Source organism: Phenylobacterium sp., from assembly GCF_037968635.1.
Taxonomy (GTDB): Bacteria; Pseudomonadota; Alphaproteobacteria; order Caulobacterales; family Caulobacteraceae; genus Phenylobacterium.
The window spans coordinates 1-55,586 of the sequence record NZ_JBBKVV010000068.1; the positions used below are offsets into that span (position 1 = coordinate 1).

Here is a 55,586-nt window from a genome sequence, read left to right on the forward strand (position 1 = left end):
GCCTTCCGGGGCGCCGAAAGGGGCGGCGGGGCGCGGTTTGAGGTGACGGACCGTTCTGGAATGCCTATCTCTGGAGCCAAGTCAGTCAAGGCACCGCGCTCATGAACGCCCATTCCCCCGCCCCCTCGATCCTGGATTCCGCCGGCGTGTCCCCTGAACGGGCGCGAGAGATCCTCGGGGACGCGCTGCAGGGCGCCGACGACGGCGAACTGTTCGTCGAACGCTCCGAGAGCGAATCATTCCTGTTCGACGACGGGCGACTGAAGTCGGCGGCCTATGATTCGTCCGAGGGCTTCGGCCTGCGGGTGGTGGCGGGCGAGACCGCCGGCTACTCCCACTCCAGCGAGATTTCCGAGGCTTCCATTCGCCGGGCGGCGGCCTCGGCCTCCCTGGCCAAGCGCGGCTATGACGGCGTCTCTGGGTCCGATGAAGCCCCGCGCGCCACCAACACCAAGCTCTACGGTGAGGACGATCCCACCGCCTCGCCGGCCTTCTCCGAAAAGGTCGCCCTGCTGCAGGAGATCGACGCCTGGTGCCGGGCCCGCGATCCCCGCGTGGTCCAGGTCATGGCCTCGATGTCCGGCGAGCGCCGCACGGTGGAGATCCTGCGCGCCGACGGCCGGCTGATCCGCGACGTGCGGCCCCTGTCGCGCATCAATGTCCAGGTGACGGTGGAGAAGAACGGTCGCCGTGAGAACGGCTTCACCGGCGCCGGCGGCCGCGCCGGGTTCGAGAACTGGATCAGCGCCGCCAACTGGCAGGAACAGGCCGAGGAGGCCTTGCGCCAGGCCCTGATGAACCTCGACGCCGTCCCCTGCCCCGCCGGCGAGATGGACGTGGTCCTGGGCGCCGGCTGGAACGGTATCCTGCTGCACGAGGCGGTCGGCCACGGCCTGGAGGGCGACTTCAACCGCAAGGGCACCTCGGCGTTCGCCGGCCGCATCGGCGAGCAGGTGGCGGCCAAGGGCGTCACTGTCTTCGACGACGGCTCCCTGCCCGGTCGCCGCGGTTCGCTGACCGTCGACGACGAGGGCACGCCCACCGAGCGCACCGTGCTGATCGAGGATGGAATTCTGGTGGGCTACATGCACGACCGCATGAGCGCCCGCCTGATGGGCATGAAGGCCGGCGGCAACGGACGCCGCCAGTCCTACGCCCACATGCCCATGCCGCGGATGACCAACACCGCCATGGACAACGGCAAGACCGACACCCCGCGTTCGGAGATGATCGAGGCCACCAAGCGCGGCCTCTACTGCGCCAATTTCGGCGGCGGCCAGGTGGACATCACCAACGGCAAGTTCGTCTTCCAGTGCACGGAGGCCTACCTGATCGAGGACGGCAAGATCACCAGCCCGGTGAAGGGCGCCACCCTGATCGGTGACGGCCCCTCGGCCCTGACCCGCGTGACCATGATCGGCAACGACTTCGACTTCGATCCCGGCGTCGGGGTCTGCGGCAAGTCGGGTCAGAGCGTCCCGGTCGGCGTCGGCCAACCCTCGCTGAAGATCACCGGCCTGACCGTCGGCGGCACCTCGGTCTGACACAACCTCGGTTGACAGATAAGATTACGATTGTAGTTTTCTAGAGAAATTACAGGCGTAGTCTTCGCGCGACCGCTAACCTTTCGGCGATTTAATCCAGGTTACGGGCATTTAATTGGCGTGACTCCCTGGGCGCAGGCCACTTGCGCGGGCATTTGGGGGGAACTGTCACATGATACGCGCTCTAGGTCTTACCGCCGTCCTGGCCTCGGCCCTCCCCGCCCTCGCGGTGGCGCAAGCCCCGCCCACGACCCAGGGCGTGATCAGCTACCCCCCGGCCTATTTCGCCGCGCAGAGACCCTCCACCGCCCTGGACATGGTGCAGCGCCTGCCCGGCTTTTCCATTGACGGCGGCGACGACGTTCGCGGCTTCGAGGGCGCGGCCGCCAACGTCCTGATCGACGGCGCGCGCCCCACTTCCAAGACCGACGACATCGAGGAAATCCTGCGCCGTATCCCCGCCGCTCAAGTGGACCGTGTCGAGCTGATCCGCGGCGGCGCGCCGGGGGTCGACATGCAGGGCAAGTCGATCCTGGCCAATGTGGTGAAGGTGAAGGGCGGCGGCTTTCAGGGCGTCGTCGCGCTGGCCAACAACCACGTCATGGACGACGGCCGCAACAGCTCGGGCGTTCGCCTGGAGGCTTCCGGCCAGGCGGGTCCGGGGTCCTGGGAAGGCGGCCTTCGCTATGGCCAGGGGATCGACGACGGCGCCGGCCCCGGCCGGCATGTGCAGGTCTCAGCCAATGGGACGCCGCTCATCCAGTCCGACATCGACAGCCACGGCCGCGCCTATCAGTGGGTGGTGACCGGCGCCTATGAGGCCCCCTTCGCCGGCGGCAAGCTGAAGCTCAACACCCGCGGCTTCTGGAACTGGTACGAGTTCAACCAGCTCGACTGGATCAAATCCCCGGCCCCGGCCCTGGAGTCGGTGGCCTATAGCGACGACGAGTATCAGGCCGAGTTCGGCGCCCGCTACGAGCGGACCCTGGGCGCGCGCACCAACCTGGAACTGATCGGCCTGCAGAAGCTGGCCGGCCACGACATCGTCTCCCCGTTCCGCTCGGCCGGGTTCAACGGCGATTTCTTCCTCGATCAGAAAACCAGCGAGACCATCGGCCGCGCGGTGCTGAAGCACCGCCAGAGCCCGACCCTGTCCTTCGAGGCGGGCGGCGAAGGCGCGCTGAACATCCTGGAGAGCGAAACCGACCAGCTCAGCAACGGGGTTCCCGATATCCTGCCAGCCGGTGACGTGAAGGTCACCGAAACCCGCGGCGAGGCCTTCGGCAAGGCCGTGTGGAAGCCGTTCAGCACCCTGACCCTGGAGGGCGGCCTGCGCTACGAGGGGTCATCCCTGACCTCCGAGGGCGATGTCAGCCTGGAGAAGACCCTCTATTTCCTGAAGCCCCGGGTCGCCGGCAGTTGGGCGCCGAACGAGAAGAGCCAGATCCGCTTCAGCTATGAGCGCGTCGTCGGCCAGCTCGACTTCCAGGACTTCGTGGCCGACTCTTCGCCGAACAATGGGGGGTTCGCCGTCGGCAACCCGAACCTGACGCCCGAACAGGCCTGGGTGACGGAACTGGCCGTGGAGCGCCGCTTCTGGACCAAGGGCGCGGTGGTCCTGACCCTGCGCCACTCCAAGCTCACCGACGTCATCGACCGCGCCCCGGTCTTCGCCGGGGCCCAGGTGTTCGACGCCCCCAGCAATATCGGCGACGGGACCAAGGACGAGCTGATCTTCAACGCCACCCTGCCCCTAGACGCCGTCCTGAAGGGCGCCCAGTTGCGTGGCCAATCCACCTGGCGGCGCTCAGAAGTCACCGACCCCACGACGGGTGAGAAGCGTGAAATTTCCCGCCTGAGGCCGCTGGAGTGGGAAGCCCACTTCACCCACGACCTGCCGCAGTGGCGGATGACCTGGGGCGCGGACGTCTACGGCGGCTGGCGCCAGACCTCCTACAAGTACAACGCCATCTACACCGACAAGCTGAAGACCTTCGTGATCCTGTTCGCCGAGTGGAAGCCGAAGGCCGATCTCACCGTCCGCGCCGAGCTGAACAACGCCACCGAGCGCGGCTTCCGTCACACCGCCACCGTCTATGCCGGCCCGCGCAACACCGCGCCGGTGAAGTATGTCGACGACAGTGACATCCAGTTCGGGCGCGGCCTCTACGTCCGGGTGCGAAAGACCTTCTAGAGGGTTGGTCGCGGCGCGAAGGCCCCTCTGCTGAGCAGGTCGGCCGTCTCCCGGGCGGGAGACGGCCGCGCCCTTAAAGTTCCGGCTTGGCCGAGGCTTGCACGCCGTGGGCCCAGCCGCGGACCAGGAAGCTGATCAGCACGAAGAACACACCGCAACCGACGCCCGCCCAGCCCAGCTTCGTGAAGCCATCCAGGGACGCCGCAAGGGCGGCTTGAGGATCGAGCACCTGACCACCAATGCTTTCGGTGCCCATCAGGCCGGCGATCTTGCCGCCGACGAACTGGGCGATGGAGGAGGACAGGAACCAGACCGCCATCATGAAGCTGACCACCGAGGGAAGCGACAGCTTGGTGATCTCCGACAGACCCACGGGCGACAGGAAGAGCTCACCGGTGGTGTGCAGCAGGTAGAGGACGCCCAGCAGCATCAGCGGCACCCGGAAGCTGGAGTCCGCCAAGCCCGCACCCCAGACCACCACCAGGAAGCCGAGGCCCACCTGCAGCAGACCCAGGCCGAACTTCATTGTCGGGTTCAGGTCGAGGTCGCGGCGCGCCAGATAGGCCCACAGCGCCGCGAAGATCGGGGCGAAGATCAGGATGAAGCCCGCATTGAACGACTGAGTCTGGGCCGCCCCGATGGTGGCGTCGATGAAGAAGTCGCTGGCCGGGTTCAGGCCGATGGCCTCGATCTGCGCGGGCGTGCCGATGGGAACACCCAGGAACGTCACCGCCTGACGGGTGATGGTCATGTCGACATTGGTGGAGGCAAACAGGTTCAGCGAGGTGCCGGCCTGCTCGAAGAGGGTGAAGAACACCACCGCCCCGAAGATCAGGATCACCGCCAGCATCATCCGCTGCCGCTCAACCCATGTCTTGCACACCGCGGCGATGACATAGGCGATCACCGCCAGGGAGATGACAATCGAGGCCGACAGGGCCACGCCCACCAGGTCGTTGCGCGGCACCAGCAGCCAGACCAGACCGACGCCCAGGATGGCGGCGCCGTAGATCAGCCACTCGCGGTTGAGGGGCCCCAGGACCGGGCGCGCCAGCAGTTCGGGGTTCGGCGGCTCGCCCTTGCCCTCAAGGTGCTTCTTGCCGAGCACGAAGACCACGAAGCCCGCGGCCATGCCGATGCCCGCAAGCCCGAAGCCTGCCCACCACCCCACCGTCTGGCCCAATAGGCCGCAAAGGATCGAGGCCCAGAAGGCGCCGAGGTTGATGCCGTAGTAGTAGAGGGTGAAGCCGCTGTCGCGCCGGGGATCGCCCTGCGGATAGAGCTGTCCGACGATGGTGGAGATATTGGGCTTCAGGAAGCCCACCCCCATGATGATCAGCGAGACGGCCAGGTAGAAGGCGTTCACGCCGCTCTTATCCTGGGTGGTCTCCATCTTGAAGCTGTCCTTGGGCAGGACGGACGGCAGGGGAGCGCCGGCCGCGAGGCCCTTGATCTCCAGGCCGCCGCCCTCGGCGGGACCGAATTCGTAGGGCGAGCCGGCGACGATCAGGTGGACCTTGCGGGCGTCGACGCGGCCCTCTGCGGCCACCTCGTACTTCTGGCCGGCATATTCCAGGGTCTGAGTCGCGGGGCGGCCCTCATAGGCCATCATCCCGTGACCGGCCACCAGCAGCAGGGCGCCGAACGCCACGGCCTTACGGGTGCCGAGATAGCGGTCCGCCAGCAGGCCGCCCAGCAGTGGAAGCAGGTACACCAGCGCGGTGTAGGATCCGTACTGGGCCGAGGCCGTAGCCTGGTCGAACAGCAGGTGCTGGGTCAGGTAGAAGATCAGGATGCCGCGCATCCCGTAGTAGGAGAACCGCTCCCACATCTCGGCGAAGAACAGGATGATCAGACCGCGCGGGTGGTTCCTGAGCATCTGGAGGAGCACGGGCAGTCCGGTCACCAACGTGATGACGATCCCGAGCATGACGACGAGGTTCAACATGAAGACGGTCTTCCGATCCTTGGGAGGCCGGCAGCTATCGGGGTCGTTTCACCCCCGCCGGGCTTGTTTGGCGCGAGAAGATCACGGCGAACTGATCAGCACAAGCAAGCGGCCACCCTTGCCCTGGTGACGCTGGACCCAGGTCCCCATCTCAGGCGTTGAGTCCGTTCAGGAGGCGCACACCATGAAAATTCCCGGTCCCGACCATCCCATCACCATCAGCCCCGGCGCAGGCCGCTGGCGCGTGAAGTTCGCCGGCCATGTCATCGCCGATTCGGGCGACGCCCTGGTGCTGAAGGAAGCGGCCTACAAGCCGGCCATCTACTTCCCGCCCGAGGATGTCTCCATGGAGTACTTCTCCCGCACCGACCGTTCGACCCACTGCCCCTACAAGGGCGATGCGGCCTACTACACCGTGCTGATGGACGGCGCGTTCGCTGAGAACGGCGTCTGGACCTATGAGGAGCCCTTCCCGGCCATGGAGCAGATCCGGGGGCGGCTGGCCTTCTATCCCGACAAGTTCGAAATCTACGAGGTGGACGAAGACACGGTGGACCCCGCTCACGTTCACACCGAACGCCGGGCGATCGACGAGGCGGTGCTGCACACCGATAGCGGCTCCGGCGCCAGCCAGAAGGAACACTGGCCCGCCAACACCGACGAGCCGCCGAGGCCGGAAGGGGTCTGAAAGACGCGCCCCTTCTCCCCTTGCGGGAGAAGGTGGCCCTGCGGAGCAGGGTCGGATGAGGGGTCGATAGACCTCTCGGGTTAGGGCGTGGCAGTTCGCGCGGAGAGGGGAGCGTGACCCCTCATCCGACCGGTCTCCGACCGGCCACCTTCTCCCGCAAGGGGAGAAGGACTGAAAAGTATCAGTAGGCGAACGCCTCGAAGACCTTGCTGGCGTCGCCGGCCCAGGGGCCGTTGTACAGCTCCAGGAGCCGTTCGGCCGGGGTCACGCCGCTGTCGGCGATCTCTTCCAGCTCGGTGAGGTATCCGGTCTCGTCGATCATGCCGCCGTTGAGGCGGTTGCGGCTCTTCAGACCGGCTCGCGCGATCGCCACCATGTCCTTGGCGACGTCCTGCACGCTGCGGCCGTTCACCTGAGCCTTCAAGCCGATGCGGGCGACGTCGGCGCGCAGCCGTTCATGATCGTCCACCGACCAGTCCTTGCAGAGGTCCCAGGCCGCGGCCAGGGCCGCCTGATCGTAGAAGATCCCGGTCCACAGGGCCGGCAGGGCGCAGAGACGGCTCCACGGCCCGGCGTCGGCCCCGCGCATCTCCAGGTACTGTTTCAGGCGCACTTCCGGGAACAGGGTGGTGGTGTGGTCGGCCCAGTCCTTGATGGACGGACGCTGGCCCGGCATCTCCGGCAGCTCGCCGGCCATGAACTTGCGGAACGATTTCCCGGCCAGGTCGACGTATTTGCCATCGCGCTTGGCGAAGTACATCGGCACGTCGAGGGCGTACTTCGCATAGGTCTCATAGGTGAAGCCGTCCTCGAAGACGAAGCCCAGCATGCCGGTGCGGTCAGGATCGGTGTCGGTCCAGATGCGGGCGCGGGACGACAGCCAGCCGGACGGCTTGCCCTCCACGAAGGGCGAATTGGCGAACAGGGCGGTGACGATGGGCTGCAGCGCCAGGCTCACCCGGAACTTCGCCACCATGTCGGCCTCGGAGCCGAAGTCGAGATTGGCCTGCACGGTGCAGGTGCGGAACATCATGTCGAGGCCCAGGCCGCCGACCTTGGGCATGTATTCCCGCATGATCTTGTAGCGGCCCTTGGGCATGACCGGCACGTCTTCACGCTTCCAGATCGGCGTGTGGCCCAGGCCCAGGAACCCCAGACCCAGCTCGTCGGCCACGGTCTTGACCTCCTGCAGGTGGGTCCCGGTCTCGTCGCAGATGTCGTGCATGGTCTCCAGCGGCGCGCCGGAGAGCTCGAACTGGCCGCCGGGCTCCAGGCTCACATTGGCCTTGCCGCGCTCCAGGGCGATGATGTGTTCGCCCTCATAGACGCCCTTCCAGCCGAAGCGGGTCAGGCCGTCCAGCAACGCCTTGATGCCCTTGGGGCCCTCATAGGCGACCGGCTCGTGAGACCCCAGGCGGAACACGAACTTCTCGTGCTCGGCGCCCACGCGCCATTGGTCGGCGGGCTTCTCGCCCTCTTGGAACCAATGGACCAGATCCTCGAACGTGAGGGGTCGGTCGTCGCCCAGGACGTCGGCCATATGTATCTCCCCAACCCACACAAACCCGCCGCCCGGGCTTCGATCCCAAAACGGCGGCGATCTTTACGCCGTTCACTCAGGTGGGCGCAATTCTCGAAAGCTCAAGAGGTTCGCCAGTCACCCAGCGCAGCTTGCCACAGCGTCATGGCGCTGATGGCCGCCGTGTCGGCCCTCAGTATGCGAGGTCCAAGCGTCGCCGGGACCGCGAAATCGAGGCTGCGCAAGCGTTCGCGCTCGGTGGGCGAGAACCCGCCCTCCGGTCCGATCAGGATGGCCCATGGCTCGGAAGCCACACCCGCAAGCGCTTCGATCACCGGTTTGGCGTCACCGGCCTCGTCGCAGAACAGCAGGCGCCGACCGGTCCAATCCTTCAGCAGTTTGTCGAGTTTCACCGGTTCGAGGATTTCCGGCACGTCCAGCCGGCCCGTCTGCTCGGCCGCCTCGATGGCGATGGCCTGCAGCCGGTCCACCCGAACCCGGTCGGCGTTGGTCCGCTCGGTCAGCACCGGCCGCACGCGGCGCGCGCCCAGTTCGCAGGCCTTCTCGACGATGGTCTCCAGCCGCCCGCGCTTGACCACCGCGATCACCAGGTCGAGGTCAGGCCCCAGGCTCTGCGGCCGCTCCAGCCGGTCGGCCCGCAGGATCACCCGGCGCTTGCCGGTCTCGATGATGCTGGCCCGCCATTCCCCGTCGCGGCCGTTGAACACCAGCACCTCGTCGCCCACCACCTGGCGCATCACGGCGGCGAGATACCGGCTCTGCCCGTCGTCCAGCGGCAGGGCGAGGGTGGCGGCGAGGTCGTGGGGGACGAAGAGACGGATCATGGGAGGGTTTTAGTCCGCGCGCCGCAGCTTTGAAAACGGCGCGTCTCGCTGGAACAGGCTTAGCTCCCTTTGCACTCCTGGGCGTCGCACACCTCCTCGCAGCCGCACTGCGCGGCTTTCGCCCGTGAATGGTCGCGCCACCACAGGAACGCCAGGGCCAATATGCCCAGCGCCGGGACGCCGAAGCAGAGCACCTGGTCCAGCGTCAGTCCAAACAGCATCATTCCGGCGCCCCCCACGCCGAGGCTGACCAGTCCGGCCCCCGCCAGAACCGGCAAAATCAGTGGCGCGCAGCACGCCAGGCACGCCACTCCGATCCCGAGAAATCCCCAACGCAGCTTCATGTCCGTCTCCTGGCCAAGTTCAGGAGCGCAGTGCTACATGCTCAAGTAACTTGAGGAGCAAGAGCGTCATGGCGATGACCATTGGCCAAGTCGCGGATCACTCCCAGTGTTCAGCGCCCACCATCCGCTACTATGAAGACGTCGGCCTGCTGCGGGCGATCGACCGCACGCCGAACGGACGCCGCGCCTATGGCTGGCCGCAGGTGCATCGGCTGACCTTCATCCGCCGGGCGCGCGACCTCGGTCTTTCGATTGAACAGGTCCGGTCGCTTCTGCAGGTCTCGGATGGCGATCCGTCCGACTGTGGACAAGCCCGCGACCTGATCACCATCCACCTCGATGCCGTGCGCCGCAGGCGAACCGAGCTGGAACGCCTCGAACAGACCCTGAGCGGTATGGCCGCGCGTTGCGACAGCACCTGCGCCAACGCCCCCGACAGCGCCTGCACGGTCTTCGACGACCTGTTCGCCAGCACGTCGGTGGGCGGCTGATGCTGAGCTGGGTCTATTTCCTGGGCGCGGCGGTCCTTGAGATCGCCGGCTGCTTCGCCGTCTGGGCCTGGATCCGCGACGGCCATTCGCCCCTGTGGCTAATCCCCGGCGTCGCGGCCCTGCTCGGCTTCGCCTTCCTGCTCACTCGCGCCGAGACCGAGCACGCCGGCCGGGCCTATGCGGCCTATGGCGGGGTCTATGTCGCGGCTTCGATCGGCTGGCTGTGGCTCGTGGAACGACAGGCGCCGGATCGGTGGGACCTGCTGGGCCTGGCCGCCTGCCTGGTGGGATCGGCCATCATCCTGCTGCCGCGATCGACCTAGACCCGGAAGCGGATCACGGGGCCGTTCCAGTCGTCGCTAAGCACGTCGATTTCCTCGACCTGCGCATAGATCGCCGTGGCCCTGCGCCAGAAGTGAAGCGCCTCGACGTTGCGCCGGGCGATGGCGGCCTCCCAGACGCCGGGATAGCGGGCGAAGATCGCCTGGGCGGCGGCCAGCCCCACCCCGCCCCGACGGTGTTTCCGCAGGATGAAGAACTCCGCGACATTGCGGTCCACCGTCCCGCCCGCATGGGAATGGGCGTCCAGCAGAGCGAAGCCCGCCAGATGCCCGCCCCGGCGCACCAGCAGCGGGATATGGGCCGCATCGCGCCAGTAGGGATCCAGCGGATAGGGCTCGAACAGGCCATCGGCCCCCACCTCGCCGCGATCCTGGTCCGACCAGTGCTCGGAGAAGTCGTGGACGTAGAGCTGCATCAGGTTCTCGATCGCCGCGCGCTCCTGCGGCGCGGCCACTCTGATTTCGAGATCGGACATCAGCGGACCCAAATTTCCCTACCTGCGACGGCTTTCTGGACTAGGCTTCCTCCATGTCCAACCCCGTCAAGATTTCCAAAGAAGACTACGCAAAGGAGCTACCGAAGCTCCAGCTCGCCATGGTGCGGTTCCAGCAGCACGCCATGGAGAGCGGCCAGAAGACCCTGATCATCTTCGAGGGGCGCGACGCGGCCGGCAAGGACGGCACGATCAAGCGTGTCACCGAGCATCTGTCGGTGCGCAACACCCGGAAGATGGCCCTGCCCAAGCCGTCGGACCGCGAGCGCAGCCAGTGGTATTTCCAGCGCTATGTGAGCCACCTGCCGGCGGCCGGTGAGCTCGTGATCTTCAACCGCTCCTGGTACAATCGTGGCGGCGTCGAGCCGGTGATGGGCTTCTGTGATCCCGAGGAGCACGAGGACTTCCTGCGCGACGTCCCGACGCTGGAGGCCATGCTGGTGGAGAGCCGTACGGTCATCGTCAAGCTGTGGCTGGACATCTCCAAGGACGAACAGGCCAAGCGCCTGGCCGCCCGCCACAGCGACCCGCTCAAGATCCTGAAATCCAGCCCCCTGGATGACGCGGCCCAGGCCAAGTGGGACGACTACTCCAAGGCCCGCGACGAGATGCTGACCCGGACCCACACCTCGCTGGTCCCCTGGATTTGCGTGCGCAATGACCACAAGAAGGCCGGCCGCATCAACGTCCTGCGCCACCTGGTGAAGACCCTTGCGCCCAAGGAGATCGCCAAGGCGGTCAAGGCGCCCGACCCCGCGGTGGTCTACCCGTTCTCGGTCGAGGCGCTCAGCGACGGCCGCCTGGAGCGGTAGGCTTCGCACCTATGACTCAGATCCTGTCCGCAATAGAGGCGCGGCGCATCGCGCTGGCCGCGCAAGGCTTCGCCGACCGGCGGCCCGCCGACCCCGGCAAGCGCCACCTCATCAAGACCATCGAGCGCCTGGGCCTGTTGCAGATCGACTCGGTCAATGTGGTCAGCCGCACCCACTACCTGCCGCTATTCTCCAGGCTGGGCGCCTATCCCCGGCCGCTGCTGGAGACCCTGGCCTGGGGCAGGAATCCGGTGCTGTTCGAGTACTGGATGCACGAGGCCTCCCTGGCGCTCCACGCCCTGCAGCCCCTGATGCGCTGGCGGATGGCCGACGCTCAGGAAGGCGTCGGGATCTGGAAGGGGGTCGCCCGCTTCCTGCGCGAGAACCGCCCCTTCATCGACAAGGCCCTGGCCGAAATCCACGCCCGCGGGGCCATCTCGGCCGGCGAGCTGGAGGTCGGCGAGAAAAAGGGGGCGGGCGGCTGGTGGGGCTGGAGCGAAGGCAAACGGGCCATGGAGTGCCTGTTCTGGGCCGGCGAGATCACCACAGCCACGAGGCGCACCACCTTCGAGCGGGTCTATGGCCTGCCGGGCGACGTGCATCCGAAGTCGGTCCGCGACGCCCCCACCCCGCCCCGCGACGAGGCCCAGCGCGAACTGCTGCGCATCGCCGCCCGCGCCCAGGGCGTGGCGACGGAGCGCGACCTGCGGGACTATTTCCGCATGCCGGTGGCCGACACCAAGGCGAGGCTCGCTGACCTGGTCGAAGCCGGAGACCTCGTCGCCGTCACCGTGAAGGGGTGGGACCAGCCAGCCTATCTCGATCCGGCCGCGCGCCGCCCGCGGAAGATCACCGCCAACGCCCTGCTCTCGCCCTTCGACAACCTGATCTGGTTCCGCGAGCGCACCGAGCGGATCTTCGGCGTCCGCGTTCGACTGGAGATCTACACCCCCGCCGAGAAGCGGGTGCACGGCTACTACGTCCTGCCCTTCCTGCAGGGCGAGGCGATCACCGCCCGCGTCGACCTGAAGGCCGACCGCAAGGCTGGCGTCCTGCTGGTGCAGTCAGCCCACGCCGAACCCTGGGCCAATGCCGAGACGCCGGGCCTGTTGGCCACGGAGCTGACGCTGATGGCCGGGTGGCTGGGCCTGGGCTCAGTCCGCGTCGAACCCAAGGGCGACCTGGCCCCGAGCCTCACGGCGTCGCTGACTAAAGATCCTCCCCCAGGCGCGTAACGCCGATGTGGGGGAGGTGGATCGTGGCGCAGCCACGAGACGGAGGGGGATCGACGTAGTCGACCTCTTAGACTCCCAAACGAGAGTCAAAGTCCCCCTCAGGCGCTTCGCGCCAGCTCCCCCAGGAGGGGAGCATCTCAGCGCGCCTACCCCACCCCCATGGTCACGGCGTGCAGCCGCGCATAGGCGCCGCCCCTGCTGACAAGCTCGGCGTGGCGCCCCTCCTCGACCACCTGGCCGTTGTCGAAGACCAGGATGCGGTCGGCGCCGCGGATGGTGGACAGGCGGTGGGCGATGACGATGGTGGTGCGGCCGACCATCAACGCCTCCATGGCGCCCTGCACCTCCCGCTCGGTCTCCACGTCCAGGGACGAGGTGGCCTCATCCAGCACCAGGATCGGCGCGTCGGCCAGGAAGGCCCGGGCGATGGCCACCCGCTGCCGCTCACCCCCCGACAGCTTCACGCCCCGCTCCCCCACCAGGGTCTCGTAGCCCTTGGGCAGGCGGGTGATGAAGTCGTGGGCCCGGGCCCGGCGGGCCGCGAGTTCGATCTCGTCGGTGGTCGCGCCCGGCCGGGCGTAGCTGATGTTCTCGCCGATGGTCCGGTGGAACAGGGCCGGGTCCTGCGGCACCACGGCGATGGCGCGCCGCAGGGACCCCTGCGTCACCTTCGACACGTCCTGGCCGTCGATCAGGATTCGGCCACCATCCAGATCGTAGAGCCGCTGGACCAGCTTGACGAAGGTCGACTTGCCCGACCCCGTCGGCCCAACGAGCGCGATCCGCTCGCCCGGCGCGATGGTCAGCGAGAAGTCGCGATAGAGCATCGTCTCCGCCGACTTGTAGCCGAAGGTGGCGTGGTCGAAGACCACCTCTCCCAGGTCTCCGGCGAAGGGCTGCGCGCCCGGCGCATCGGCCACCTGGGGTTCCAGCGTCAGGTAGCGGGCCACGTCCTCGACGTCGTCCAGGCCCTTCTGCAGCATGCGGATATTGTCGCCGATGTTGCGCAGGTAACCGCTCATCAGCATGAAGGAGGTGACCCCGAAGGCCACGTCCCCCGCAGTCGCCTCGCCCCGCGCCCACAGTCGCAGCAACAGGCCGGTAAGCCCCGCCTGCAGCAGCACCAGCAGCAGGTTCTGCACCAGCCAGATGTCGGTGAAGCGGTTCCAGGTGCGCTGGACGGCCTTGGACCAAAGTTGCGTGACCCCGGCGATGCGGGTCGCCTCCCGATCCTCGGCGCCGAAGCCGCGCACCGTGGCGTTGGAGGCGATGGAGTCGGAGATCGCCCCGCCGATCCGGCTGTCCAACCCCACCGATCGCAGGTTCAGCGGCCGCGCGAAGGTGGTGGTCAGGAAGATGTTGGAGGCGATGTAGAAGATCACCGTGGCCAGCGAGAACAGGCCCACCAGCGGCCAGCGCAGGATCATCATCACCGACAGGCCCAGCAGCACCGCCAGGGCCGGGCCCAGCCACATGACCACGGCGTCCGACACCTCGTCATAGCCCCACATGGCGCGGCTCAGCTTGCGCACCGTGGCGCCGGAGAAATTGTCTCCGTGCCAGTCGGCCGAGAACGACTGAACCTTGCCGAACCCCTCCTCGGTGATCTCGCGCATGTTGCGGGCGGCGAGCGGAATCCAGAACCGCGGGGCGAGGTTGCGCATGAGGGAGCCCACCAGATAGACCCCGACGAACAGGCCCCAGGCGACCCAGGCCAGGTCCCGCGACGACGGGCCGGCGGCGACGGCGTCCACCAGCCGTCCCGAGGCCCACGGCAGGGCCAGGTCGAAGCCGATCCCGGCCAGGGTCGCCGCCAGGGTTCCTGCCAGCAGCCAGGGCCTGCGCAGCCAGTAGCCCATGACGAAGCCGAGCACCTTGCGGTTGCTCAGCACCCGGTTGGCGGACTCGTCGATCTCTTCGTAGTGCTCGGTCACGCGCCCGCCTCCGTCACGGCGTGCAGCCGGGCATAGGCCCCGCCCCTCGCCACCAGGTCCGCATGGCGGCCCTCTTCCACCAGTTGACCGCCCTCGAACACCAGGATGCGATCGGCGCCCCGGATGGTCGACAACCGGTGGGCGATGACCACCGTGGTGCGGCCCACCATCAGTTCCTCCATGGCGGCCTGCACCTGACGTTCGGTCTCGACGTCGAGCGACGAGGTCGCCTCGTCCAGCACCAGGATCGGGGCGTCAGCCAGGAAGGCGCGGGCGATGGCCACCCGCTGGCGCTCACCGCCCGACAGCTTCACGCCGCGCTCACCCACCAGGGTGTCGTACCCCTTCGGCAAGCCCACGATGAAGTCGTGGGCGCGGGCCCGCTTGGCGGCCAGGATCACCTCGTCCTCCGTCGCTTCGGGGCGAGCGTAGCTGATGTTCTCGGCGATGGTCCGGTGGAACAGGGCCGGGTCCTGCGGCACCACGGCGATGGCCCGCCGCAGGGAGACCTGGCTCACATAGGCGATGTCCTGACCGTCGATCAGGATGCGTCCTGACTGCAGATCGTAGAGCCGTTGCAGCAGCTTCACGAAGGTCGACTTGCCCGCCCCAGTCGGCCCTACCAGGGCGACGCGTTCCCCCGGCGCCACCACCAGGGTGAAGTCCTGGTAGAGCGGACGCGCGGCGTTCTCGTAGCCGAAGGTGACGCGGTCGAAGACGACCTCACCCTGTTCGCCACGGAACGGCTTGGCGTCGGACTTGTCGGCCAGTTGCGGGTCGGTGCGCATGTAGGTGGCGACATCCACCATGTCGTCCAGGCCCTTCTGCAGCATGCGGGTGATCTCGCTGAAATTCCGCATGTAGCCGGCCATGACGATGAAGGAGGTGATGCCGAAGGCCACGTCGCCGGGCGTTGCGTCGCCGTGGCTCCAGGCAAGGACAAGCTGCCCCGTCAGGCCGGCCTGAAGGACCACCAGGAACAGGTTCTGCCCCCAGCTGACGGTGTTGAAGCTGTTCCAGGTCCGGTGCTGAGCCGCGCGCCAGGTCGCCACGTGGTCGGCGAACCGCTTCTCCTCGCGGGCCTCCGCACCGAAACCCTTCACCACCGGATTGCCGCCGATGGCGTCGGCCAGATTGGCGCCGATCTGGGAGTCCAGCGCCGTCGAGGCCAGGTTGCGCGGTCGGATGTAGTGGGTCGACACCACGATGTTGAAGATGGCGAAGGCCACCACCAGCACCGCGACGAACAGGCCCGCCGCCGGCCACTTCAGGCCGATGGAGATGGCCAGGCCCGACAGGACGATCAGGGTCGGCGTCAGCATCCACAGCAGGGCGTCGGAGGCGCTGTCATAACCCCACATGGCCCGGCTGACCCGACGCACGGTGGCGCCGGCGAAGTTCGACGCGTGCCAGTCGGCCGAGAAGGCCTGCACGCGGCCGAAGGCCTGGGTCACCATCCGCGCCATGATCCGCGAATAGTAGCCGTTGGACAGCCGGAACATGCCGCTGCGCAGGCTGTAGAAGGCCAGGTACAGAGCCGACAGGCTGGCCCAGGCGATCCAGGCCTTGTCGCTCGGCGAGGTCGGCGTCGCCACCGCATCGATCAGGGCCCGGGTCGCCCAGGGGATGGAGAGGTCGCAGGCCGTCGAGGCCAGCATCAGCACGGCGATCAGGGCGAAGCGCCGAGGCTCGCCCATCCAGTGGCCGGCCATGAAGGCGATCACCTGGCTGTTGGTCAGGGTGCGGGGACGGTTGCCATCCTCATCGTCGTAAACGTCAGTCATTTGAGCCGTCGGCGTGCGATGACGGCGGGAGATGCGGCGAGGGTCCGCGCATCAGCGACGTCATGGAAAAAGGGAAGCGGCTGGGGGTCCAGCGCGGGTCGGCGAACAAGGGAGTTCCAGGGTGCGGGCGCGAAGCGTGCGCGAGCCGGGGGAAATCTCTCAGGTCAGCAGGAGGACCCGGCGGCGGCGCGTGGGATGAGGGCGGTGGCTGGGATGACTTTCATCTTTGCTGACCCTCCTTTCCGGTCACGTCGTCTGTGGAGCCGGGAAGCTAGGCGGCTCGGATTCGCCCGTCAAGCGACGGCGTTACGCCAAATTCTGACTGCGGCGCGAAAGCCACGGTGCTGCTATGCAGGGGCCACGATGACCGCTTCGACACCCCTTCCCGACGCCGCCACCACCAACTGGGTGGACCGCTATGCGCCCGCCGCCCTTCGCCCCTGGCTGAAGCTCGGACGCTTCGACCGTCCCACCGGCATCTGGCTGCTGATGCTGCCGGGCTGGCAGGGTATCGCCCTGGCCGGGGCCATGGCGCGCCAGTGGCCCGACGCCGTCCTGATGCTGAAGTTCCTTGTCGGCGCCGCCCTGATGCGGGCGGCCGGTTGCGCCTATAACGACATCGTTGACCGCGACTTCGACGCCAAGGTGGCCCGCACGGCGAACCGCCCGATCCCGTCAGGTCAGATCAGCGTCAAGCAGGCCTGGGCCTTTGTGATCGCCTGCGCGCTGGTCTCGCTGGCCATCCTGCTGACCATGGGGCCACTCGCCATCGGTCTCGGCGTCGCCTCGCTCGCGCTGGTGGCGGCCTACCCGTTCATGAAGCGGATCACCTGGTGGCCCCAGGCCTGGCTTGGCCTCACCTTCAACTGGGGCGCGCTGCTCGGCTATGCCGCCGTCACGGGGCGGATCGATTGGGCCGCCGTCCTGCTCTACGCCGGCGGGATATTCTGGACCCTGGGCTACGACACCATCTACGCGGTTCAGGACCTGGAGGACGACGCGCTGGCCGGCGTGAAGTCCTCGGCCCTGAAGCTGGGCGACGCCGCCCCCAAGGCGGTGCTCGGCTTCTATGTGACCGCCTTCGTCCTGGCGCTGGCGGCCGCCTGGATCGGCGGCCTTGGGCCGCTATTCCTGCCGCCTGCCGCCCTGTTCGGCGTCCACCTGTCGCGTCAGGCCGCTCGGCTGGATGTAAAGGACGGCGCCGGCGCGCTCGCCCTTTTCAAATCCAACAGCCTGGCGGGTCTGCTGCTGGTCATCGCGATGGCTGCCGGGATGTGGGCGGGCCCGGCGTCGTCCATCTGAGGACGCCTCTAGAACGGGCCTTGCTTGTAGGCCCGCTCCAGCACCTTGTTCAGCGCCGCAAGCCGCCGGGTATAGGCCCGCGCCAGACAGGTCCGGTCGGCGCCGCAGGCCCGTCGCGTGCGCAGCCACACCTGCTGATCGTCCTGAATCGCGGCCCGACCGCCCATGGCCACCAGATGCTGGGCGATGTCGTAGAGCTGGGCCATGCGGACGTCCTGGTCGTTCAGCTTCAGGCTGGCGCAGATGGTCAGTTCGTCCGGCGTCCGGGCCCGTTCGCAGTTGAAGCTGGCGGCCTGGGCCGAGCCAGAGATCAGGGCGCCGGCCAGGACAAGGAGGGCGAGGCGGATCGGCTGGCGCATGCGGGTCTCCGGGTGAAGTCCTCCGCTCAACCTAGGGCGCATCCCGTTGTTCCCCAAGCACCGTCGTGACCTTGGGTCACGCTGTTTCGTCACGATGTTTTGTGGGAGAATGATCCCATGGCAGCCGCAGCCCGCGTTGACCCCAAGAGCTATTTCCCGCCCGAGCAGTGGGCGCGTCTGGCCGCCCACTCCAACTGGCGCGGCCTGGCCCTGATCGCCCACGCCTGGATCGTGATCCTGGCGGCCGGCGCCATGGTGGTGGTCTGGCCGCTCACCCTGCCCCTGGCGGTGATGGTCATCGGCAGCCGGCAGTTGGGCCTGGCCATCCTGATGCACGACGCCGCCCACGGCGCCCTGCACAAGAACCTGAAGGTCAACGACTTCGCCGGCGAGTGGCTGACCGGCGGCGGGCTGGCCCGCTACCGCCCCTATCACCTGACCCACCACCGTTTCGCCCAGCAGGCGGAGGATCCCGACCTCGGCCTTTCGGCGCCTTTCCCGATCACCCGGCTGTCCCTGCGCCGCAAGCTGGTCCGCGACCTGACCGGCCAGACCTTCTTCAAGCAGCGGTTCGGCGACCTGGTCGCCCGGCTGAAGGCCCGCAAGCCCGGCGAACCGCTGCTGCCGATCCTGGCCGAGGAAGTCCGCCGCAAGCGCCGCTGGCTGCTGGGCGGCGGGGTCATCACCGCCATCGGACTGCCCTTCGGCGCCTGGTGGGCCTGGCCCGTGCTGTGGGTCCTGCCCCAGGCCACCTGGTATCCGATGATCACGCGCTTAAGGAACATCGCCGAGCACGCCTGTATCGCCAAGGACGAGCCCGATCCTTTACGCCACGCCCGGACCACCAAGGCCAACCTGATCGAGCGCGCCCTGCTGGCCCCCTACTATGTGAACTACCACTGCGAACATCACATGTTCATGCACCTGCCCTGCTACCAGCTGCCCCGCGCGCATCGCGCCTTGGCCAAGGCGGGGGTGACCGAGGGCATGCTGGTGGAGCCGGGTGGCTACTTGAAGGTCTTGTCCCTGGCGGCGGGGAAGCCCGCCAGCTAAGCGGGGGGATGATCGATCCCAGTTTCGAGGGCCGCCGCGCCTTCATCCTCGAAAACACCCGGCTGCAGGCCCCGCCCCATACGCCGGAACTGGAACTGCATCTCGCCGACGAGATCACCCCGATCTGGAAGATGACCGAGGAGGCCCTGGCCGAGATCGGCCTGCCGCCGCCCTTCTGGGCCTTCGCCTGGGCCGGCGGCCAGGCCCTGGCCCGCTATATCCTGGACAACCCGGAGGTGGTGGCCGGCAAGCGCGTGGTCGACTTCGCCTCGGGCTCCGGGATCGTCGGGATCGCGGCGATGCAGGCCGGAGCCGCCCACGTCCTGGCCGCCGACATCGACGGCTTCTGCGGCGCGGCGCTCTCGCTCAACGTCATGGCCAACGGCGTGAGGGTGGATTTCACCGACACCAACCTGCTGGACGCCCCGGCGCCTGCGGCCGACGTCATCCTGGCCGGCGACATCTGCTACGAGAAGCCGATGGCCGACGCGGTCATGGCCTGGCTGTCCGCCGCCCGGGCGCGCGGGACCACGGTGCTGATCGGCGATCCCGGTCGTAGCTACTTCCCCCGCTCGGGCCTGACCAAGCTGGCTGAATACCAGGTGGCCACCACCCGCGAGCTGGAGGACCAGGAGGTGAAGAAGACCTCTGTCTGGACTCTCCCAGCCTGAACTTCTAGAAGGGAACAAATACAGAACTAAGAGCGACCGCGGAAATGCGCGAAGACGGCAAGATCGACTATGTGGAGCTGGCCGGCACGGAGCTTGCGGCCACCAAGAGATTTTACGGCCAGGCCTTCGGCTGGCGCTTCACCGACTCCGGCCCGACCTATGCCGCCTTCGACGAAAGCGGCCTGGACGGCGGCTTCCAGGCCGACCCCGCCAAAGTTTCCGCGGCGCCTCTGGTGGTGGCCGACGCCGCGGCCTCGGAGTCCGCTTGCGCCCCACCTTCCCTGCCGCCGGCTCCAGGCGCCATGCGTAGGCGCCGATTGGCGAGCGCCCGCTGATGGACCCGCTGTTCTTCGAAACCCCCTCCGCCTTCCGCGGCTGGCTGGCCAGACACCACGCCACGGAGGCCGAGCTCGCGGTGGGCTTCTACAAGGTGGGATCGGGCAAGGCCTCAATCAGCTGGCCGCAGTCGGTGGACCAGGCCCTTGCCTATGGCTGGATCGACGGGGTGCGCCACCGCATCGACGAGGTCGCCTACCGCATCCGCTTCACGCCGCGCAAAGCCACCGGCATCTGGAGCCAGGTCAATATCAGGCGCTATGCGGAACTGGACGCGCAGGGCCTGATCGAACCCGCCGGCCGCGCGGCGTACGAGGCCGGCAAGGCCAAGACCCGACAGTACTCCTACGAGAAACCCGCCGAGGTCTTCACCGACGCCGAGCTCGCCCAGTTCCAGGCCAACGCTACGGCCTGGTCCGGCTTCCACGCCTTCCCGCCGTGGTATCGCAAGGTCGCGGTTCACCGGGTGACCAGCGCAAAGACCGAGCCCACGCGGACCAAGCGCCTGGCCATCCTGATCGCGGCGTCAGCGGAGGGCCGGCGACTCGGATCCCCCACCAAGTAGGCCACGACGCGATTGACGGCGGCGGTTCCTGGGACGAGCCTCTGGTCAAATCACAGAGGATCCGATGACCCCCGACGAGATGCGTGAGATCATCCTGGCGTTTCCCGGCGCCGAGGAGGGCGTGTCCTATGGGGCGCCCGCCTACAAGGTGAACGGCAAGTTCTTCACCCGCCTGCGCCGCGAGGACCAGAGCGTGGTGCTCACCGGCGTCAGCTTCGACGAGCGCGACATGCTGATGGAGGCCGAGCCCGCCACCTTCCACACCACGCCGCACTACAAGGACTATCCCAGCGTGCTGGCCCGCATCGAGAGCCTGCACCCCGGATCGTTCCGGAATTTCCTGGAGCGCAAGTGGCGGGAGATCGCGCCGAAAAAGCAGGTGAAGGAGTTCGACGCCGCGAAGGCCTAGAACTCGTCCTCCATCATCGAGCGGAACTGCTCGAAGATCTCCTTGGCCTGTTCCTCGGGCGGCGGGGCCGGTTCGTCGTCGGAGGCCTTGGGCGGGGGCGCGCCGCCTGTGAGGCGCGCGGCGACCATGCCGTCCTGCACCAGCAGCAGTTCCTCACCCTCCGCCAGGCCGGTGAGCAACTGGGCGAGCTTGGGCGACAGGTCTTCGAGGTCGAGGCGTTTCATGGGTTTGATTTTACCCCGCGCGTCCCGCGCCGCAAAGGGTGACAGGGACGAGCCCCGGCCCTAGCTTCCGGCCAACTGTTTCGGAGAGCACATGGCCTATCGGTCCCTGCGGGATTTCATCGCCAAGCTGGAAGCCGCCGGCGAGCTGGTGCGCGTCACCGAACCCGTCTCGTCGGTCCTGGAGATGACCGAAATCCAGCGCCGGCTGCTGGCCACGGGCGGCCCCGCCGTGCTGTTCGAGAACGTCACCCGGGCCGATGGCGAACCCTCGGGCATGCCCTGCCTGGTCAACCTGTTCGGCACGGTCAAGCGGGTGGCCATGGGCGTCACCCTCGACGGCCAGGAACGGACCACCGCCGCCGAACTGCGGGAGGTGGGCGAACTGCTGGCCTTCCTGCGCGCGCCCGAACCGCCCCGCGGCCTGAAGGACGCCTGGGACATGCTGCCGCTGGCCAAGACCGTGATGTCCATGCGGCCGGCCACCGTGAAGAAGGCCCCCGTGCAGGAGATCGTCTGGACCGGCGACCAGATCGACCTTTCGAAACTTCCCATTCAAACCTGCTGGCCCGGCGAACCGGCCCCGCTGATCACCTGGCCGCTGGTGGTGACCCGCGGACCTTCGCAAGAGCGCGAGGACGACTACAACCTCGGCATCTACCGCATGCAGGTGATCGGCAAGGATCGCACCATCATGCGCTGGCTGGCCCATCGGGGCGGCGCTCAGCACCACCGCCGCTGGAAGGCGGAGGGTCGTCGCGAGCCCCTGCCCGCCTGCGCCGTCATCGGCGCCGATCCCGGCACCATCCTGGCGGCCGTGACCCCGGTGCCGGAGACGCTGTCGGAGTACCAGTTCGCCGGCCTGATGCGCGGCGCCAAGGTCGAGTTGGTCCCAGCCAAGACCGTCCCCCTGATGGTCCCGGCCAACGCGGAGATCGTCATTGAGGGTCATGTCCTGCTGGATGAGTATGCCGACGAGGGCCCGTACGGCGACCACACAGGCTATTACAATTCCGTCGAACAGTTCCCGGTCTTCCAGATTTCCGCCATCACCATGCGGAAGAATCCGATCTATCTCACCACCTTCACCGGCCGCCCGCCGGACGAGCCCAGCGTGCTGGGGGAAGCCCTGAACGAGGTCTTCATTCCCCTGCTGCGCCAGCAGTTCCCGGAGATCGTCGATTTCTGGCTGCCGCCGGAGGGGTGCTCGTACCGCATCGCCGTGGTCTCCATGAAGAAGGCCTATCCCGGCCACGCCAAGCGCGTGATGATGGGCGTCTGGAGCTATCTGCGACAGTTCATGTACACCAAGTGGGTGATCGTCGTGGACGACGACATTGACGCCCGCGACTGGAAGGACGTCATGTGGGCGCTGTCGACCCGCATGGATCCGGCCCGCGACATCACCCTGATCGAGGGCACCCCCATCGATTATCTGGACTTCGCTTCGCCCGAGAGCGGCCTGGGGTCGAAGGTGGGACTGGACGCCACCAACAAATGGCCCCCCGAGACGCATCGCGAATGGGGCGAGAAGCTCGGCATGGACGAGGCGACCGTGAAACGCGTCACCGAGAAGTGGTCCAGGCTCGGCCTGCCCGGCGGCGGCGAACCGGTCAAATAGCGGCAGGGGTTGCCCTTTGTCAGGTTTCGACCCCAACTGCCGCGGCTTAGCGGGAAAGTGACACTATGGACGCCGTGACTTCGTTCTCGGGTAACGCCGCCGCCCTCTGGGTCGGCCTGCACATGTTCCTGTTGCTGACCCTGTCTCTTCTGGTGGTGCGCCAGCGGCAGAAGCACAAGGTGGCGCTCGGCGACGAGGGCATCCCGGAATTGGCCCAGGCCATCCGCGCTTTCGGCAACGCGACGGAATACATCCCCGCCGCCATGTGCGGGATCGCGGTCCTGGCCCTGGTCAGCGCCCCCAGCCTGGCCATTCACCTGGCGGGCTTCGTGATGTTCGCCGGCCGTTGCCTCCACGCCGTCGGCCTCTCCAACAGCGGCGGCACCTCCTTCCCCCGAGTGATCGGCGTGCTGGCCACCTGGGTCGCCTATGTGTTCATCGGCGTGGCCCTGCTGTTCTACGCCATCGCCTAGCGCACTTGCCCCGAGGCTCGGGCCCGGCCATATCCACGGGATGGAAGAGAGCCTGTTAGCCGATGTCGTCGCCGCCGCCCTGAAGGCCGGCGCGGACGCCGCTGAAGCCGTCGGCGCCGAGCGCGCCGCCCTTGGGATCAATGTCCGGCTGGGCAAGCTGGAAGAGGTTGAGCGCGAAGAGTCGCGCGATCTTGGCCTGAGGGTCTTCGTCGGCAAGCAGCAGGCCACGGTCTCCGGCTCTGACGTCTCGGCCGAGGCCCGCGCCAAGCTGGTGGAGCGCGCCGTGGCCATGGCCCGCCTGGCGCCGGAGGATCCCTATTCCGGGCTCGCCGACGCCAAGCGCTTGGCGCGGGGGCCCTTCCCCGACCTCAATCTCTATGACGGCGCCGAGCCGACCCCGGAGGAGCTCGAGGATCGCGCGCGCGCCGCCGAGGACGCCGGCCGCGCCATGCCGCGCATCAGTAATTCGGATGGGGGCTCGGCCTCCACCTCCTCGGGCCAGTGGCGGCTGGTGACCTCGGGCGGCTTCTCCGGCGTCCATCGCGCGTCGAGCTATTCCATCGGCGTCTCGGTGATCGCCAGCGATGGCGATGAAATGGAGGGCGGCTATGACGGTCGCACCACCCGTTGGCAGGCTGACCTGCCCACCCCCGAGAGCATCGGCGCCGAGGCCGGCCGCCGCGGCGCCGCCCGCCTGGGCGCGCGCAAGATCTCCTCGACCACCGCGCCGGTGATCTTCGAGAACCGCCTGGCGATGTCGCTGATCGGCCCGCTGATCGGGGCCATCTCCGGTCCGGCTATCGCGCGCGGCAACTCCTTCCTTAAGGACAAGCTGGGCCAACAGATCTTCGCCAAGGGCATCAACATCACCGACGACCCGCACAAGGTGCGCGGCCTGGGCTCCTCGCCCTTCGATGACGAGGGCGTGGCCAACCGCGCCTGGAGCCTGATCGACGACGGCGTCCTCACCACCTGGCTGATGAACTCCTCGTCGGCCCGCCAACTGGGCCTTGAGACCACCGGTCACGCCTCGCGCGGCCTGGCCGGCCCGCCCGGCGTCTCCACCAGCAACCTCACCCTGCTGCCCGGGACCAGGACCCAGGCCGAGCTGATGGCCGACGCGGGAGAGGGCGTGCTGATCACCTCGATGTTCGGCCCCTCCCTCAACGCCAACACCGGCGACTGGTCGGTGGGTTGCGCGGGCTTCTGGTTCGAGGGCGGCGTGCTGGCCTATCCGGTGGCCGAGATCACCGTGGCCGGCAACCTGATCGACATCTATGCCCGCCTGATCCCTGGATCGGACCTGGAGTTCCGGGGCTCGGCCAACGCGCCGTCGATCCTCGTCGACGGCCTGGCGATAGCTGGGAAATGACCGATGTCGGCGCCGATCTCGACCTGATCGTCGCCGCGGCCCTGGAGGCCGGCCGTCTCGCCGTGCGGATGCGCGACGAGGGCCTGACCGTCGAGATCAAGCCCGACAAGACCCAGGTCACCAACGCCGACCTGGCCACTGACGCCCTGCTCACCGAGCGTCTGCGGACCGCGCGGCCAGACTATGGCTGGCTGTCGGAAGAGACCGCCGACAATGCCGACCGCCTGTCCAACCGCCGCCTGTTCGTCGTGGACCCCATCGACGGCACCCGGGCCTTCATACGGGATCGGCCCTGGTGGGCGGTCTCCATCGCCGTCGTGGAGGATGGGCTGCCCATCGCTGGCGTCGTCTTCGCCCCCGATGTCGAGGAAACCTACACCGCGATCGCCGGCGAGGGCGCGAAGATGAACGGTGCGCCTATCCACGCCAGCGACTGCAACCTGCTTGAGGGCTGCGGCATGATCGGCGACGAGCGGATGTTCCTGCACCCGTCCTGGCCGGAACCCTGGCCGTCCATGCGGATCGAGGCGCGCAACTCCACCGCCTATCGCATGTGCCTGGTGGCGGCCGGGACCTTCGACGCGGCCATCGCCATCGTGCGCAAGAGCGACTGGGACCTGGCCGCCGCCGACCTCATCGCCCGCGAGGCCGGCGCCTACTGCGGCGACCACCTGGGCAAGCCCTTCGCCTACAACCAGGCCAATCCGTCGCAACCGAGCCTTGTCTGCGCCGCGCCGCGCCTGGCGCCATTGATCCTTAACCGTGTCGGGCATATCGCCTTGAGGAATTGATTCACTTCGGAAAACCTCAGCCATGTCCGACAAGCAGCTCCTGCACCTCGTTATCGGCGGCGAACTGATCGACGTTGAACACAACACCTTCCGCGACCTGACCAAGGTCGATCTGGTGGGCGCCTACGCCAGTCACGCCGAGGCCATGGCCGCCTGGCGGCAGAAGGCCCAGTCCACCGTCGACAACGCCCTGATGCGCTACTTCATCATCCACGCCCACAAGCTGCTCGATCCCGACAAGGACGAGGACCACGAGCACTGAGGCGAGAGACGCTCCCGCCATCGGTGAGGCGTCTGGTTACGACCGGGCGCATGCCCTACCTTGGCCGACCAGAGTTTTGGGATGAGCAAGATGAGCGGCGAGACTTCTGATCCGGCGCCGACCGGCGCCCGCTATGAGCTGGGTCAGATCTCGGAGTCCGACTACATCAATCCGACGCCCGAGCGGCAGGCTGAACTCAGCGCGGAGATCGACCGCTACTACAACACCCCCCTCGACATGTTCCCCTTCTCGGAACATGCGCAGAAGCCCGACCGCTTCTACGACTTCTACGAGGCCAGTATCGACGAGCGGTTCCCCGCCGACCGGGACATTCGCGAGGTGATCAGCCGCTATACCCGCGCCTTCTTCGGCTCGTTGATGGGCTATGTGGCCGCCAAACGGGTGATGTTCGGCTTGGCGCTCGCCGGTCTCTGGCTGCTGGCCGTCGAGGGCCCGGTGATCATGGGAGGCCTTGGCGTCTCGGGAATGGGCCTCGTCGCGGCTATCGTCGGCGCCATGTTGCTGATTGTGCCGGTCTTCGCCGGGATCAATGCGCTGGTCTTCCAGCAGTACCGTACCAGCCTGGAGAACCGCAGCTACGAGCTGTCGCGCCTCATCGTCCAGCGGACCCGCGAACTGCAGAACCTCTACACCACCCTTCGCGCCCTCCCCGACCAGGAGGAGACCCGTCACGTCAACGCCGGCAAGGCCTGGGGCGAGCGGTCGGCGTTCCTGATCCGCCTGATGATGTGGGTCGCCCAGCGCATGGAGTATCTGGAAAAGTTCATCCAGGTGGAGATGTGGCGGGTGCGCCGCGAACGATACTGGATCAACTGGGCCGGGGGCTTCCTGGTGGTGCTGATCCTCGGGGTCTGGGCGGTCCTGCTGCTGATCCAGACCGGCAGCCCGATGCCCGCCGCCCCCTGGGCCTTCCGCCTGTTCGAGGTCCTGGCCCTGCTGCTGGGGCTGGGGCTCGCCTGGGCCACCTATCACTTCTGGAAGACGCCCCTGAACCTCGCCCGGGACAAGCTGGGCTCTGAGGCCTGGATCCGCTACGCCACGCTGGATCTGGACAACACCATCGGCGGGCAGATCAGCCGCGATAAGGAGCGGCTGGTGGAGTACCTGAACCTCAACAAGGGGCGTTAAGCTCTCGCAGGGCGCCAGCGGTAGTGGCCGGCGGGCATGAGTTCGCGCAAGGCGGCCAGGCTCTCCTCTCGCGCACCCTGGCCGATATTGTGGACCACGCGAGAGTCGCCGCCGCCGGCCACGACAATCCCGACATGCGGCCGGCTGCCGATCCGCAGCCGCCAGGTGAGGATATCCCCCACAGCCAGCGAGCCGGGGAACCCCTGGCCGGCCACCGGTCGCACGGCGCGCCAGACCTGGGCGCCCATCCGGGCCCAATAGGTCTCCAGGTTCAGCACCCGGCGGTGGTCGATACTGGTGTCGGGCCTGGCGAGGCTCCAGGCCTGAGGATAGGCGCCGAAGCGCCCGGTCATGTCCTCGTGGATCAACCGTTGCAGGTCCATCTGCCAGGCGTCACGCGCCGCGCGGATCACCACATCACAGCAGACGCCGGTGGCGCGCGGGACATCGCCGCCCGGATAGGCCAGGCGCACATAGGCCGGATCATAGTCGGTGGTGACACCCACCTGGGCGCGGGCCGCCCGCGCCAGAGCCTCGCCGGGACTGCCCGCAGCCTGAGCCCAGGCCGGCGCGGCCATCAGGCCTCCGATCAGGGCGCGGCGTGTGGGCAGGGTCCTACTCCCGTTTCAGCAGGCCCTCGGTGAGCAGCCGGCCCCACATCTGGCTGCGGAAATCGGACTTTATTTTGGCCTCGTCGTAGGCGGGACTGTCGACCCATTCCAGGAAGGTCTGGCCGGCGGGTTCGCCCTCCGCAAGATAGCGCTCGAAGGTGTAGTCCAGCACCCCGGTCTTGCCCTGCTTCACATGCAGGTACTTCAGCGACAGCTGATCCAGGGCTTCGCGGATCGTCTTGCCCTTCCGGAAGTGCATGTAGAAGACGCTCATGATCCCGGCCCGATCCGCGCCGGACTTGCAGTGCATCAAGGCGGGGTACTCGATGGTCTCGAACAGCTCCTTCGCGCCATGGACCCGGGCACGGCTGGGGACCTCCCGGCTGGTGACGGTGAAGTCCACCATGGTCAGGCCCAGGCGCTGGCAGGCGTCCTTCTCCAGGGCATGGAAACTGGCGTCGAACCCGCCGCGCAGGTTGATGATGGTCTTCACCCCCTGGCGCTTCCATTCGGCCAGTTGGAAGGGCCAGGGCTGGTTGGTGCGCACCAGCTCGTCGCTGATCCAATGGGCGTTGGAGAAGCCCAGACGCAGATAGGCGTGGTCATTCCACAGATAGTTCAGGGTCGTGGAAAACCGCCCGCCGGGCGTGGAGAGATCGAAGTCGGCCAAGGGGGGCTCCGGGTGTTCGGCCCCTAACTAGGACGTGACGGCCTCAAACGGAAGCGCGGCGGGTGGTCCCAGCTACTCCATCAGCGTCAGCGTATTACCGGATGGGTCCTTGAAATGGGCCAGGGTCCCGCCCCAGGGCATCTTCTCCGGCGGCCCCAGGAAGGGCACGCCCTTGGCCTTCAGGGCTTCGTAGCTGGCCTGGATGTCGTCCACCTGGATGGAGGCCCCGACAAACCGCCCCACCAGGCGCTCGCCCTCATGGCTACCATCGTCCTTCTCGACGATGAGGTCGGTCCCCAGGTCGTAGCCGACCGCGATATCCATGCCCCACTTGGCCGTCAGGCCCAGGGTTTCGCCGTAAAACTGCTTGGCGGCGGCCATGTCGTCGACCCAGACCCGCACTCCGTAGATCTTCATTCGCGCACTCCCTCATCCATGCGGCGCCGCATCCTAGCACATCGGCCCATGCTTGACTTCCCGGCCCCGACAGCCGACGCCATGGACAATGACCGGCCCCACCACCGAGCCCGAGCTTTCGGCCCGCGCCCTGATCGCGCGGATCGCCGGGGTCTATATGCGGCCCCGCTGGAAAGCCTGGACCTGCGCCATGTTGGCGGCGATCGCCGTGGCGTTCCTGTCGGCCAAGCTGGTGCAGATCTTCGAGCCGGCCATCAACGACCTGCTGGTGAACCACAAGCCCGGCGCCTTGGTGATGGTGCCCCTGACCATCGGAGCCCTGGCCATCGGCCGAGCCCTGGCCCAGGTGATCCAGGCCTCCCTGGTCAACCAGATCGGCAACGCCGTGGTGGGCGATGTCCAGGTGCAGCTGTTCGGCAAGCTGGTCCGCGCCGACCTGGCCCACCTGCGCACCCAGCATTCCGGCGCCTACGTCTCCTCGGTGCTCTATGACGCCAGCCTGATCCGCGAGGCGGCGACCTCAGGCGTGATCAACTACACCCAGCACGCGCTGACCGTGATCGGGGCGGTGACCGTGATGGTCTCCAACGACCTGCTGCTGTCGCTCACCCTGGTGGCTGCGGCCCCCCTCACCGGCTACATCATGCGCCGGTTCTCCAAGAAGACCACCAAGGCCGCCAAGGGCGCCATGGCCGAGACCTCGGCGCTCTCCACCGCCATCATGGAGAGCCTGGACGGCGTGCGAGTGGTGAAGATCGAGAACCGTGAATCCTACGAGGAAGCCCGGGTCGCCGAGGTGGTGCAACGCCGCCAGAAACACCTGGTCAAGGGCGCCAACGCCCGGGCCCGGGCCGCGCCGGCCACCGAGCTGGTGATGACCCTGATCACCGCCGCCGTCATCGCCTATGCCGGCTGGCGCTCGCAATCGGGCGCCATGAACGTCGGGGCCTTCATGGCCTTCATTCTGGCCCTGGGCCTGGCCTCCCAGTCCCTGCGCCAACTCTCCAACCTGGCCACGGTGATGGCCGAGGGCATGAGCGCCGCCCGGCGCCTGTTCGCCGCCCTCGACGTCGAGCCTGAGGTGCGCGAGCAACCGGGCGCCGCCCCCCTGGCCAGGGGTGAGACCACCATCGCCTTCGAGGAGGTCAGCTTCGCCTATGCGGGCGGACCGCCGACCCTGCGCGACGTCAACGTGGAGGTTCGCCGCGGCGAGACCGTCGCCCTCGTCGGTCCCTCGGGCGGGGGCAAGACCACCATCCTCAACCTGATCCCGCGCTTCTACGACGCCACCGCCGGCCGGGTGACCATCGATGGGACGGACATCCGCGAGGTGACGCTCTCCTCCCTGCGCGCCCAGATCGCCTTGGTGACCCAGGAGCCCTTCCTGTTCGACGAGACCATCCGCGCCAACATCGCCTATGCGCGACCTGACGCCAGCCAGGACGAGATCGAGACCGCCGCGAAAGCCGCCGCCGCCCATGACTTCATCCTGTCCCTGCCCGCCGGTTACGACACTCTGGTCGGCGAGGCCGGCGCCCGGCTGTCAGGCGGCCAGCGGCAGCGGATCGCCATCGCGCGCGCCTTCCTCAAGGACGCTCCCATCCTGCTGCTGGACGAGGCCACCAGCGCGCTGGACACCGAGAGCGAGGCCCAGGTCCAGGCCGCGCTGGCGCGTCTGATGGCCGGCCGCTCCACCATCCTGATCGCCCATCGCCTTTCGACCGTGCGCGGCGCCGACCGGATCTATGTGATCGACAAGGGGCAGGTGGTGGAGACCGGCGATCACAGCTCGCTGATCAAGAAGCGTGGTCTCTATGCCCGCCTGGCCCGCAGCCAGGACCTAGAGGCCGAGACCGCCGCGTGAAGAAGTTCATCCGTCGACCGGCCGTTCAGGCCTTCCTGGGCTGGGTCCTGGCCGGATATATGAGCCTGATCCGTCACAGCGTGCGTTGGCGCCATGAAGGCCTGGAGCGCGCCAACGCCGTGCTCACCGCCGAGCCGGGGGTCATCGCCCTGCTCTGGCATGGCCGCATCCCGGTGGCGCTCACGGTCGCGCCGATCCTCAAACAGACCAAGCTTGCTCACTGCCTCGTGTCGCCCTCCGCCGACGGGGAGTTCTTCGCCCAGGCCATGGCCCACAACGGCTTCCCCTCCATCCGCGCCTCCTCGGCCAAGAAGGGCGACTCCGCCAAGGCCCGCGCCGTTGTGGCCGCCTTCCGTGAAGCCGTGGCCTGGGTGAAGGGTGGCGGGGTGCTGATCGTCACGCCGGACGGCCCGCGCGGCCCCAACGAGGTGATGGCCCCCGGCGCTTTGCAGATCGCCAAGCGCACCGGAGCGCCGGTGCTGCTGGTGGGGCTGGCCGCCTCCCCCGCCAAGCGGTTGGGCAGTTGGGACACGGCCATGGTCGCCGCGCCTTTCGGCAAGGGCTCCGCGATTTGGGAAGGCCCCTACTACGTCCCGGCCGACGCCGACGACGCGGTGATCGAGGCCCTGACCGCCGACTGGGCGGCCAGGCTGTCGGCGGCGACCCGCCGGGCCGAGGACCAGGTGGCGGCGGATTGATCCGGCGCGCGCGTGGTGAGACATAGGGTCATGGCCCACGATCATCACAGTCACGATCACCACGACCATGATCACGCAAATCACGATCATGGGGGTCACGCCCACGGCGGCCACGGGCATAGCCACGCGCCCAGGGATTTCGGCCGCGCCTTCGCCATCGGCGTGGTGCTGAACTTCGGCTTCGTGCTGGCGGAAGTCGCTGCGGGTCTGTGGTCCGGCTCGCTGGCTCTGCTGGCCGACGCCGGGCACAATCTTTCCGACGTGCTGAGCCTGTTGCTGGCCTGGGGCGCCACCATCATGGCCCGCAAGGCGCCCAGCGCGCGGCACACCTATGGCCTGCGCAAGGCCACCATTCTGGCCTCCCTGGCCAACGCCGTGCTGCTGCTGGTCGCCGTTGGCGTGATCGGCACGGAAGCCGTGCGCCGCTTCGCCGAGCCCGCCGAGGTGGCGACGATGCCCGTGATGATCGTCGCGGCCATCGGCGTGGTGATCAACACCGCCACAGCCCTGATGTTCATGCGCGGCCACGATGATCTGAACGTACGCGGCGCCTTCCTGCACATGGCCAGCGACGCCGCGGTCAGCCTGGCCGTGGTGATCGGCGCGGGCGTGATGGCGATCACCAGCCTCGGCTGGATCGACCCGGCCCTCAGCCTGGGCATCGCCGTCGTGATCGTCCTGGGCACCTGGGGGCTTTTGAAAGACTCCGTGAACCTCGCCCTCGACGCCGCCCCCAAGGGCATTGATGTCGGTCAGGTCCGCGCCTGGCTGACCGGCCTGCCCGGCGTGACCGACGTGCACGACCTGCATGTCTGGGCCATGAGCACCACCGAGACGGCCATGACCGCCCACGTGACCCGACCCGACAACCTCGATAGCGACGCCTTCCTGCACACGACCTGCGAAGGCTTGGCCACGAAGTTCAACATCGGCCACGCCACCTTGCAGGTGGAGACCGGCGGGGCGGAGATTTGTCGCCTCTCGCCCGCGGAAGCCGTGTGAGACGCCCGCTCTCCCTCAAACTCTACGCCACCGCCCTTGGCCTCCTGGAACCGCTCGCCCGGCCGCTGCTGGCGCGTCGCGCGACGGTGGGCAAGGAGGACCCCGCGCGGCTGGAGGAACGGCTGGGCCGCGCCACCCATCCTCGGCCCGAAGGCGCGCTGGTCTGGTTGCACGGGGTCAGTGTCGGCGAAAGCATGTCCCTTCTGCCCCTGGTCAGCGCGTTGAGAGCCAGGCGGCGCGACCTCGCCCTGTTGGTCACCTCGGGCACCCGCACCTCCGCCGAGTTGCTGGCGCAGCGCCTGCCCGCGGGTGTGATCCACCAGTACGCCCCGCTGGATGCGCCCAGCGCCGTGACCCGTTTTCTCCATCACTGGGAGCCGGATCTGGGCGTCCTGGTGGAGAGCGAACTGTGGCCCAACCTGATCCTCGGCGCCCATGAACGCGGGGTGAAGCTGGCTCTGCTCTCAGCCCGGATGACGGAGGGGAGCGCCCAGGGCTGGGCCCGCGTCCCCGCCGCCGCCAAGGTGATGCTGGACGCCTTCGATCTGATCCTGCCGCAGGAAGCCGACACGCAAGGGCGGCTCCGCCGTCTCGGCGCCCGCACTGGCCCACTGCTGAACCTCAAGATGGTGGGCGAGCCCCTGCCCTTCGACTCAGACGAACTGGCGCGGCTGCGGGCGGGGTTGAGCGGTCGCCGCGTCGTCCTGGCCGCCAACACCCACCCCGGCGAGGACGAGATCGTCATCGAGGGCTTCAGCGAGGCGCGGCTCTCCGACACCCTGCTGGTCATCGCCCCCCGCCATCCGGCGCGCGGCGGGGCGGGCGCCGCCATGCTCGGCGGTTTCAGCGTCGCCCGCCGCGCCGCCAACCAGCCCCTGACGCGGGAGACCACCGCCTATGTCGCCGACACCCTCGGCGAGATGGGTCTGTTCTACAGCCTGGCCGACGTGGTGGTGATGGGCGGCGGCTTCCTGCCCGGGATCGGCGGCCACAACCCTCTGGAGCCGGCCCGCCTGGAACGCCCCATCCTCACAGGCCCGCACACCTTCAACGCCAGCGCCCTCTATGCCGACCTGTACGCGCAGGCCGCCGCCATAGAAGCCGTCGACGCCAAGTCCCTGGCCCGGCACCTGAAGGGGCTGCACGACTATCCCCACATCGGTCGCCGCATGGGCGAGGCGGCCCTGGCCTACGCCCAGCGGCGGGGCGGAACCCTGGACCAGGCGATGGCCCTCCTCGAACCCCTGCTGCCCGCATGAAGTTGTCCACGCCGCGCTGGTGGTATGTTCGCGAGGGGGCGCCGGCGCCCGTTATCCGCACGCTGCTGAGGCCCATCTCCTGGATCTGGACTGTGGTCACGGCGCGGCGGATCGCACGCGCGGTCCCCATCGATCCCGGCGTGCCGGTGATCTGCGTCGGCAATCTCACGGCCGGCGGCACGGGCAAGACCCCGGTGGTCCGCGAGTTGCTGAAACGCCTGCAAGCCCGCCATGTGGAGGCCCACGGCCTGTCCAAGGGATATGGCGGGTCGCTCGAAGGCCCGGTCCAAGTCGACCTCGCCAGCCACTCCGCCGCCGAGGTTGGGGATGAGCCGCTGATGCTGGCGGCGGACGCCCCCATCTGGATCTCCCGCGACCGGGCCAAGGGCGCGCTCGCCGCCGCCTGGGCCGGCGCCCAGGCCCTGGTGATGGACGACGGCCACCAGAACCCCTCCATCAGGAAGGCCCTGTCCCTGGTGGTGGTGGACGGTGAGACGCGCAACAACGAATGGCCGCTGGGCGACGGCGCGGTGTTCCCCGCCGGGCCCCTGCGCGAACCCCTGGCCGTGGGCCTGGCCCGCGCCGACGCGGTGATCCTGATGCTGCCGTCAGACCTGGAAACGCCCGATCCTGACCTGCTGGCGATGTTCCCCGACAAGCCCGTGCTGGTGGCCCGCCTCGCTCCCCTCGCGCCGCCGCCGTCAGGGCCGCAGGTGGGGTTCGCCGGTGTCGGCAAGCCCTGGAAGGTGGAGCGCTCCCTGCAGGCGGCGGGGTGCGACCTGAAGGACTTCGCGCCGTTCCCCGACCACATGGCCTATGACGAGCGCACCCTGCGTGGCCTGGCGGACCGCGCGGCGGTCTTTGGCGCGGGCCTGGTGACCACCGAGAAAGATTGGGCGCGCCTGCCCGCGGCGTGGCGCGCGAAGATCACCGCGTGGCCGGTCGCCGCCGTCTTCGAGGACGACGCCGCCCTCGAAGACCTGCTGGACCTGGCTCTCAGGCCTTAGCGCCGGCCTTCTGAGCGTAGGCCCAGCTGGCCTTGGCCAACTGCGGCACGCGCAGGGCCATGGCGGCGGCCTGCGGGCTGTTGGCGGTGCCGTCGCGGGCACGGCCCACGATCCCCTGACAGATCCCGGCCAGCCGGAACATGTTGTAGGAGAAGAACCAGTTGAGGTCGTGCAGGGCCTCCCGGTTGGTCAACCGGCAGTACTCGGCGACGTACTCGTCAAGGGTCGGGATGCCGTGGGCCTTGAGGTCCGGGATCGCCGCGATGCCGCCATTGACCCAGTTCATCAGCAGATAGGTGAAATCGGCCAGGGGCTCGCCCAGGGTCGAGAGCTCCCAGTCCAGCACCGCCACGACACGCGGCTCGGTGGCATGCAGCACCATGTTGTCCAGGCGGTAATCGCCGTGCACGACCGAGGTGCGCTCCTGTTCGGGCAGGCTCTGGGGCAGCCAGGCGATCAGCCGTTCCATCTCCTCGATGTGTTCGGTCTCGCTGGCCTTGTACTGCTTGGTCCAGCGGTCGACCTGTCGGCCCATATAGTTGCCGGGGCGGCCGTAATCGCCCAGGCCGATGGCCTCGTGATCGGTGTTGTGCAGGTCGGCCAGGGTCTTCAGCTTGGCCATGTAGATGGCGTGACGCTCGGCCGGTTCGTACTGCGGCAGGCTCTGATCCCAGAGGATGCGCCCCTCCACCATGTCCATCACGTAGAACATGGTGCCGATGACGCTGTCGTCGGTGCACAGCCCCCAGGACTTGGCCACTGGGAAGCCGGTGGTGTGCAGGGCGGTGATCACCTTGTATTCGCGGTCCACCGCGTGGGCCGAGGGCAGCAGCTTGCCCGGCGGCTTGCGGCGCAGAACGTACTTCTTATTGGGCGTGACAAGCTGGTAGGTCGGGTTCGACTGCCCGCCCTTGAACTGGCGCACCTCCAGCGGCCCGGCATAGCCCGCGACATTGGCCTCCATCCAGGCGGCCAGGGCGGCTTCATCGAACTTGTGGCTCTCGACAACCTCTTTGGTGCCGGTGTTGAGCTGCTCGCGCGCCTGCTCGGTGACTTCAGCCATGAGCGTTTCCCTTGTTCTCTTACACGTGTTTGAAAACACCATACCGACCCGCCCGGCCCGACGGCAAGGCAAGAGGCGAGGTTCATACCGGAACTTCGAAGTTTTAGGCCGGCTTGCCGAGCACCCGCCAGCCGATGTCGCTGCGGTGGAAGCCGCCAGGCAAGTTGATCCTGGCCACTGCGTCGTAGGCCTTGTCGCGCGCCGCCTGCAGGGTCGCCCCGCGCGCGCAGACGTTCAGCACCCGGCCGCCGCTGGCCCGCAGGGTTCCGTCGGCGTCGCGCGCGGTTCCGGCATGGAAGACCGCCACGTCGGGTCCGAAATCCTGCTCGTCGCCGGTGATCACCGCCCCGGTCTTCGGCGCGTCGGGGTAGCCCTCGGCGGCGATCACCACGCAGATGGCGGCCTCATCGCGCCAGACCGGCGGCGCCATCTGGTCCAGGGTCCCGGTGGCGCAGGCCAACAGATAAGGGACCAGGTCGCTCTCCAGGCGCAGCATCAGGACCTGGCATTCAGGATCGCCGAAGCGGACGTTGAACTCCACCAGCTTGGGGCCCTCGGCTGTGGCCATGAGTTCCACGAACAACACGCCGCGATAGGGCGCGCCCTCGGCCGCGATGCCCGCGAAGGCCCGCTCGGCCAGGCGTTCGCGGGTCTGGTCCATCAGGGTGGGGGTGAAGACCGGGGCCGGCGAATAGGTGCCCATGCCGCCGGTGTTGGGGCCTTGTTCGTTGTCATAGGCCCGCTTGTGATCCTGGGCGCCGCCAAACAGGATCGAGGTCTTGCCGTCGCAGAGTGCGAACAGCGAGCCGATCTCGCCCACCAGGAACTCCTCGATCACCACCCGCGCGCCGGCCGTCCCGAACCGGCCGCCCAGGATGTCGTCGATGGCGGCCTGGGCGGTGGCGATGTCCTGCGCGATCACCACGCCCTTGCCCGCCGCCAGGCCGTCGGCCTTGATCACATAGGGCGGCTGGAAACCCGCGAGCGCCGCCTTGGCCGCCTCGGCGTCCGCGAACACGCCATAGGCCGAGGTCGGCAGGTCGTGGCGGTCGCAAAAGGCCTTGGTGAAGGCCTTGGAGCTTTCCAGCTGGCCGGCGAAAGCTGTCGGCCCGAAGCAGGGAATGGCCGCTTCAGCCAGGGCGTCGGCCAGACCGGCCTCGACGGAGACCTCCGGCCCGATCACCACCAGATCGGCGGCGATTTCCTTGGCCAGCGCCACCAGGGCCGGGACATCGACCGCCTTGATTGCGCGGAGCTCCCCCAGCGCCGCCATGCCCGGATTGCCGGGCGCGATCACCAGACGCCCCAGGAGCGGCGAAGCCGCGATCTTCCAGGCCAGGGCGTGTTCGCGCCCGCCGGAACCGACGAGGAGGATGTTCATGACCCGCGCTTTCGCCCGGCAGCCCACGGCGGTCAAGCCGCCAGGGCTTGTCCCACCGCATCGGGATGTGATCTTAGGTTCGCCAGCCCCTGGCGGGCGCTTTCCCGATGGACGATTGATGCCCACCAACCTGCGTGACCACCTCGCCAACGCCGACGTCGAACCCGCCCTCACCGACTTGATCGTGACCGTGGTGGACACCTGCAGCGAGATCAGCGCCCTGGTCCGGCGCGGGGCGCTGGGCGAGGTGCTTGGGGCCCTGGAAAGCCAGAACGTTCAGGGTGAGGTGCAGAAGAAGCTCGACGTCATTTCCAACGACATGCTGCTGCAACGCTGCGCGGGCTCACCCGCACTGGCGGCCATGGCGTCTGAGGAGATGGACGACATCCACCCGGTCCGCGACCTCACGCCCAAGGGCGGCTACCTGCTGCTGTTCGACCCCCTGGATGGGTCCAGCAATATCGACGTTAACGTCTCCATCGGTACCATCTTCTCCATCCTGCCGGCCCCCACCGTTGGCGCGCCGCGCCCGGCGGCCCTGGGCGACTTCCTGCAGAAGGGCCGCGCTCAAGTCGCAGCCGGTTACGTGGTCTACGGACCGCAGACCACCCTGGTCCTGACCCTGGGCGACGGCGTCAACGCCTTCACCCTCGATCCCGACACCGGCGACTGGCTGCTGACGGGCGCGAGCGTGGCCATCCCGGCCGAAACCAAGGAATACGCCATCAACGCCTCCAACATGCGCCATTGGGCGCCGGCGGTGCGGGGCTATGTCGAGGTCTGCCTGGCGGGCGAGACCGGGCCCCGGGGCAAGAACTTCAACATGCGCTGGATCGCCTCGATGGTGGCCGACGTCCACCGCATCATGATGCGCGGCGGGGTCTTCCTCTATCCGTGGGACGCCCGCGAGCCCGATCGGGCCGGCAAGCTGCGGCTGATGTACGAGGCCAATCCCATGTCGCTGCTGGTGGAACAGGCCGGCGGCGCGGCCTTCGACGGCAAGGGTCCGATCCTCGACGCCGAGGTCACCGACCTGCACCAGCGCATCTCGGTGATGCTGGGCTCACGCGCCGAGGTGGAGCACCTCGAGCAACTGCACCAGAACCCTTAGGCGTCCATGTCGAGGGAGTAGCCGGCCGAGCGTACCGTGCGGATCGGATCGGTTTCGGCTTCCTGGCGATTGAGCGCCTTGCGCAGGCGCCCGATGTGGACGTCCACCGTGCGGGCCTCGACATAGACGTCGGAGCCCCAGACGGCGTCCAGCAGCTGCTCGCGGGAGAAGACCCGGCCTGGGTGCTGCATCAGATAGTCCAGCAGGCGGAACTCCGTGGGGCCGAGATGGATCTCGCTGCCGGCCCGCTTCACCCGGTGAGCCACCCGGTCGATCACCAGGTCGCCGATATGGACGCGGTCCTCGGCCAGTCCCGGCCGGATGCGGCGCAGCACCGCGCGGATACGGGCGGACAACTCGCTCATGGCGAAGGGCTTGATGATGTAGTCGTCGGCGCCGGTGTCCAGGCCGCGGATACGATCGCTCTCCTCGCCCCGCGCCGTCAGCATGATGATCGGCACGTTGCGGGTCTCGCTGCGCTGGCGCAGGCGGCGGCAGACCTCGATGCCCGAGACCTTGGGGAGCATCCAGTCCAGCACCACCAGGTCCGGCAGGCGCTCGCTGACCTGGGTCAGGGCCTCCTCGCCGTCCATGGCCACGGCGACATCGTAGCCTTCCTTCTCGAGATTGTACTGGAGGAGGGTCGACAGGGCGTCCTCGTCCTCCACCACCAGGATGTGGGGGATCATGCTCAGACCTCCCGCGCCAGGGCGTCGGTCTTGGGCCGCGCCGAGCCGATGGTCTCGGCCCCGGTGATCTCGTAGTGGATGATCTCGGCGATGTTGGTGGCGTGGTCGCCGATCCGTTCCAGGTTCTTGGCCACGAACAACAGGTGGGCGCAGGCGGTGATCGTGCGAGGGTCGCCCATCATGTAGGTCAACAGCTCGCGGAACAGGCTGTTGTAGTGCTCGTCCACCTCGTCGTCGCGCGACCAGACGGCGAGCGCCCGGTCGAGGTCCGACGCGGTGTAGGCGTCCAGCACGTCCTTCAGCCGGCCCAGGACCAGCTTGCCCATCCGCTCGATGGAGCGGGTCAGCGGGCTCATCGGCTCGGCCTCGGTGAGCACCAGGGTGCGCTTGGCGATGTTCTTGGCGAGATCCCCGCAGCGTTCCAGGTTCATGGCGATCTTCATCGCCGCCACCGTCTTGCGCAGGTCGTTGGCCATGGGTTGGCGCAGAGCGATCAGCCGGATGGCCTTGCGCTCGATGTCGGCCTCCAGAACGTCCAGGCGCTCATCGCGGCCGACCACGGCCTCGGCGAGCGTCGTGTCGCGTCGGACCACCGCGTCGATGCCGTCGCCCACCTGCGCCTCGGTGAGGCCGCCCATCCGCGCGCATTCGGCGGTGAGCGTGTTCAGCTCGTCCTCGTAGGATTTGACGATGTGCTCGTTCATGTCCGTGTTCCCTAGCCGAACCGGCCGGTGATGTAGTCCTGGGTGCGGCTGTCCCGCGGGTTGGTGAAGATCTCGCCGGTGGGGCCAGCCTCCACCAGCTTGCCCAGGTGGAAGAAGGCGGTCTTCTGCGACACTCGCGCGGCCTGGGCCATGGAGTGGGTGACGATGACGATGCAGTACTGGTTGCGCAGCTCGTCGATCAGTTCCTCGATCCGCGCGGTGGCGATGGGGTCCAGGGCCGAGCAGGGCTCGTCCATCAGGATCACTTCGGGACTGACGGCGATGGCGCGGGCGATCACCAGGCGCTGCTGCTGGCCACCGGAGAGGCCGGTGCCGGGCTGGTGCAGCCGGTCGGCCACCTCACCCCACAGGCCCGCGCGCTTCAGCGAGGATTCCACCACCGCCTCCAGCTCGGCCTTGCTGCTGGTCAGGCCGTGGATGCGGGCGCCGTAGGCCACGTTCTCGAAGATGGTCTTGGGGAACGGGTTGGGCTTCTGGAAAACCATGCCGACCCGGGCCCGCAGGATGACGGGGTCGATGGCCTTGTCGTTGACGTCCTCACCGTCCAGCTCAATCCGCCCGCGCACCGTGGCGCCGGGGATCGTGTCGTTCATCCGGTTGATGCAGCGCAGGAAGGTGGACTTGCCACAGCCGGAGGGACCGATCAGGGCGGTGACCGCCTTTTCCGGCACATCCAGGGACACGTCGAACAGAGCCTGCTTGTCGCCATAGAAGACGTTGACGTCGCGGGCGCGGATCTTGATCGCGTGCTGGGGACCGTCGGTGTGAGCGCGGTCCACGGCAATGTGGACGGGCGCTGACCCGTGGGCCTGGCTGTCGTCGCGCTGAGCGGGCATGGGGGACCTTGTGGTTTGACGCAGGATCATTGGACTACCACCGGCGTTCGAAGCGGCGGCGAAGCAGAATCGCGGCCAGGTTCATGACGATCATGAAGGCTAGGAGGACGAGGATCGCCGCGGCGGTGCGCTCGTGGAAGGCGCGCTCAGAGGCGTTTTCCCAGATGAAGACCTGGACCGGCAGGACCGTGGCCGCCCCGGTGAAGCCCTCCGGCACGCCGGGAACGAAGGAGATCATGCCGATCATCAGCAGGGGCGCTGTCTCGCCCAGGGCGTGGGCCAGGGACAGGATGGCGCCGGTCATCACGCCGGGCATGGCGAGCGGCAGGACGTGGTGGAACACGGTCTGGGTGCGCGAGGCGCCGACGCCTAGCGCCGCTTCGCGGATCGAGGGCGGCACCGCCTTCAACGCTGAGCGGGTGGCGATGATCACGGTGGGCAGGGCCATCAGGGCCAGCACCAGCCCGCCCACCAGGGGCGAAGACCTGGGCACGTGCAGCCAGTTGATGAACACCGCCAGGCCCAGCAGGCCGTAGACGATGGAGGGCACGGCGGCGAGGTTGTTGATGTTGACCTCGATCAGGTCGGTCCAGCGGTTCTTCGGCGCGAACTCCTCCAGATAGGTCGCCGCCAGCACCCCGATGGGCACCGCCAGCACCGCAGTCACCAGCAGCATCATGGCCGAACCCACCACGGCGCCCAGCACCCCGGCCTGTTCCGGCTCGGTGGAGTCCGACTTGGTGAGGAAGCCCACATTGAAGCCCTTGGACACCGCGCCGGAGGCCTGCATCCGATCGAGCCAGGTGAGCTGACGGTCGTCGAGCTTGCGCTCGTCCTGCGGCGTCGAGCGCTTCAGCTCACCCTTGTAATAGAGCGCGGCGTCGGCCTTGACCGGGCCGGTCAGGGTGACCTGCTTGCCAATCAGCGAGGGGTCTTCCCGGACCAGCTTCAGGAGCTGGAAGCCGAAATCGTTGGAGATGATGTCCTTCATCTTGCTGGACGCCTCGCCGAACTCGTCGTCCTTTTCGCCCAGCTTGGCCAGCATCTGGTCGGCGACCAGCAGGTCGAAATTGGAGCCGCCGATGTCGGCCGAGTCCACCTTGGCGGGGTCGACATAGATGGTCTGGGTGACCGAGTAGTCGATGAAGGTCGAGTAGCCCTGGAGGGCGATACGCCCCACCAGCAGCACCAGGAAACCCAGGGCGAAGATAATGGCCAACAGGCCGTAGAGACGAAAGCGCCGCTCCTGGGCGTAGCGCTTCTTCAGACGCGTCTCCAGCCCCTGGCGGAAGGCGGTCTTGTCCGTGGGGAGGGCGGCGTCAGTCATACTGTTCCCGGTATTTCTGGACGATGCGCAGGGCGATCACGTTCAGGATGAAGGTCACCACGAAGAGGGTCAGCCCCAGGCCGAAGGCCGAGAGCGTCTTGGGACTGTCGAACTCCTGGTCGCCGGTCAGCAGGGTGACGATCTGCACCGTCACCGTGGTCACGGTGTCCAGGGGATTGAGGGTGGTCTTGGCCTGAAGGCCGGCGGCCATGGTGACGATCATGGTTTCGCCGATGGCCCGTGACACGGCCAGCAGCAGGGCGGCCATGATGCCCGGGAGGGCGGCGGGCAGGACCACCTGCTTCACCGTCTCCGAGCGCGTCGCGCCCATGGCCAGACTGCCGTCGCGCAACGACTGGGGCACGGCGTTCATGATGTCGTCGGACAGCGAGGAGACAAAGGGGATCAGCATGATCCCCATCACGGCGCCGGCTACCAGGGCCATCTGGTTCTGCACCTGGCTGAGATAGATGCCCAGGCCGTCGAAAGGGCCGCCGATCAGCTGCTCGCCTAAGCCGTTGAAGGCTTCCCGGAAGATCGGACCCACGGTCAGGGCCGCGAAGAACCCGTAGACCACCGTGGGCACGCCGGCGAGAATCTCCAGCAGCGGCTTGACGACGCCCCGGGTCAGAGGCCGGGCGTATTCCGAGAGATAGATCGCCGAGTAGAGCCCGATGGGGGCGGCCACCAGCATGGCGATCAACATGATCAGGAAGGTGCCGGCGAACAGCGGCACGGCACCGAACGCCCCCTTGGAGGCGTATTGATCGCTGCGCATGGCGATCTGCGGGTCCCAGTCGGTCCCGAACAGGAAGTCCAGCGGCGACACCGACTGGAAGAAGCGCCAGCTCTCCCAGACCAGGGAGGCGACGATGCCCACCGTGGTCAGGATGGCGGTGACGGCGCAGGCGATGAACAGCACCGCGATCCAGCCCTCCACCCGGTTGCGGGCGCGGAATGTGGAACTGATGCGAGGATAGGCGATCGCCAGGCCCGCCAAGCCCACCACCACACCGGCGGCCAGTGCGCCGTACTGGATGAGCTGCTCCAGGCGCTTGGCCTGGGCGGCCTTGGCGTCGATGGCGCTCTTGAGGTCACCCTCATAGGCGGTCTCGCTGGCCTGGGTCCCGTGCGCCATGGCCCGCGCGTCGTCGAAGAACACGTTCTGGGCGTGGGCGGTCAGGGCCTGAACCGCGACCGGCGGGTCGGCGCGCAGCAAGGCGTTTTCCATGCGGCCGCCGAACAGGGCCGCCGTCAGCACGATCAGGACCGCGGGCAAGCCGGCCCAGAGAGCGACGTAGCCGCCGTGGTAGCCCGGCAGGGAATGAAGGGCGCCGGCCTTGCCCGTCGCGGCCAGGGCCTGGGCCTTGCGGCGGCCAAAGGCATAGGTCGCGCCGGAGAACAGGAAGAGCGCCAGCAGGGCGATCCAGGTGAGCATCGGGGCTCCCAAGCCAGAACAAGCTGCGTGACCGAGGGTCGTCTCACGCCGCGCGGAACCTGCCTGCGCAATGCTGTCGGCTTACGACACTTCTACGACGGTTTTGTAACAGCGTCAGGGAGCGCCTGTTCCAGACCAGCCGCCGCAGGAGTCGCGAGGGGAAAATAGGCGCTGAACGTCGCCCCCTCCCCCTCCACGCTCTCTACCGCCAAGCCACCGCGATGGCGGTTCATGATGTGCTTGACGATGGCGAGGCCCAGACCCGTTCCGGACCGCTCGCCGCTCTTCTGGCCCTCGACCCGGTAGAATCTCTCCGTCAGCCGGGGCAGGTGCTCGCGCTTCAGGCCGAGGCCTTCATCGCTGACCCGCAGGGCGGCATAGAGGTCCTGGCCATGGTCGGGGGTTAGCAGAGACAAACGCGCCGCCTGGGGACGGAGCGGCGCGGCGGCCGCCTCCGCGGTCAACCCGCTGGCCAGGGCGATCTTCACTGTGCTGCCGCGGGGTGCGTATTTCAGCGCGTTGTCCACCAGGTTCTGCGCCACCTGGACGATCTGGTCACGGTCGCCCGAGACAAGCGCCACTCCGCGCGCCGGCAGGCAAGGCGCCAGGGTGACGCCGCGCTCGCGGGCCAGGGGTCCAAGCGCGTCCACCACATCCATCACGGCCGAGGCGAGATCGGTCTCACCTTGCGGGGCCACATGCTCGTTGAGTTCGATGCGAGAGAGCGACAGCAGGTCGTCGATCAGCCGGGCCATTCTCTCGGCCTGGGTGGACATGATGCTCAGGAATTTCTCGCGGGCCCCCTCATCGGTGCGAGCATGGCCACGCAGGGTCTCGATAAAGCCGCTAAGGGACGCCAGCGGCGTGCGCAGCTCGTGGCTGGCGTTGGCCAGGAAATCGGCGCGCGTCTGCTCGGCCCGGCGGATATCGGTCTCGTCGCGCAACACCAGCAGGGCCAGACGCGAGCCGTCGGGCGCCTCTCCCAGAGGTTTGGCGAAAGCCGTCAGGACGCGGGCCTGGGCCCCGCCCATCTCATAGACCGCCTGGCTGTCGAGCCCGGCGAACAGGGCCTCGTCCACCGCCTCAAGCACCTGCGGATCGCGGATCGCAGTGACCAGAAGGCCTGCGTCATATTGAATCCGAAGCAGGTCACGCGCGGCGTCGTTAACCATCACGAAACGTCGACCTGTGAGGTCATCAGGTTCATGGGCGGCGATCACCAGGACCGGATCGGGCAGCGCGTTGATGATGCTGACATAGGGCGGCGCATTTTCGTGCGGCGGCCGCGTGGGCGCGAGCGGAGTCTGCGCCTCCAGGTCGGGAATCCGCGCGGCGCGCCAGGCCACCACCAGGACCAGGATCGTGAGGAAGCCGGCCATCCAGACCGCACCCGGCGCATGAGGCGCGAGCGCCAGCAGAGCCAGCACGCCCAGGCCGCCGGTGATCAGCGCCGGACCCGAGAGCCAGAGCCATCCGCGCGGCGGCGTCTGCGACAAGGCGAATCTCCGAGGCTGCAAGGTATGAGCAGGCCCGAGACTTATGACACCGACACGACAGTCGCCCAAGCGTCGGCGGGCCGTGCGGAAAGCGGCGTCCGGTTCAATTCAGCTTTCATCTATCCGATGGGATGTCTCGGGTCTTCGCGACGCCTGAGTTTTCGAACACGCCAACAATCGAGGGGCTAGAGGCCAGATGGCTTGGAAATCGAAACTGCTTGCCGGGGCCGCAGGTCTCGCCCTGATCTGGCCCGGCGTCGCCGCGGCCGATCCGGCCACCGACGCCAGGATCGCGGCGCTTGAACAACAGTTGTCGCTGCTTCAGGCCCAGATCGCTGACCTGAAGGTGTCCACCGGCGCCGGCCCCGCGGCCCAGCGCCCGACCGCCACGACGACTTCGGCCACGATCGCCAACGGCAAGCCGACCATCGCCAGCTCGGACGGAAAATTCTCCGCCACCCTGCACGGGGTGATGCAGCTCGACACCGCCAAGTACGACCAGGACGACCGCCTGCCGGCCGCCGTCACCGCCCGCGACCTGTCGGGTGGGGCCAACTTCCGACGTGCTCGGATCGGGGTGGACGGCAAGGTCTTCGGCAACTTCGACTACAATATCCTCTTCGACTTCGGCGGCTCCGGCGCCGAGGACTCCGGCCGGGTGCAGGAGATGTGGGTGCAGTATTCCGGCCTGAGGCCCCTGCGCTTCCGGATCGGCGCCTTCGCCCCGCCCCTCGGACTTGAAGACGCGGCCTCCACCAACGGCGCGCTGTTTCCCGAGCGTCCGGCTGTAGCCGACATCGCCCGCGGCCTGGCCGGCGGCGACACCCGCATCGGCGCCGGCGTCATCGGCAATGGTGACCACTGGTTCGCCTCAGCCATCGCCACGGGCTCCCTGGTGCAGAGCCTGAACTCCGGCGCGACCGCCTTCAACGCGCCAATCTTCGACGAACAGCAGGGCTACGCCCTGCGCCTCGCCGGCACGCCGTTCCATGGCTCTGACTGGCTGGCCCATATCGGCGCCAACGCCAGCATCGTGGCCCAACCCACCGACCTGGGAGCCGCTGCGGCGACCCGCTACGCCCTGCAGGTGCGCGAGCGGCCTGAACTGCGGGTCGACGGCACGCGGCTGGTGGACACCGGCCAGATCGACGCGAAGGGCGCCCAGGCCTACGGCCTGGAGTTCGCCGCCCAGAAGCAGAACCTGCTCGTCCAGGCGGAGTATTTCGACATCTCCATCGACCGCCGGAACCCGGCCGTCGGCGCCTCTGATCCGAGCTTCAACGGCTGGTATGCGCAGGGCAGCTGGGTGCTGACCGGCGAGCGCCGCAAGTACAATAACACCACGGCGGCCTTCGATGCGCCCGGCGTGGACAAGCCCTTCGACCCTTCGAAGGACCGGTGGGGCGCCTGGGAACTTGCGGCGCGCTACTCCACCATCGACCTGAACTACTCGGAGAACAGCCTGGTCGTCGCCGACCGCGTCCGCGGTGGCGAGCAGGATATCTGGACCCTGGGCGTCAACTGGTTCCCCAACCCGGCCGTCAAGTTCATGCTCGACTATTACGACGTCAGCGTGGACCGCAAGAACGCCGCCGGGGCGGCCATCGGCCAGGACTACCGGGCGCTTAATCTGCGCTCGCAGATCGCCTTCTAGGTCCTCGACTCCGATCTCAGGACAAGGACCTCGATCCGCGGGTGACGGGTTCGAGACGCCAGCACGCCGAGGTGTGTTGGCGTCCGGCCCCTGCCTGGCCTCATGCGGCAAAACCTCCGGCGCGCCTTTTCCCGCGGACGACCCGCAACCGGGATCTCAGACGTCCGTTCTCTGGCGTCGAAGAGGGCCCGCGTCATGACCATTCTCTCGCCGACCGATATCGTGGGCACCCTGGCGGCGCTGTGTTCCATGGCCAGCTTCACCCCTCAGATCGTCAAGATCTGGCGGGAGAAGAACGCCGCCTCGGTCTCCCTGCGCATGTACGTCGTCACCGTCACAGGCTTCATGCTGTGGATCACCTACGGCGTGCTCATCGAAAGCTGGCCCGTCGCCGCCTCCAACACCGTCTGCCTGGTGCTTTCCGGGGCGATCCTGGGCCTGAAGTGGCGCTTTCGCGAAAACCACGGCTGACCCCGCCCTGGTTGGCGCCGCCGCCGCCGCACACTAGATTGCCGGCCAACCGCGGGCGTTCGCCTGCACATGACCAACCCCCAAACGCGGCCCAAGGCGCCTCGGACCCCCGAGCCCTCACGCGTGACAGGACGCCGCGATGTTGATGGAACGGTTTGCCCCCGCCGAAGCCGCCCTGAAGGCGGGAGATCGGGACGAGGGCATTCGGCTCACGGCCGAACAACTGACCCTCGACCCCAATGTTCCGGCCCGGGTCTACCAGAACTTCACCGCCCTGCTGATCCGCCACAAGATGTTCGATCAAGCCGAATACTGGGCGAAAGTGGCGACCGACCGCTACCCGCGCGATCTGGACCTGTGGAACATCCTCGGCGTCGCCCTGCGCCGGCTCGACCGGCACGCCGAAGGCCTGAAGGCTCTGGAGCGGGCCATCAAGATCAACCCCAAGAATCTCACCCCTCAGATCAATCGGGGCAACATTCTGAACGATCTGAAGAACCCTGCCGCCATCGAGATCTTTACCAAAATCATTCGCCAGCAGCCCACCAACGCCGAGCATCAGCGTTCCCTTGGGCGAGCCTATTGGTTCGCCGGCGAACTGGACAAGGCGGAGATGCGCTTCAACCTGGCCGTCAAGCTGAAGCCGGACTATGTCGACGCTTGGCTGGATCTGACCTCGCTCGCCGCGGAGACCAAGGGCCCGGTTGAGACCCTGCCGGTCTTGAGCCGCGCCGTCGCGGCCCTGCCCAACGAACAGAGGATGCGCGAATCCCTGGGCGTGATGCTTCGGCGCGCCGGCCGGAACAAGGACGCTGCGACCTATTTCGCCAACCTGCTGACCGAACTCGGCGAGCAAGCCTGGATCCACTATCAGTTCGGCCTGACGCTGGCCGACTTCGACCGGACGGAAGCCAATCGGCATTTCGAGACGGCGCATGAACTGGCGCCGGACAATGCGGATTTCCAGCTCGCCCTCGCCGAGAGCTATTCACGGACTCGCACCGGCGACGAGGCGGCCAATCTCGAACGCGCCTATCAGTTGCTGAAGCCTATCGTCGACAAGGTCGGCGCAGGCGCGGGTCCTGTGAAAGTGGCAAGCGACATCCTGGTCCGGGTCGCCGACTACGACGCCGCCGACGCTCTCGGGGATTTCCAACACCTTGGCCGGCTCTGGGCCTCCAACGGACGCCACACCGCCCTGCTCTCCCACCTGGCCCGCGTCCGCACCTCTCAAGACCGCGACGAGCTGATCCATCAGCACCGGATCTGGGGCGAATTGGTGGAGGCCGCCGTGGCTCGCCGGCCGATCACGCACCCGGCGCCCCGGACGCCCAACGGCAAGATTCGGGTGGGCTTCATGTCCTCGGACCTGCGATCGCACCCTGTCGCTTACTTCTCCTTGCCGCTCTTCGAGCACTACGACCGGGAGAAGTTCGAGGTCTATTGCTACTCCTACTATACGGGCGAGGAAGACCAGACCCAGAAGCGCATCACCGGGATGGTGGAGGCCTTTCGTTGGAATCCCGACATCAATGACCGGGATGCGGCCCAGTTGATCGCAGACGACCAGCTCGACATGTTGATCGAGCTGGGCGGCTCAACCCACATGAACAAGATCACGGTGATGGGCTACAAGCCCGCGCCGATCCAGGCGAGTTGGTTGGGCTATCCGCACTCCGCGGGGCTGAAGGCCATCGACTACCTGATCGTCGATCCGTTCATGCTGCCTGAGCGGGAAGGTCTGTTGATCGAAGAGCCGCTGGTGTTGCCGCATGGCTGGTTCGCCCTGTCCTCCGGCGCCTTCAACGAGCGGGTCGCCGTGCAGAATCCGGCGCCCGTGGCGCGCAACGGCTATGTGACCTTCGGGACCGCCAACAACCCCTACAAGTACAGTCGAGACATGGTCCGGACCTGGGCCAAGGTGGTCGCTCAGGTTCCCAATTCCAAGTTCATGTTCGTGCGGCCCGAGAGCGGCTCGGAGAGCTTCCGCAACAACCTGGCGGCCCTGTTCGCCGAGGAAGGCGTCGGCGCCGATCGGTTGCGCTTCGAGGCGGTGCGCGGCGCCCACCTGCCGTTCTACAATGAGATGGACATCTCCCTGGACAGCTTCCCGCAGACAGGCGGCACCACCACCTGCGAGAGCCTGTGGATGGGAACCCCGGTCATCACCCTGGTGGGCGAGACCTTGTTCGAGCGGCTCAGCTATTCCAGCCTGATGAACGGCGGCCTGCCCGAACTTTGCGCTCGAGACACAGAGGGCTATATCGCCGCGGCGGTGAAGCTCGGAACCAACCCCGATCGGATCGTCGAGCTGCGAGAGGGCCTGCGGGAACGCATGCGCGCCAGCCCTATCGGCCAAACCACCGGGTTCGCGCACGACTTCTTTGGCCTGATTGAGAAGGCCGTGAAGGGTTAGGCCGGCGCGCCGAGCAGGCCGCGCCGAGCCACGTCGCGGTAATAGTCGACATAACTGTCCCAGAAACCGGCCTCGTCCCAGGCCTGGTCCAGGGTCGGTTCGTCATTGGCCACCACCGGTGGTTCGGGAAAGGCCGTCTGCGCCAGACAATCCACGGGGCAGTCGCGCCCCAGTCGCAAGCCGGCCTCGCGGCTGACGCGCAGGGCGAATTCCCCCTGGGTGCTCACATAGCCGGCCGGGCGGCACACCCGGTCCAGCTCCGGATCGGCCAGCATCTCGGCCACCAGCCCCGCATAGGCCCGGCCCAGCAACACCACGGGGATGTTGTCGCGCACATAGGCCGGCGTCCGCACCACGCCCGACCTGCCAGCGAACCAGGCCTGGAACAGCGACCAGACGAGACGCCCCTCCTCCAGCGGACCGAACGGCCCGTTGATCATGAAGCGGCCGAAGGCCAGGCCGCGCCACAGGGCCAGATGCCGGAAGCCATCATTGGTCAGCTTTTTCGACAGACCATAAGGCGAGACCGCCAAGCCATCGGCCGCGTCCTCGAATCCGGTTCCGGTGGCGATCACACCGCGCACACCGGCCGCCGCGGCGGCCTCGAACACGACGCCGGCCCCCGTCAGGTTTCGGGTCACGCCGGCGGCCACGTCGTAGTCGGAGTTACGGTAGCCTGGGATGTCGGCGGCGTGATGGGCCAGGATGTCCAAGGGGCCCGCGGTCTTCAGCAGACCCATGAAGGCGAGAGACCCAAAGGGCGCGTCGAACACGACCTGGGCGATGGTCTTGAGCTTGTCGGCCCGGTCTCGCCGAAGGCCGTCATAGTCGGCCTGCGCGCGCTTCAACGGCGCCACCACCTCGTGCCCCGCGTCAGCCAGGGCCTGGGCGATCCAGACGCCGGTGAACGAGGTCGCGCCGGTGAGCAGGACCCTCGCCATCTCAGGCCTCGTGATCGGGGTAGGTCGCGTCACGGTCGGAGATCACGACGGGCTGGGCGGGCCAGGTGATGCCGAAGGCCGGGTCGTTCCAGCGCACGCCGCGCCCGTGACCGGCTTCGAACATCTTGTCGATCTGGTAGAGGACGTCGGTGTCGGGCTCCAGGGTGATGAAGCCGTGCGCCATGCCCGCACCGATCAGCAGGGCGCGGCCATTGTCGGCGGAGAGCTCCGCCCCGGTCCAGCTCAGATAGGTCGGACTGTCGGGACGCAGGTCCACCGCCACGTCGTAGATCGCGCCACGCGTCACCCGCACCAGCTTCACCTCGGCGCGCGGCGCGGCCTCAAAATGCATACCGCGCAGGGTGTGGGGGGCGGTGTTCCGCGACAGGCTGGTCTGGGCTGGGACAAAGGCGTGACCAGCCCCGGCGAACTCATCAGGACAGTGAAGACGGGCGAAGGAACCACGCTCGTCCTCGGACGGATCGAGGTCCACGACCGTCACGCCATCGATGGCCGTCGGGGCGAACCGCATCAGCTGATGACCTTCGTCTCCGGCGAGGCGGTGACGAAGCGGCCGCCCCAGTCGGCGATGCGCGCCAGCTGGCCCATGATCTCGTCCTTCAGGTTCCAGGGCAGGATCAACAGATAGTCGGGCTTGATCTCGTCCACCTTCGCCGGGGCATGGATCGGGATGTGACTGCCCGGCATGTAATGGTCCTGCTTGTGTGGATTGGCGTCGAACACCGCGACGATGTCGCCCGTCCCCACGCCCGCATAGTTCAGGAAGGTGTTTCCCTTGGCCGCCGCGCCATAGGCCGCGACGGTCTTGCCTTCGGCCTTCGCCCTGGTGAGGAAGGACCGGAAATCGGCACGCACCGCCTCCACCCGCGCGGTGAAGCCGTCATAGCCCGACAGCTTGTCGAGGTCGGCCGCCTGCTCGCGCGTCCGAAGGGCCTTCAAAGCTTGCGTTTCCAGATGGCTCGACGCCTCGTGGGCGCAGAACAGACGCAGCGACCCACCGTGGGTCGCCAGCAGCTCCACGTCGAAGGGCCGCAGTCCGTTGGCCCGCAGCACCCGCTCCACCGCCAGCAGCGACAGGTAGGAGTAGTGCTCGTGATAGATGGTGTCGAACTGCACCCGTTCGATGAGGTTCAGGAGGTGCGGGAATTCGAAGGTCAGCACGCCCTGCGGCTTCAGCACATGCCGGAAGCCCGCCACAAAGTCGCCGATGTCCGGCACATGAGCCAGCACGTTGTTCCCCGCCATCAGGTCGGCGGTGATTCCCCGGGCCTTCAGATCACGGCCGGTGGCGTCGTTGAAGAACGACACTTCGGTCGGGATGCCGCGTTCCTTGACGGCGACCTCGGCGGTGTTGGCGGTGGGTTCGATCCCCAGGACAGGCACGCCCATCGCCTTGAAGTGTTGCAGCAGGTAGCCGTCGTTGGAGGCCACCTCGATCACCAAGGATTGCGGCGTCAGGCTGAATCGCTGGGTCATCGCCTCGGCGTAGCGTTTGGCGTGCGCCACCCAACTCTCGGAATAGGCTGAAAAATACGCGTACCCATCGTCGAAGATCGCGTCGGCGGCCACTGGATCGTCGGCCTGGACCAGGAAGCAGCTCCCGCAGACCCTGGTGTGCAGCGGGTAGGATTTTTCGCCCCCGGCATCCAGCTGGGCCTGGGTCAGATAGCTGTTGGCGAGGGGCTGCAGACCCAGGTCCACGAAGTCCTGGGTGAGCGGCGCACGGCAGAAACGGCAGGTGGGAGCAGTCATCAAAGGCCTTCGTAACGCGAGATCTGTTCCCGGCACAGGGTGAGCGCATCGCCGCCGTCGGCTTGCTGCCGATACCAGTCCATCGTCCACTCCACAGCCACCGGCGCATCGAGTTGGCTCTCGAAAGCCAGCACCTGCCTGGCGAGGCTGGCGTCGATGCCAAGGGATTTGGCTTCCAGGGAATTGGGGTCGGGTTCGTGGCGCCAGGGCTTGGCGCCCAGGGCCTTGACCGCCGTCGTCGCCAGTTCGCCCACCGTCACCTCAGGTCCGCCGGGGCGAGGTCCGAAATTGAGCGCGCGCGGCGCCTCGGGGTCGGTGGCGAGGCGTTCGAGATAGGTCAGGTAGCCCGCCACGCAGTCCAGCACGTGTTGCCAGGGCCGGGTGGCTTCCGGGTGCCGCAGCACCGTTACGCCCTGGGCCTGGCCGGCCCGGACGATGTCGGCGACGATGCGGTCGCGGGAATAGTCCCCGCCGCCGATGACGTTGCCGCCTCGCGCTGTGGCGACCGGCACGCCGGCCTTGTCGAAGAAGCTGCGGGCGAAGCTCTGGGTGACGATCTCCGCAGCGGCCTTGGAGGCTGAGTAGGGGTCCTTGCCGCCCAGCGCATCGGTCTCGGTGAAGGCCCGGCCCGTCTCGGCGTTGGCGTAGACCTTGTCTGAGGTGATCACCAGGACAGCCTTCAGCGCGGCCTGTTTTCGGAGGGTCTGCAGCAGGTGCGCCGTGCCCAGGATGTTGGAGGAGAAGGTGGCGATCGGGTCCTCGATGGAGGCCCGCACGATCGGCTGGGCCGCCATGTGCAGCACCAAGTCGATTTCCGCGCCCTTCAGCACCGCCTCCACCGCCGCAGGCTCGCGCAGGTCGGCGATGCGGGAGTCGATCAAGGCTCCGATTCCGGCCTGGTCGAACAGGGCCGGTGTCTGGTCAGGGTCCAGGGACAGACCGGTCACCTTGGCGCCCATCCGGGCCAGCCAGATCGCGGCCCACGAGCCCTTGAAACCGGTGTGGCCGGTCAGCAGGACGCGCTTGCCCGACCAGAAGGCGGGATCGGGTCGGCTCATTTCCAGACGTGCCACGGCGCCTTGCCCGAGGCCCAGAGAGCCTCGAGCTGGTTCTTGTCCCGCAGGGTGTCCATCGCCGCCCAGAAGCCCTCGTGGCGCCAGGCCATCAACTCTCCCTCGGCGGCCAGCCCTTCCAGGGGTGCGGTTTCGAATGGAATTTCATCGCCGTCGATTCGGCTGACCACCTCGGGCTGCAGCACAAAGAAGCCGCCGTTGATCAGACCATTGTCGCCCGGCGGCTTCTCGATGAACCGCTCCACGGCGCCATTGACGATATCCAGCGCGCCATAGCGGCCGGGCGGCGAGACCGCCGTCACCGTCGATTGCTTGCCGTGCGACTTGTGGAAGCTCGCCAGCGCTGCAAGGTCCACATCGGCGACGCCGTCGCCATAGGTGAAGAAGAACGCCTCGCCCGGGGTCAGGTACTTGGCCACGCGTTTCAGCCGGCCGCCGGTCATGGTGTCGGGCCCGGTTTCCACCAGGGTGACCTTCCAGGGCTCGTGATTGGTGGCGTGGTATTCCATCGACCCGTTGGCCAGGTCGACCGTGAAGTCGGCGTTGTGGAGCACGTAGTTGGAGAAGTACTCCTTGATCACGTAGCCCTTGTAGCCAAGGCAGATGATGAACTCGTTGAACCCGTAGTGGGAGAACAGCTTCATGATGTGCCACAGGATCGGCCGCCCGCCGATCTCGATCATGGGCTTGGGCTTGAGGTGGCTTTCCTCGGAGATGCGCGTGCCGAGCCCCCCGGCGAGGATGACCACCTTCATCGGGCGCTCGCAGGAGTGTGGCCGGCGGACGCGGCACGGTCGAATGTCACGGTCAAGGCTCTGAAACCCGTTCTGGAATGGCGTCGACGGACCTTTCGGGGTCCGCGCGGCGCGGTCCTCCACCTAATATCGCGTGTCGTCGCGCGCATGAAGTCGTATCCACGCCAAGCGTAGATCGAAGACCCGCCCCTCGCGTCCAGGGTGAGCCGAAGAGGAACCATGCCGCGCGTCGACTTCATCATCCCAGGTTTCCAGAAGGCCGGCACCACGGCCTTGTTCGATCACCTGGGCGACGTGCCGGGCGTCGCGCTGTCGAAGGTCAAGGAAGTCCACTTCTTCGATGACGAGGGCGTCGACTGGGCCTGCCCTGACTACAGCGTCTACGAGGCGCAGTTCGCCCCCGCCGACGGCGCGGTGGTCGGGGAGGCGACTCCGATCTACCTCTATTGGCCAAACGCGCTGGAGCGGATCGCCGCCTACAATCCGGCGATGCGGCTGATCATCATGCTGCGAGATCCGGTGGAACGGGCCTGGTCACACTGGCGGATGGAAACCTCCCGCGGCCCGGAGCGAGAACCCTTCAGCTGGTGCATCCGCCAGGGACGACAGCGGTTGTTCGCCAGTGAACCTTGGGGCCATCATCGGGAATTCTCCTATGTCGAACGCGGCTTCTACGGTGAGCAGGTCGCGCGGTTGTTCGAGCTGTTCCCGCGCGATCAGGTGCTGTTCCTGAAGGCCGACGACCTGCGCACCGACCCCAACACCGTCCTGGGTTTGATCTGCAGCTTCCTCGGCCTGCCGCCCCCCCCGCCGACCGCGCCAAGGGCCGTGCATGTGGGCCAGGAGATGGTGGGTCTCGCGCCCGCCGACGTCGCTTACCTGCAAGGGGTCTATGCCCACGACCTGACCCGGTTGAAGGACCTCACCGGGATCGCCCTCTGACACGTCTTAGTTCAGTCTCACGCTCCGATCAGGATCATGGGCCATGGGAACCTCGTCGATGACATTCGCCCGCTGCGCCGCCTTGTCCGTCCTCGCCCTGCTGGCAGGCTGCGGACGTGGCACGCCGGCGGCCACCGAGCCTCTGCAGAAGTTGGCCTCGCCAGTGACGCCGCCCCCCGCAGACGCGCCAAAACTCGCCCTGCCAATCGCCTGCCAAATCGGCGTGAGCTGCGAGCTTCAAAACTATCTTGACCGTGATCCCGGCCCTGGCGTGCAGGACTACCGGTGCGGCGAGCGCACCTATGAAGCCCACGGCGGGATCGACTTCCGAATTCCCGACATGGCCGCTCAGCGCGCGGGTGTCGCGGTCCTCGCCGCCGCTCCGGGCACGATCAGCCGGCTGCGTGACGGCGTGGAGGATATTTCCGTGCGAACGGCCGGCGTCGACGTCTCCAACCGGGAGTGCGGGAACGGCGTCGTCGTGGACCACGGGGCCGGCTGGGAGACGCAGTACTGCCACCTGGCTCGTGGCAGCATCATCGTGAGGGCCGGAGATCGGGTGGCCACCGGCCAACCCTTGGCCAAGGTCGGACTTTCGGGAAACACCGAGTACCCTCATCTGCACCTCACCGTGCGGCACAACGGCGTCACCATCGACCCGTTCGCGCCGACACCAGGGGTAGCCTGCGACCCTGGGACCGTCGCCGGGTCCAGCCTGTGGGATCGCGCGACGGGCGAAAGTCTGCGCTATCAGACCGGCGCTGTTCTCAATGGCGGCTTCGCGACCGGCCCGGTTTCTCCTGAGGCCGTGGAGGCCGGGGGCGTCCTGGCTCCAACCGCCGATAGCGCCATGGTGATCGCCTATGTGCGGGCCATCGGCCTGAGGCGCGACGACATCCAGGAACTCACCCTGATGGGTCCGGATGGCAAGGTCCTTGCCCAGTCGCGCCTGCCGCCGCTCGACCGGGACAAGGCTCAGTACTTGCTCTATGTGGGCAAGAAACGTCCGGCGTCAGGTTGGTCCAAGGGCAGTTACACGACCCGCTATACTGTGAGTCGTGAGGGCGCAGCGGCGGTGCAGCGGGAGTACCGCATGGTCTTTTAGCGGCGGCGTTCTGGGCGCGACCGGCTCCGGAAGCTGGGCGTGCGGCGCTCCTCTCGAACTGTTGATTTCGCGTGCAGCGGGATTTTCTTTCGTCTCCCGTTGAAT

55 protein-coding genes are annotated in these 55,586 nt (G+C 67.6%); 30 read left to right on the plus strand and 25 right to left on the minus strand.

All coding sequences use genetic code 11. The features are described from left to right. The first annotated feature begins 101 nt into the window (after positions 1–101). The gene (gene tldD, locus AAC997_RS07980; protein ID WP_340645164.1) at positions 102–1,544 is read left to right on the plus strand and encodes a metalloprotease TldD; all 1,443 of its coding nucleotides are present in this window, start codon (positions 102–104) and stop codon (positions 1,542–1,544) included. Positions 1,545–1,716: 172 nt separating this feature from the next. Further along, complete coding sequence (locus AAC997_RS07985; RefSeq protein WP_340645165.1) at positions 1,717–3,738, plus strand: TonB-dependent receptor; 2,022 nt, start codon at positions 1,717–1,719, stop codon at positions 3,736–3,738. Positions 3,739–3,811: 73 nt separating this feature from the next. Here AAC997_RS07985 and AAC997_RS07990 read toward each other — a convergent pair whose 3' ends face one another. Then, the gene (locus AAC997_RS07990; protein WP_340645219.1) at positions 3,812–5,683 is read right to left on the minus strand and encodes an oligopeptide:H+ symporter; all 1,872 of its coding nucleotides are present in this window, start codon (positions 5,681–5,683) and stop codon (positions 3,812–3,814) included. Between the two features lie 187 nt (positions 5,684–5,870). On the opposite strand from AAC997_RS07990, the gene AAC997_RS07995 reads away from it, so the two are divergent. Continuing rightward, entirely contained in the window at positions 5,871–6,374 is a 504-nt protein-coding gene (locus AAC997_RS07995) for a DUF427 domain-containing protein (RefSeq protein WP_340645166.1), read from the plus strand. A 181-nt stretch (positions 6,375–6,555) separates the two neighbouring features. Here the strand turns inward: AAC997_RS07995 and AAC997_RS08000 are convergent, their stop codons facing one another. The 3 genes from AAC997_RS08000 to AAC997_RS08010 all read right to left on the minus strand — a co-directional run bounded on the left by AAC997_RS08000 (position 6,556) and on the right by AAC997_RS08010 (position 9,082). Beyond that, complete coding sequence (locus tag AAC997_RS08000) at positions 6,556–7,914, minus strand: glutamate--cysteine ligase (RefSeq protein WP_340645167.1); 1,359 nt, start codon at positions 7,912–7,914, stop codon at positions 6,556–6,558. A 101-nt stretch (positions 7,915–8,015) separates the two neighbouring features. Further along, positions 8,016–8,738, minus strand: a complete 723-nt coding sequence (locus AAC997_RS08005; RefSeq protein WP_340645168.1) for a 16S rRNA (uracil(1498)-N(3))-methyltransferase — start codon at positions 8,736–8,738, stop codon at positions 8,016–8,018. Positions 8,739–8,797: 59 nt separating this feature from the next. Next, entirely contained in the window at positions 8,798–9,082 is a 285-nt protein-coding gene (locus AAC997_RS08010; protein WP_340645169.1) for a hypothetical protein, read from the minus strand. Between the two features lie 68 nt (positions 9,083–9,150). Between AAC997_RS08010 and AAC997_RS08015 the strand changes: the two genes are divergently transcribed. Both AAC997_RS08015 and AAC997_RS08020 read left to right on the plus strand, forming a co-directional pair. Beyond that, positions 9,151–9,573 (plus strand): MerR family DNA-binding protein, encoded by a 423-nt coding sequence (locus AAC997_RS08015; protein ID WP_340645170.1) that lies wholly within the window; start codon positions 9,151–9,153, stop codon positions 9,571–9,573. Then, positions 9,573–9,896, plus strand: a complete 324-nt coding sequence (locus AAC997_RS08020; RefSeq protein WP_340645171.1) for a YnfA family protein — start codon at positions 9,573–9,575, stop codon at positions 9,894–9,896. Before AAC997_RS08015 ends, AAC997_RS08020 begins: the two co-directional genes overlap by 1 nt. Here AAC997_RS08020 and AAC997_RS08025 read toward each other — a convergent pair. Then, entirely contained in the window at positions 9,893–10,390 is a 498-nt protein-coding gene (locus tag AAC997_RS08025) for a GNAT family N-acetyltransferase (protein ID WP_340645172.1), read from the minus strand. The two genes, AAC997_RS08020 and AAC997_RS08025, sit on opposite strands and share 4 nt — an antisense overlap. A gap of 71 nt (positions 10,391–10,461) precedes the next feature. Here AAC997_RS08025 and ppk2 point away from each other — a divergent pair, with 71 nt between their 5' ends. Next, on the plus strand, positions 10,462–11,220 hold the full coding sequence (gene ppk2 / locus AAC997_RS08030; protein WP_340645220.1) for a polyphosphate kinase 2: 759 nt from the start codon (positions 10,462–10,464) through the stop codon (positions 11,218–11,220). A gap of 11 nt (positions 11,221–11,231) precedes the next feature. Further along, positions 11,232–12,455 (plus strand): winged helix-turn-helix domain-containing protein, encoded by a 1,224-nt coding sequence (locus AAC997_RS08035; RefSeq protein ID WP_340645173.1) that lies wholly within the window; start codon positions 11,232–11,234, stop codon positions 12,453–12,455. 146 nt (positions 12,456–12,601) lie between these two features. Here AAC997_RS08035 and AAC997_RS08040 read toward each other — a convergent pair whose 3' ends face one another. Then, positions 12,602–14,389 carry an ABC transporter ATP-binding protein gene (locus AAC997_RS08040; RefSeq protein ID WP_340645174.1) on the minus strand — a complete coding sequence of 596 codons (1,788 nt, stop codon included), beginning with the start codon at positions 14,387–14,389 and terminating at the stop codon, positions 12,602–12,604. Further along, positions 14,386–16,173 carry an ABC transporter ATP-binding protein gene (locus AAC997_RS08045; protein ID WP_340645175.1) on the minus strand — a complete coding sequence of 596 codons (1,788 nt, stop codon included), beginning with the start codon at positions 16,171–16,173 and terminating at the stop codon, positions 14,386–14,388. The genes AAC997_RS08040 and AAC997_RS08045 overlap by 4 nt, the downstream gene beginning before the upstream one ends. 363 nt (positions 16,174–16,536) lie before the next feature. Between AAC997_RS08045 and ubiA the strand changes: the two genes are divergently transcribed. Continuing rightward, entirely contained in the window at positions 16,537–17,475 is a 939-nt protein-coding gene (gene ubiA / locus AAC997_RS08050) for a 4-hydroxybenzoate octaprenyltransferase (RefSeq protein WP_340645176.1), read from the plus strand. A gap of 8 nt (positions 17,476–17,483) precedes the next feature. Here the strand turns inward: ubiA and AAC997_RS08055 are convergent, their stop codons facing one another. Then, positions 17,484–17,834, minus strand: coding sequence for a lysozyme inhibitor LprI family protein (locus tag AAC997_RS08055; protein ID WP_340645177.1), 351 nt, complete (start codon positions 17,832–17,834; stop codon positions 17,484–17,486). Between the two features lie 117 nt (positions 17,835–17,951). Here AAC997_RS08055 and AAC997_RS08060 point away from each other — a divergent pair, with 117 nt between their 5' ends. From AAC997_RS08060 to AAC997_RS08080, 5 genes are all read left to right on the plus strand, one after another. After that, on the plus strand, positions 17,952–18,887 hold the full coding sequence (locus AAC997_RS08060) for a fatty acid desaturase family protein (protein WP_340645178.1): 936 nt from the start codon (positions 17,952–17,954) through the stop codon (positions 18,885–18,887). 8 nt (positions 18,888–18,895) lie between these two features. Beyond that, entirely contained in the window at positions 18,896–19,558 is a 663-nt protein-coding gene (locus tag AAC997_RS08065; RefSeq protein WP_340645179.1) for a methyltransferase, read from the plus strand. A gap of 44 nt (positions 19,559–19,602) precedes the next feature. Beyond that, entirely contained in the window at positions 19,603–19,893 is a 291-nt protein-coding gene (locus AAC997_RS08070; RefSeq protein ID WP_340645180.1) for a VOC family protein, read from the plus strand. Next, positions 19,893–20,459, plus strand: a complete 567-nt coding sequence (locus AAC997_RS08075) for a YdeI/OmpD-associated family protein (protein ID WP_340645181.1) — start codon at positions 19,893–19,895, stop codon at positions 20,457–20,459. The genes AAC997_RS08070 and AAC997_RS08075 overlap by 1 nt, the downstream gene beginning before the upstream one ends. Before the next feature lie 64 nt (positions 20,460–20,523). Further along, complete coding sequence (locus tag AAC997_RS08080) at positions 20,524–20,868, plus strand: MmcQ/YjbR family DNA-binding protein (protein ID WP_340645182.1); 345 nt, start codon at positions 20,524–20,526, stop codon at positions 20,866–20,868. Here AAC997_RS08080 and AAC997_RS08085 read toward each other — a convergent pair. Beyond that, positions 20,865–21,092, minus strand: a complete 228-nt coding sequence (locus AAC997_RS08085) for a hypothetical protein (protein ID WP_340645183.1) — start codon at positions 21,090–21,092, stop codon at positions 20,865–20,867. The two genes, AAC997_RS08080 and AAC997_RS08085, sit on opposite strands and share 4 nt — an antisense overlap. A gap of 91 nt (positions 21,093–21,183) precedes the next feature. Here AAC997_RS08085 and AAC997_RS08090 point away from each other — a divergent pair, with 91 nt between their 5' ends. The 6 genes from AAC997_RS08090 (at position 21,184) to AAC997_RS08115 (ending at position 26,757) form a co-directional block, all read left to right on the plus strand. Continuing rightward, complete coding sequence (locus AAC997_RS08090) at positions 21,184–22,710, plus strand: UbiD family decarboxylase (RefSeq protein WP_340645184.1); 1,527 nt, start codon at positions 21,184–21,186, stop codon at positions 22,708–22,710. Positions 22,711–22,775: 65 nt separating this feature from the next. Next, the gene (locus AAC997_RS08095) at positions 22,776–23,183 is read left to right on the plus strand and encodes an MAPEG family protein (RefSeq protein ID WP_340645185.1); all 408 of its coding nucleotides are present in this window, start codon (positions 22,776–22,778) and stop codon (positions 23,181–23,183) included. Positions 23,184–23,223: 40 nt separating this feature from the next. After that, on the plus strand, positions 23,224–24,555 hold the full coding sequence (locus tag AAC997_RS08100; RefSeq protein WP_340645186.1) for a TldD/PmbA family protein: 1,332 nt from the start codon (positions 23,224–23,226) through the stop codon (positions 24,553–24,555). Beyond that, complete coding sequence (locus AAC997_RS08105; RefSeq protein WP_340645187.1) at positions 24,552–25,346, plus strand: 3'(2'),5'-bisphosphate nucleotidase CysQ; 795 nt, start codon at positions 24,552–24,554, stop codon at positions 25,344–25,346. The genes AAC997_RS08100 and AAC997_RS08105 overlap by 4 nt, the downstream gene beginning before the upstream one ends. A gap of 22 nt (positions 25,347–25,368) precedes the next feature. Then, positions 25,369–25,608 (plus strand): DUF4170 domain-containing protein, encoded by a 240-nt coding sequence (locus tag AAC997_RS08110; protein ID WP_340645188.1) that lies wholly within the window; start codon positions 25,369–25,371, stop codon positions 25,606–25,608. 81 nt (positions 25,609–25,689) lie between these two features. Then, positions 25,690–26,757 carry a hypothetical protein gene (locus AAC997_RS08115; protein WP_340645189.1) on the plus strand — a complete coding sequence of 356 codons (1,068 nt, stop codon included), beginning with the start codon at positions 25,690–25,692 and terminating at the stop codon, positions 26,755–26,757. Here the strand turns inward: AAC997_RS08115 and AAC997_RS08120 are convergent. The 3 genes from AAC997_RS08120 to AAC997_RS08130 form a co-directional block, all read right to left on the minus strand. Then, complete coding sequence (locus tag AAC997_RS08120) at positions 26,754–27,335, minus strand: DUF1287 domain-containing protein (protein WP_340645190.1); 582 nt, start codon at positions 27,333–27,335, stop codon at positions 26,754–26,756. The two genes, AAC997_RS08115 and AAC997_RS08120, sit on opposite strands and share 4 nt — an antisense overlap. 37 nt (positions 27,336–27,372) lie before the next feature. Continuing rightward, positions 27,373–28,038, minus strand: a complete 666-nt coding sequence (locus tag AAC997_RS08125) for a sulfur transferase domain-containing protein (RefSeq protein ID WP_340645191.1) — start codon at positions 28,036–28,038, stop codon at positions 27,373–27,375. 72 nt (positions 28,039–28,110) lie between these two features. Then, entirely contained in the window at positions 28,111–28,455 is a 345-nt protein-coding gene (locus AAC997_RS08130) for a VOC family protein (RefSeq protein ID WP_340645192.1), read from the minus strand. An 88-nt stretch (positions 28,456–28,543) separates the two neighbouring features. On the opposite strand from AAC997_RS08130, the gene AAC997_RS08135 reads away from it, so the two are divergent. The 5 genes from AAC997_RS08135 to lpxK are packed head-to-tail and all read left to right on the plus strand — an operon-like array spanning position 28,544 to position 34,285. Further along, positions 28,544–30,319, plus strand: a complete 1,776-nt coding sequence (locus AAC997_RS08135; RefSeq protein WP_340645193.1) for an ABC transporter ATP-binding protein — start codon at positions 28,544–28,546, stop codon at positions 30,317–30,319. Then, positions 30,316–31,017, plus strand: coding sequence for a lysophospholipid acyltransferase family protein (locus AAC997_RS08140; protein WP_340645194.1), 702 nt, complete (start codon positions 30,316–30,318; stop codon positions 31,015–31,017). The genes AAC997_RS08135 and AAC997_RS08140 overlap by 4 nt, the downstream gene beginning before the upstream one ends. A 30-nt stretch (positions 31,018–31,047) precedes the next feature. Further along, on the plus strand, positions 31,048–32,019 hold the full coding sequence (locus tag AAC997_RS08145) for a cation diffusion facilitator family transporter (RefSeq protein ID WP_340645195.1): 972 nt from the start codon (positions 31,048–31,050) through the stop codon (positions 32,017–32,019). After that, the gene (locus AAC997_RS08150) at positions 32,016–33,278 is read left to right on the plus strand and encodes a 3-deoxy-D-manno-octulosonic acid transferase (RefSeq protein WP_340645196.1); all 1,263 of its coding nucleotides are present in this window, start codon (positions 32,016–32,018) and stop codon (positions 33,276–33,278) included. Before AAC997_RS08145 ends, AAC997_RS08150 begins: the two co-directional genes overlap by 4 nt. Beyond that, positions 33,275–34,285: a tetraacyldisaccharide 4'-kinase gene (gene lpxK, locus AAC997_RS08155; RefSeq protein ID WP_340645197.1), complete on the plus strand. Its 1,011-nt coding sequence runs from the start codon at positions 33,275–33,277 to the stop codon at positions 34,283–34,285. The genes AAC997_RS08150 and lpxK overlap by 4 nt, the downstream gene beginning before the upstream one ends. Here lpxK and AAC997_RS08160 read toward each other — a convergent pair. Both AAC997_RS08160 and purD read right to left on the minus strand, forming a co-directional pair. After that, the gene (locus tag AAC997_RS08160) at positions 34,275–35,348 is read right to left on the minus strand and encodes a phosphotransferase family protein (protein ID WP_340645198.1); all 1,074 of its coding nucleotides are present in this window, start codon (positions 35,346–35,348) and stop codon (positions 34,275–34,277) included. The genes lpxK and AAC997_RS08160 overlap by 11 nt on opposite strands. Before the next feature lie 103 nt (positions 35,349–35,451). After that, the gene (purD, locus tag AAC997_RS08165; protein ID WP_340645199.1) at positions 35,452–36,729 is read right to left on the minus strand and encodes a phosphoribosylamine--glycine ligase; all 1,278 of its coding nucleotides are present in this window, start codon (positions 36,727–36,729) and stop codon (positions 35,452–35,454) included. Between the two features lie 118 nt (positions 36,730–36,847). Here purD and AAC997_RS08170 point away from each other — a divergent pair, with 118 nt between their 5' ends. Continuing rightward, complete coding sequence (locus tag AAC997_RS08170) at positions 36,848–37,840, plus strand: class 1 fructose-bisphosphatase (RefSeq protein ID WP_340645200.1); 993 nt, start codon at positions 36,848–36,850, stop codon at positions 37,838–37,840. Here AAC997_RS08170 and phoB read toward each other — a convergent pair. The 6 genes from phoB to AAC997_RS08200 all read right to left on the minus strand — a co-directional run bounded on the left by phoB (position 37,837) and on the right by AAC997_RS08200 (position 44,351). Further along, positions 37,837–38,529, minus strand: a complete 693-nt coding sequence (gene phoB / locus AAC997_RS08175) for a phosphate regulon transcriptional regulator PhoB (protein ID WP_340645201.1) — start codon at positions 38,527–38,529, stop codon at positions 37,837–37,839. The two genes, AAC997_RS08170 and phoB, sit on opposite strands and share 4 nt — an antisense overlap. A gap of 2 nt (positions 38,530–38,531) precedes the next feature. Next, positions 38,532–39,233, minus strand: a complete 702-nt coding sequence (gene phoU / locus AAC997_RS08180) for a phosphate signaling complex protein PhoU (RefSeq protein ID WP_340645202.1) — start codon at positions 39,231–39,233, stop codon at positions 38,532–38,534. An 11-nt stretch (positions 39,234–39,244) separates the two neighbouring features. Continuing rightward, entirely contained in the window at positions 39,245–40,090 is an 846-nt protein-coding gene (gene pstB / locus AAC997_RS08185) for a phosphate ABC transporter ATP-binding protein PstB (RefSeq protein WP_340645203.1), read from the minus strand. A 34-nt stretch (positions 40,091–40,124) separates the two neighbouring features. Further along, complete coding sequence (gene pstA / locus AAC997_RS08190; RefSeq protein WP_340645204.1) at positions 40,125–41,417, minus strand: phosphate ABC transporter permease PstA; 1,293 nt, start codon at positions 41,415–41,417, stop codon at positions 40,125–40,127. Next, positions 41,410–42,855 carry a phosphate ABC transporter permease subunit PstC gene (gene pstC / locus AAC997_RS08195; RefSeq protein ID WP_340645205.1) on the minus strand — a complete coding sequence of 482 codons (1,446 nt, stop codon included), beginning with the start codon at positions 42,853–42,855 and terminating at the stop codon, positions 41,410–41,412. Before pstC ends, pstA begins: the two co-directional genes overlap by 8 nt. Positions 42,856–42,947: 92 nt before the next feature. After that, complete coding sequence (locus AAC997_RS08200) at positions 42,948–44,351, minus strand: ATP-binding protein (RefSeq protein ID WP_340645206.1); 1,404 nt, start codon at positions 44,349–44,351, stop codon at positions 42,948–42,950. Positions 44,352–44,547: 196 nt separating this feature from the next. Between AAC997_RS08200 and AAC997_RS08205 the strand changes: the two genes are divergently transcribed. The 3 genes from AAC997_RS08205 to AAC997_RS08215 all read left to right on the plus strand — a co-directional run bounded on the left by AAC997_RS08205 (position 44,548) and on the right by AAC997_RS08215 (position 48,892). Continuing rightward, the gene (locus AAC997_RS08205) at positions 44,548–46,005 is read left to right on the plus strand and encodes a porin (RefSeq protein WP_340645207.1); all 1,458 of its coding nucleotides are present in this window, start codon (positions 44,548–44,550) and stop codon (positions 46,003–46,005) included. A 195-nt stretch (positions 46,006–46,200) separates the two neighbouring features. After that, entirely contained in the window at positions 46,201–46,476 is a 276-nt protein-coding gene (locus tag AAC997_RS08210; protein ID WP_340645208.1) for a SemiSWEET transporter, read from the plus strand. 145 nt (positions 46,477–46,621) lie between these two features. Further along, positions 46,622–48,892, plus strand: a complete 2,271-nt coding sequence (locus AAC997_RS08215) for a tetratricopeptide repeat protein (RefSeq protein ID WP_340645209.1) — start codon at positions 46,622–46,624, stop codon at positions 48,890–48,892. On the opposite strand, the gene AAC997_RS08220 is transcribed toward AAC997_RS08215, so the two are convergent. The 5 genes from AAC997_RS08220 to rfbF are packed head-to-tail and all read right to left on the minus strand — an operon-like array spanning position 48,889 to position 53,434. Then, complete coding sequence (locus AAC997_RS08220; RefSeq protein WP_340645210.1) at positions 48,889–49,833, minus strand: NAD-dependent epimerase/dehydratase family protein; 945 nt, start codon at positions 49,831–49,833, stop codon at positions 48,889–48,891. The genes AAC997_RS08215 and AAC997_RS08220 overlap by 4 nt on opposite strands. Before the next feature lies 1 nt (position 49,834). Continuing rightward, a complete protein-coding gene (locus AAC997_RS08225) occupies positions 49,835–50,365 on the minus strand; it encodes a dTDP-4-dehydrorhamnose 3,5-epimerase family protein (RefSeq protein WP_340645211.1) in 531 nt (176 codons plus the stop codon). Next, positions 50,365–51,606 (minus strand): class I SAM-dependent methyltransferase, encoded by a 1,242-nt coding sequence (locus AAC997_RS08230; RefSeq protein WP_340645212.1) that lies wholly within the window; start codon positions 51,604–51,606, stop codon positions 50,365–50,367. The genes AAC997_RS08225 and AAC997_RS08230 overlap by 1 nt, the downstream gene beginning before the upstream one ends. Beyond that, the gene (gene rfbG, locus AAC997_RS08235) at positions 51,606–52,664 is read right to left on the minus strand and encodes a CDP-glucose 4,6-dehydratase (RefSeq protein WP_340645213.1); all 1,059 of its coding nucleotides are present in this window, start codon (positions 52,662–52,664) and stop codon (positions 51,606–51,608) included. The genes AAC997_RS08230 and rfbG overlap by 1 nt, the downstream gene beginning before the upstream one ends. After that, positions 52,661–53,434, minus strand: coding sequence for a glucose-1-phosphate cytidylyltransferase (gene rfbF, locus AAC997_RS08240; RefSeq protein ID WP_340645214.1), 774 nt, complete (start codon positions 53,432–53,434; stop codon positions 52,661–52,663). The genes rfbG and rfbF overlap by 4 nt, the downstream gene beginning before the upstream one ends. 219 nt (positions 53,435–53,653) lie before the next feature. Between rfbF and AAC997_RS08245 the strand changes: the two genes are divergently transcribed. Next, positions 53,654–54,376 (plus strand): sulfotransferase domain-containing protein, encoded by a 723-nt coding sequence (locus tag AAC997_RS08245; RefSeq protein ID WP_340645215.1) that lies wholly within the window; start codon positions 53,654–53,656, stop codon positions 54,374–54,376. Positions 54,377–54,434: 58 nt separating this feature from the next. After that, complete coding sequence (locus tag AAC997_RS08250) at positions 54,435–55,481, plus strand: M23 family metallopeptidase (RefSeq protein ID WP_340645216.1); 1,047 nt, start codon at positions 54,435–54,437, stop codon at positions 55,479–55,481. The last annotated feature ends 105 nt before the right edge of the window (positions 55,482–55,586 follow it).

Coding starts and splice junctions, on each gene's coding strand:
- AAC997_RS08000 (WP_340645167.1), bottom strand. CDS start 7,914: ATGGCCGACGTCCTGGGCGACGACCGACCCCTCACGTTCGAGGATCTG.
- AAC997_RS08090 (WP_340645184.1), top strand. CDS start 21,184: ATGGCCTATCGGTCCCTGCGGGATTTCATCGCCAAGCTGGAAGCCGCC.
- pstA (WP_340645204.1), bottom strand. CDS start 41,417: ATGACTGACGCCGCCCTCCCCACGGACAAGACCGCCTTCCGCCAGGGG.
- AAC997_RS08115 (WP_340645189.1), top strand. CDS start 25,690: ATGAGCAAGATGAGCGGCGAGACTTCTGATCCGGCGCCGACCGGCGCC.
- AAC997_RS08110 (WP_340645188.1), top strand. CDS start 25,369: ATGTCCGACAAGCAGCTCCTGCACCTCGTTATCGGCGGCGAACTGATC.
- AAC997_RS08245 (WP_340645215.1), top strand. CDS start 53,654: ATGCCGCGCGTCGACTTCATCATCCCAGGTTTCCAGAAGGCCGGCACC.
- AAC997_RS08120 (WP_340645190.1), bottom strand. CDS start 27,335: ATGGCCGCGCCGGCCTGGGCTCAGGCTGCGGGCAGTCCCGGCGAGGCT.
- AAC997_RS08100 (WP_340645186.1), top strand. CDS start 23,224: ATGGAAGAGAGCCTGTTAGCCGATGTCGTCGCCGCCGCCCTGAAGGCC.
- AAC997_RS08145 (WP_340645195.1), top strand. CDS start 31,048: ATGGCCCACGATCATCACAGTCACGATCACCACGACCATGATCACGCA.
- lpxK (WP_340645197.1), top strand. CDS start 33,275: ATGAAGTTGTCCACGCCGCGCTGGTGGTATGTTCGCGAGGGGGCGCCG.
- AAC997_RS07995 (WP_340645166.1), top strand. CDS start 5,871: ATGAAAATTCCCGGTCCCGACCATCCCATCACCATCAGCCCCGGCGCA.
- AAC997_RS08220 (WP_340645210.1), bottom strand. CDS start 49,833: ATGGCGAGGGTCCTGCTCACCGGCGCGACCTCGTTCACCGGCGTCTGG.
- AAC997_RS08015 (WP_340645170.1), top strand. CDS start 9,151: ATGGCGATGACCATTGGCCAAGTCGCGGATCACTCCCAGTGTTCAGCG.
- AAC997_RS08055 (WP_340645177.1), bottom strand. CDS start 17,834: ATGCGCCAGCCGATCCGCCTCGCCCTCCTTGTCCTGGCCGGCGCCCTG.
- AAC997_RS08095 (WP_340645185.1), top strand. CDS start 22,776: ATGGACGCCGTGACTTCGTTCTCGGGTAACGCCGCCGCCCTCTGGGTC.
- AAC997_RS08215 (WP_340645209.1), top strand. CDS start 46,622: ATGGAACGGTTTGCCCCCGCCGAAGCCGCCCTGAAGGCGGGAGATCGG.
- AAC997_RS08225 (WP_340645211.1), bottom strand. CDS start 50,365: ATGCGGTTCGCCCCGACGGCCATCGATGGCGTGACGGTCGTGGACCTC.
- AAC997_RS08070 (WP_340645180.1), top strand. CDS start 19,603: ATGCGCGAAGACGGCAAGATCGACTATGTGGAGCTGGCCGGCACGGAG.
- rfbG (WP_340645213.1), bottom strand. CDS start 52,664: ATGAGCCGACCCGATCCCGCCTTCTGGTCGGGCAAGCGCGTCCTGCTG.
- AAC997_RS08160 (WP_340645198.1), bottom strand. CDS start 35,348: ATGGCTGAAGTCACCGAGCAGGCGCGCGAGCAGCTCAACACCGGCACC.
- phoU (WP_340645202.1), bottom strand. CDS start 39,233: ATGAACGAGCACATCGTCAAATCCTACGAGGACGAGCTGAACACGCTC.
- AAC997_RS08250 (WP_340645216.1), top strand. CDS start 54,435: ATGACATTCGCCCGCTGCGCCGCCTTGTCCGTCCTCGCCCTGCTGGCA.
- AAC997_RS08060 (WP_340645178.1), top strand. CDS start 17,952: ATGGCAGCCGCAGCCCGCGTTGACCCCAAGAGCTATTTCCCGCCCGAG.
- AAC997_RS08080 (WP_340645182.1), top strand. CDS start 20,524: ATGACCCCCGACGAGATGCGTGAGATCATCCTGGCGTTTCCCGGCGCC.
- AAC997_RS08005 (WP_340645168.1), bottom strand. CDS start 8,738: ATGATCCGTCTCTTCGTCCCCCACGACCTCGCCGCCACCCTCGCCCTG.
- AAC997_RS08205 (WP_340645207.1), top strand. CDS start 44,548: ATGGCTTGGAAATCGAAACTGCTTGCCGGGGCCGCAGGTCTCGCCCTG.
- rfbF (WP_340645214.1), bottom strand. CDS start 53,434: ATGAAGGTGGTCATCCTCGCCGGGGGGCTCGGCACGCGCATCTCCGAG.
- AAC997_RS07985 (WP_340645165.1), top strand. CDS start 1,717: ATGATACGCGCTCTAGGTCTTACCGCCGTCCTGGCCTCGGCCCTCCCC.
- AAC997_RS08085 (WP_340645183.1), bottom strand. CDS start 21,092: ATGAAACGCCTCGACCTCGAAGACCTGTCGCCCAAGCTCGCCCAGTTG.
- phoB (WP_340645201.1), bottom strand. CDS start 38,529: ATGATCCCCCACATCCTGGTGGTGGAGGACGAGGACGCCCTGTCGACC.
- tldD (WP_340645164.1), top strand. CDS start 102: ATGAACGCCCATTCCCCCGCCCCCTCGATCCTGGATTCCGCCGGCGTG.
- AAC997_RS08230 (WP_340645212.1), bottom strand. CDS start 51,606: ATGACTGCTCCCACCTGCCGTTTCTGCCGTGCGCCGCTCACCCAGGAC.
- AAC997_RS08025 (WP_340645172.1), bottom strand. CDS start 10,390: ATGTCCGATCTCGAAATCAGAGTGGCCGCGCCGCAGGAGCGCGCGGCG.
- AAC997_RS08105 (WP_340645187.1), top strand. CDS start 24,552: ATGACCGATGTCGGCGCCGATCTCGACCTGATCGTCGCCGCGGCCCTG.
- AAC997_RS08210 (WP_340645208.1), top strand. CDS start 46,201: ATGACCATTCTCTCGCCGACCGATATCGTGGGCACCCTGGCGGCGCTG.
- pstB (WP_340645203.1), bottom strand. CDS start 40,090: ATGCCCGCTCAGCGCGACGACAGCCAGGCCCACGGGTCAGCGCCCGTC.
- AAC997_RS08010 (WP_340645169.1), bottom strand. CDS start 9,082: ATGAAGCTGCGTTGGGGATTTCTCGGGATCGGAGTGGCGTGCCTGGCG.
- purD (WP_340645199.1), bottom strand. CDS start 36,729: ATGAACATCCTCCTCGTCGGTTCCGGCGGGCGCGAACACGCCCTGGCC.
- AAC997_RS08130 (WP_340645192.1), bottom strand. CDS start 28,455: ATGAAGATCTACGGAGTGCGGGTCTGGGTCGACGACATGGCCGCCGCC.
- AAC997_RS08065 (WP_340645179.1), top strand. CDS start 18,896: ATGATCGATCCCAGTTTCGAGGGCCGCCGCGCCTTCATCCTCGAAAAC.
- AAC997_RS08020 (WP_340645171.1), top strand. CDS start 9,573: ATGCTGAGCTGGGTCTATTTCCTGGGCGCGGCGGTCCTTGAGATCGCC.
- AAC997_RS08135 (WP_340645193.1), top strand. CDS start 28,544: ATGACCGGCCCCACCACCGAGCCCGAGCTTTCGGCCCGCGCCCTGATC.
- ubiA (WP_340645176.1), top strand. CDS start 16,537: ATGACCGCTTCGACACCCCTTCCCGACGCCGCCACCACCAACTGGGTG.
- AAC997_RS08170 (WP_340645200.1), top strand. CDS start 36,848: ATGCCCACCAACCTGCGTGACCACCTCGCCAACGCCGACGTCGAACCC.
- pstC (WP_340645205.1), bottom strand. CDS start 42,855: ATGCTCACCTGGATCGCCCTGCTGGCGCTCTTCCTGTTCTCCGGCGCG.
- AAC997_RS08075 (WP_340645181.1), top strand. CDS start 19,893: ATGGACCCGCTGTTCTTCGAAACCCCCTCCGCCTTCCGCGGCTGGCTG.
- AAC997_RS08045 (WP_340645175.1), bottom strand. CDS start 16,173: ATGACTGACGTTTACGACGATGAGGATGGCAACCGTCCCCGCACCCTG.
- AAC997_RS08035 (WP_340645173.1), top strand. CDS start 11,232: ATGACTCAGATCCTGTCCGCAATAGAGGCGCGGCGCATCGCGCTGGCC.